40 protein-coding genes are annotated in these 45093 nt (G+C 72.1%); 16 read left to right on the top strand and 24 right to left on the bottom strand.

All coding sequences use genetic code 11. The features are described 5' to 3' along the window. Nucleotides 1–241: 241 nt before the first annotated feature. Nucleotides 242–676, top strand: a complete 435-nt coding sequence (locus E1258_RS02710) for a hypothetical protein (RefSeq protein WP_132396488.1) — start codon at nucleotides 242–244, stop codon at nucleotides 674–676. An 87-nt stretch (nucleotides 677–763) separates the two neighbouring features. Here the strand turns inward: E1258_RS02710 and E1258_RS02705 are convergent, their stop codons facing one another. Next, entirely contained in the window at nucleotides 764–1729 is a 966-nt protein-coding gene (locus E1258_RS02705) for a DUF389 domain-containing protein (protein WP_132396486.1), read from the bottom strand. Between the two features lie 446 nt (nucleotides 1730–2175). On the opposite strand from E1258_RS02705, the gene E1258_RS02700 reads away from it, so the two are divergent. From E1258_RS02700 to E1258_RS02690, 3 genes are read left to right on the top strand one after another with little or no spacing between them, the layout of a single operon-like run. Further along, nucleotides 2176–2817 (top strand): sugar transferase, encoded by a 642-nt coding sequence (locus E1258_RS02700; protein ID WP_132396484.1) that lies wholly within the window; start codon nucleotides 2176–2178, stop codon nucleotides 2815–2817. Next, a complete protein-coding gene (locus E1258_RS02695) occupies nucleotides 2814–3458 on the top strand; it encodes a NeuD/PglB/VioB family sugar acetyltransferase (protein ID WP_132396482.1) in 645 nt (214 codons plus the stop codon). The genes E1258_RS02700 and E1258_RS02695 overlap by 4 nt, the downstream gene beginning before the upstream one ends. After that, nucleotides 3455–4639 carry a glycosyltransferase family 4 protein gene (locus E1258_RS02690; protein ID WP_132396480.1) on the top strand — a complete coding sequence of 395 codons (1185 nt, stop codon included), beginning with the start codon at nucleotides 3455–3457 and terminating at the stop codon, nucleotides 4637–4639. Before E1258_RS02695 ends, E1258_RS02690 begins: the two co-directional genes overlap by 4 nt. 121 nt (nucleotides 4640–4760) lie before the next feature. Here E1258_RS02690 and E1258_RS02685 read toward each other — a convergent pair whose 3' ends face one another. The 4 genes from E1258_RS02685 to E1258_RS02670 form a co-directional block, all read right to left on the bottom strand. Then, complete coding sequence (locus E1258_RS02685; RefSeq protein ID WP_132396478.1) at nucleotides 4761–5750, bottom strand: NAD(P)-dependent oxidoreductase; 990 nt, start codon at nucleotides 5748–5750, stop codon at nucleotides 4761–4763. Further along, nucleotides 5747–7072: a nucleotide sugar dehydrogenase gene (locus tag E1258_RS02680; RefSeq protein WP_243715132.1), complete on the bottom strand. Its 1326-nt coding sequence runs from the start codon at nucleotides 7070–7072 to the stop codon at nucleotides 5747–5749. Before E1258_RS02680 ends, E1258_RS02685 begins: the two co-directional genes overlap by 4 nt. Nucleotides 7073–7134: 62 nt before the next feature. Then, a complete protein-coding gene (locus tag E1258_RS02675) occupies nucleotides 7135–8016 on the bottom strand; it encodes an NAD(P)-dependent oxidoreductase (RefSeq protein WP_243715131.1) in 882 nt (293 codons plus the stop codon). Further along, complete coding sequence (locus tag E1258_RS02670) at nucleotides 8013–8741, bottom strand: sugar phosphate nucleotidyltransferase (RefSeq protein WP_007075654.1); 729 nt, start codon at nucleotides 8739–8741, stop codon at nucleotides 8013–8015. The genes E1258_RS02675 and E1258_RS02670 overlap by 4 nt, the downstream gene beginning before the upstream one ends. Nucleotides 8742–9031: 290 nt before the next feature. On the opposite strand from E1258_RS02670, the gene E1258_RS02665 reads away from it, so the two are divergent. Together E1258_RS02665 and E1258_RS02660 are read left to right on the top strand one after the other, a co-directional pair. Then, nucleotides 9032–10555 (top strand): hypothetical protein, encoded by a 1524-nt coding sequence (locus tag E1258_RS02665; RefSeq protein WP_132396472.1) that lies wholly within the window; start codon nucleotides 9032–9034, stop codon nucleotides 10553–10555. 62 nt (nucleotides 10556–10617) lie between these two features. After that, the gene (locus tag E1258_RS02660) at nucleotides 10618–11793 is read left to right on the top strand and encodes a glycosyltransferase (protein WP_132396470.1); all 1176 of its coding nucleotides are present in this window, start codon (nucleotides 10618–10620) and stop codon (nucleotides 11791–11793) included. 28 nt (nucleotides 11794–11821) lie between these two features. Here the strand turns inward: E1258_RS02660 and wecB are convergent, their stop codons facing one another. The 8 genes from wecB to glgC form a co-directional block, all read right to left on the bottom strand. Further along, a complete protein-coding gene (gene wecB / locus E1258_RS02655; RefSeq protein WP_036377952.1) occupies nucleotides 11822–12964 on the bottom strand; it encodes a non-hydrolyzing UDP-N-acetylglucosamine 2-epimerase in 1143 nt (380 codons plus the stop codon). 54 nt (nucleotides 12965–13018) lie between these two features. Further along, nucleotides 13019–14116, bottom strand: a complete 1098-nt coding sequence (locus E1258_RS02650) for an NAD-dependent epimerase/dehydratase family protein (RefSeq protein WP_243715130.1) — start codon at nucleotides 14114–14116, stop codon at nucleotides 13019–13021. 2 nt (nucleotides 14117–14118) lie between these two features. Beyond that, entirely contained in the window at nucleotides 14119–15159 is a 1041-nt protein-coding gene (locus E1258_RS02645; RefSeq protein WP_132396466.1) for a polysaccharide biosynthesis protein, read from the bottom strand. Nucleotides 15160–15270: 111 nt separating this feature from the next. After that, nucleotides 15271–16470 carry a glycosyltransferase gene (locus E1258_RS02640; protein ID WP_132396464.1) on the bottom strand — a complete coding sequence of 400 codons (1200 nt, stop codon included), beginning with the start codon at nucleotides 16468–16470 and terminating at the stop codon, nucleotides 15271–15273. Next, nucleotides 16467–17951 (bottom strand): lipopolysaccharide biosynthesis protein, encoded by a 1485-nt coding sequence (locus E1258_RS02635; RefSeq protein ID WP_132396462.1) that lies wholly within the window; start codon nucleotides 17949–17951, stop codon nucleotides 16467–16469. Before E1258_RS02635 ends, E1258_RS02640 begins: the two co-directional genes overlap by 4 nt. Nucleotides 17952–17953: 2 nt before the next feature. Further along, nucleotides 17954–18898, bottom strand: a complete 945-nt coding sequence (locus tag E1258_RS02630) for an NAD-dependent epimerase/dehydratase family protein (RefSeq protein WP_132396460.1) — start codon at nucleotides 18896–18898, stop codon at nucleotides 17954–17956. Between the two features lie 138 nt (nucleotides 18899–19036). Next, nucleotides 19037–20680 (bottom strand): phosphoglucomutase (alpha-D-glucose-1,6-bisphosphate-dependent), encoded by a 1644-nt coding sequence (pgm, locus tag E1258_RS02625; RefSeq protein ID WP_132396458.1) that lies wholly within the window; start codon nucleotides 20678–20680, stop codon nucleotides 19037–19039. 97 nt (nucleotides 20681–20777) lie between these two features. Beyond that, nucleotides 20778–22010, bottom strand: coding sequence for a glucose-1-phosphate adenylyltransferase (gene glgC, locus E1258_RS02620; protein ID WP_132396456.1), 1233 nt, complete (start codon nucleotides 22008–22010; stop codon nucleotides 20778–20780). Nucleotides 22011–22081: 71 nt separating this feature from the next. On the opposite strand from glgC, the gene glgA reads away from it, so the two are divergent. Further along, nucleotides 22082–23296 (top strand): glycogen synthase, encoded by a 1215-nt coding sequence (glgA, locus tag E1258_RS02615; RefSeq protein WP_132396454.1) that lies wholly within the window; start codon nucleotides 22082–22084, stop codon nucleotides 23294–23296. Between the two features lie 119 nt (nucleotides 23297–23415). Here glgA and E1258_RS02610 read toward each other — a convergent pair whose 3' ends face one another. Continuing rightward, complete coding sequence (locus tag E1258_RS02610; RefSeq protein ID WP_243715129.1) at nucleotides 23416–24594, bottom strand: helix-turn-helix domain-containing protein; 1179 nt, start codon at nucleotides 24592–24594, stop codon at nucleotides 23416–23418. Nucleotides 24595–24610: 16 nt separating this feature from the next. Further along, nucleotides 24611–24808, bottom strand: a complete 198-nt coding sequence (locus E1258_RS02605; RefSeq protein WP_132396452.1) for a hypothetical protein — start codon at nucleotides 24806–24808, stop codon at nucleotides 24611–24613. Nucleotides 24809–24987: 179 nt separating this feature from the next. Between E1258_RS02605 and E1258_RS02600 the strand changes: the two genes are divergently transcribed. After that, the gene (locus E1258_RS02600; protein WP_132396450.1) at nucleotides 24988–25227 is read left to right on the top strand and encodes a winged helix-turn-helix domain-containing protein; all 240 of its coding nucleotides are present in this window, start codon (nucleotides 24988–24990) and stop codon (nucleotides 25225–25227) included. Nucleotides 25228–25451: 224 nt separating this feature from the next. Then, a complete protein-coding gene (locus E1258_RS02595) occupies nucleotides 25452–25679 on the top strand; it encodes a winged helix-turn-helix domain-containing protein (RefSeq protein WP_132396448.1) in 228 nt (75 codons plus the stop codon). On the opposite strand, the gene E1258_RS02590 is transcribed toward E1258_RS02595, so the two are convergent. Next, a complete protein-coding gene (locus E1258_RS02590) occupies nucleotides 25680–26213 on the bottom strand; it encodes a hypothetical protein (protein ID WP_132396446.1) in 534 nt (177 codons plus the stop codon). Nucleotides 26214–26445: 232 nt separating this feature from the next. Between E1258_RS02590 and E1258_RS02585 the strand changes: the two genes are divergently transcribed. From E1258_RS02585 to glgB, 3 genes are read left to right on the top strand one after another with little or no spacing between them, the layout of a single operon-like run. Beyond that, nucleotides 26446–27576 carry a sulfotransferase gene (locus E1258_RS02585; protein ID WP_132396443.1) on the top strand — a complete coding sequence of 377 codons (1131 nt, stop codon included), beginning with the start codon at nucleotides 26446–26448 and terminating at the stop codon, nucleotides 27574–27576. Between the two features lie 59 nt (nucleotides 27577–27635). Then, the gene (locus E1258_RS02580) at nucleotides 27636–29663 is read left to right on the top strand and encodes an alpha-1,4-glucan--maltose-1-phosphate maltosyltransferase (RefSeq protein WP_132396441.1); all 2028 of its coding nucleotides are present in this window, start codon (nucleotides 27636–27638) and stop codon (nucleotides 29661–29663) included. Then, the gene (gene glgB / locus E1258_RS02575) at nucleotides 29651–31753 is read left to right on the top strand and encodes a 1,4-alpha-glucan branching protein GlgB (RefSeq protein WP_132396439.1); all 2103 of its coding nucleotides are present in this window, start codon (nucleotides 29651–29653) and stop codon (nucleotides 31751–31753) included. The genes E1258_RS02580 and glgB overlap by 13 nt, the downstream gene beginning before the upstream one ends. Before the next feature lie 50 nt (nucleotides 31754–31803). On the opposite strand, the gene E1258_RS34275 is transcribed toward glgB, so the two are convergent. The 7 genes from E1258_RS34275 to E1258_RS35525 all read right to left on the bottom strand — a co-directional run bounded on the left by E1258_RS34275 (nucleotide 31804) and on the right by E1258_RS35525 (nucleotide 39875). After that, on the bottom strand, nucleotides 31804–32439 hold the full coding sequence (locus E1258_RS34275) for a helix-turn-helix domain-containing protein (protein ID WP_243715128.1): 636 nt from the start codon (nucleotides 32437–32439) through the stop codon (nucleotides 31804–31806). Nucleotides 32440–32464: 25 nt separating this feature from the next. After that, nucleotides 32465–33535 carry a DUF6346 domain-containing protein gene (locus tag E1258_RS02560; RefSeq protein ID WP_132396437.1) on the bottom strand — a complete coding sequence of 357 codons (1071 nt, stop codon included), beginning with the start codon at nucleotides 33533–33535 and terminating at the stop codon, nucleotides 32465–32467. Nucleotides 33536–33868: 333 nt separating this feature from the next. Further along, nucleotides 33869–34141 carry a hypothetical protein gene (locus tag E1258_RS02555; protein ID WP_132396435.1) on the bottom strand — a complete coding sequence of 91 codons (273 nt, stop codon included), beginning with the start codon at nucleotides 34139–34141 and terminating at the stop codon, nucleotides 33869–33871. 92 nt (nucleotides 34142–34233) lie between these two features. Then, nucleotides 34234–34740, bottom strand: a complete 507-nt coding sequence (locus E1258_RS02550) for a DUF6346 domain-containing protein (RefSeq protein ID WP_132396433.1) — start codon at nucleotides 34738–34740, stop codon at nucleotides 34234–34236. A gap of 181 nt (nucleotides 34741–34921) precedes the next feature. Further along, nucleotides 34922–35407: a hypothetical protein gene (locus tag E1258_RS02545; RefSeq protein WP_132396431.1), complete on the bottom strand. Its 486-nt coding sequence runs from the start codon at nucleotides 35405–35407 to the stop codon at nucleotides 34922–34924. Nucleotides 35408–35480: 73 nt separating this feature from the next. Then, entirely contained in the window at nucleotides 35481–35882 is a 402-nt protein-coding gene (locus E1258_RS02540) for a hypothetical protein (RefSeq protein ID WP_132396429.1), read from the bottom strand. A 36-nt stretch (nucleotides 35883–35918) separates the two neighbouring features. After that, a complete protein-coding gene (locus E1258_RS35525) occupies nucleotides 35919–39875 on the bottom strand; it encodes an RHS repeat domain-containing protein (protein ID WP_305847261.1) in 3957 nt (1318 codons plus the stop codon). On the opposite strand from E1258_RS35525, the gene E1258_RS02530 reads away from it, so the two are divergent. Then, on the top strand, nucleotides 39820–40929 hold the full coding sequence (locus E1258_RS02530) for a LamG-like jellyroll fold domain-containing protein (RefSeq protein WP_165949610.1): 1110 nt from the start codon (nucleotides 39820–39822) through the stop codon (nucleotides 40927–40929). The genes E1258_RS35525 and E1258_RS02530 overlap by 56 nt on opposite strands. After that, nucleotides 40896–41057 (top strand): VCBS repeat-containing protein, encoded by a 162-nt coding sequence (locus E1258_RS02525; protein WP_132396425.1) that lies wholly within the window; start codon nucleotides 40896–40898, stop codon nucleotides 41055–41057. The genes E1258_RS02530 and E1258_RS02525 overlap by 34 nt, the downstream gene beginning before the upstream one ends. 65 nt (nucleotides 41058–41122) lie before the next feature. Here E1258_RS02525 and E1258_RS02520 read toward each other — a convergent pair whose 3' ends face one another. Further along, nucleotides 41123–42163 (bottom strand): App1 family protein, encoded by a 1041-nt coding sequence (locus E1258_RS02520; protein ID WP_132396422.1) that lies wholly within the window; start codon nucleotides 42161–42163, stop codon nucleotides 41123–41125. A 163-nt stretch (nucleotides 42164–42326) separates the two neighbouring features. On the opposite strand from E1258_RS02520, the gene E1258_RS02515 reads away from it, so the two are divergent. Both E1258_RS02515 and yaaA read left to right on the top strand, forming a co-directional pair. Continuing rightward, nucleotides 42327–43943 carry a hypothetical protein gene (locus E1258_RS02515; RefSeq protein WP_132396420.1) on the top strand — a complete coding sequence of 539 codons (1617 nt, stop codon included), beginning with the start codon at nucleotides 42327–42329 and terminating at the stop codon, nucleotides 43941–43943. A 64-nt stretch (nucleotides 43944–44007) separates the two neighbouring features. Continuing rightward, nucleotides 44008–44841 carry a peroxide stress protein YaaA gene (gene yaaA, locus E1258_RS02510; RefSeq protein WP_132396418.1) on the top strand — a complete coding sequence of 278 codons (834 nt, stop codon included), beginning with the start codon at nucleotides 44008–44010 and terminating at the stop codon, nucleotides 44839–44841. The last annotated feature ends 252 nt before the right edge of the window (nucleotides 44842–45093 follow it).

Genomic DNA, 45093 nt, shown 5'->3' with positions numbered 1-45093 from the left:
GGCCGCAGCAGCGGCAGGGCCGGGGCGGCGGGGCTCCCGCGCCGGTCAACGACGCGATGGCCGAGGCGCTGCGCCGCGCCGGGCTGGCCTGACCGACGCGGGAACGGCTGCCGTCGGGTCACTGCCGGCACCCGTTCCCGCCCCGGCGGCACCGGACGGACGGCTTCCCGGGTACGCGGTCGCGCCGCGCACCCGGGACCGTGGCCGCGAGGGGGCGCGCGGGTCGCGTACCGTCGCTCGGGTGGGTGAGGACGACGGCCTCGCATGGCGGGAGCGGCAGCGGCGGGCGGTCCGCGCGCACGCCGAGGCGGACGGGCGGCGGCGGGCGGCCGAGCAGGCCGGGGCGGCGCAGATCGTGGCATGGTTCGTGGCCGAGGCGACTCGACGCAGGCTCCCGACGACCCGGCTGCACGCCCGGTCGTACGACGGCCGGGGCCGCTACCGCACCCGGCTCACCGGCTGGTACGTCGACCGGGCCCGCACCCGGGCGGTGGACACCGCCGGGCGGTGGTATCTGCTGACCGTCCCCGCGAGCCTGCGCGCCCTGGTCCTCGGGGCCGATCCGCCGCCCTCCCCCGCTCCCCTGATCGTCGGCGAGGGCGGGCGCGACGGCGAGTCGATCCCGCTGCGTGACCTGCTCGCCCGGCTGCTGGACGAGGGTGCCGGCCCGGGCTGACGGGGGCCGATCGCTTGCTGACGCGGGGGCCGATGCCGGCCGGCGGGGGCTGCCCCGGGCTCACCGGGCGGTCGCGCCGCCCCGTGGTCAGCGGCCAGCCCTGTCCGCCCGGGCCGTCCGGCGGCGGAACCGCCGGGACAAGCGCCACCACGAAAGCTGCTGCACGGCGAGGGTCGCCAGGCCGGACAGCACGATCGCGCACAGGTTGATCACCAGTTGGAGCGCGGATCCGGCCGCCTCCTGCCACACCCCGTAGGCGACGGCGACGGCGACGTTCGCGGCGGCCGGAACCGTGGTGACCGAGATCAGCACGCCGACGAGCGAGCCGGACTTCTTCGAGGTCAGCGAGAGCATCCCGGCCACGCCGGCCAGCAGGCCGACCACCCAGGACAGCGCGTCGGGCCGCCAGATGAAGTCGGTCAGCGGCCGGTCGGCCAGCAGCATCCCACGGTTCATCAGGCCGGCGGCGGTCAGTGCCCAGGTGCTCAGCACGGTGGCCAGCATGGCGGCCAGGAAGCCCACCGCGAGGGCCTGCACCGAGCGGCCGATGATCGCGGGCTTGCGGCGCAGCAACGCCACGCAGAGGGCGGCGAGCGGGCCGAACTCGGGGCCGACCACCATCGCGCCGACGATCAGGATCGGCTGGTCGAGCAGCACACCGATGCCGGCGATCATGGTGGCCACCACGATCAGCACCAGATACGTCGCGGAGAGTTCGGTCTGCTCGCCGGTCTTGGCGGCGACCTCGTCCCAGACGACCGCGTCAGCGCCGCTGCCCGGCACCTCCCTGGCGGCCCGGTCGGCAGCGGCGGACAGCGTCAGCTCGACGTCGTCGGCGGCGATGCCGCCGTGTGCCTCGACGCCGAGTCGCTGTAGGTCGTGCAGGATGGCGTCGGCCCGCTCGCGGACCACGTCGCAGAGGACGAGATCGCCCCGGGGCCGGCGGGCCGCGCCGGGCAGGACCACCAGGTGAGTCACGCCCGGGTCCCCGCCGAGCAGATCCACCACTGCCGACGACTGGTCCGGCGGGGCGATCACCCGCAGATGCAGCACAGCTCGCTCCCCAGGAGGTGGGCCGGGCCGGACGCCCTGCCGCAGCACCATATACCCGTTCTTGTGGTTCCCGGGCCGCCGCCGGCCGTGAACCGTAACGCGGCACGTCGCACGGGGTTAGTTGGATGAGGATCACGCGTGACGGCCCATGTCGGTCCCCTCGCCGTCGGCCATCCTCCACCGCTTGCTGCGTCACCTCGGTGCCGGCTGCGCCACGCCGGCAGGCCTGCCCGCCGAGGGCTGAGGCGCTCGCGCCCGACGCCGCCCGTCGAAGCACCGCCGTCGCGACCACTTTGGCCATTGGGCCTTTCATTGTGATCAAAGCTGATAAAAGTGGAATACCGCCTGAATCTTCCACAGGAGTCCACCATGAACGCTCACCGTCTCGCGGCCCGGCCTCGCGCCACGTCCTTCAGGGCGTGCGCGGAATTCCTGGGGAAACGGGGATGAACCGACACAGCTACGAGCGGATCAAGCGCTTTCTCGACGTGACGGTAGCGGCCCTGGTGCTCGTCCTGGCCGCCCCGGTGATGGCGGCGACCGCCCTCGCCATCGCCCTGACCATGGGCCGACCGGTCCTGTTCCGCCAGCCCCGCCCCGGGCTGCACGGCGAGCTGTTCGAACTGGTCAAGTTCCGGTCCATGCGGGCCGAGGGCGACCCGCTGTCCCCCGCCCACGACGCCGCGCGGATCACCCCGCTGGGCCGTTGGCTGCGGGCCACGAGCCTGGACGAGCTTCCCTCGTTGTGGAACGTGCTGCGGGGCGAGATGAGCCTCGTCGGGCCGCGTCCCCTGCTCCCCCAGTACGTGCAGCGCTACACCGCCGAGCAGTTCCGCCGGCACGAGGTCCGTCCGGGCGTCACCGGCCTGCAACAGGTACGCGGACGCAACGCTCTCGGCTGGGAGGAACGCTTCGTACTCGACGTCTGGTACGTCGACCACCGCAGCCTCCTGTTGGACCTGCGCATCCTCGCCTCGACGGTGGTCACCGTCCTCCGCCGGGACGGCATCACGGCACCCGGCAGCGCGACCGCCCACGAGTACCGGGGCGTACCGGTGCCCGACCGCGTGAGGGAGCCGGCCCGGTGAGCCCGCACCTGGTGATCGTCGGGTGCGGCGGCCACGGCCGGGAGATCCTCGGCATCGTCCGGGCGGTCAACGACGCGGCGCCCGGCGGCCCCGTCTGGCACGTCCGGGGGTTCGTCGACGACAACCCGGCGGAGGAGAACCGCAAGCGGGTGCAGCGGCTCGGCGTGCCGTGGCTCGGCCCGGTGTCGACCCTGGCCGACGCCGGGGACGCGCACGTCGTGGTCGGCATCGGCGACCCACGGGCGCGCGGGCGGGTTGCCCGCCGGGTCGACTCGTACGGGCTGCCGGCGGCGGTGCTGGTCCATCCGGATGCCACCCTCGGCCCGGACGCGCGCGTCGGCGAGGGCACCGTGCTGTTCGCCGGCGCCCGGGTGACCACCAACGTGGACCTCGGCCGGCACGTACACCTGAACCAGAACGTGACGGTGGGCCACGACTGCGTCTTCGGCGACCACGTCTCGGTCAATCCGCTGGCCGCCGTCTCCGGCGACTGCCGGCTCGACACGGACGTGCTGATCGGGGCGGGCGCGGTGGTGCTGGAGGGACGCCGCGTGGGCGCTGGCGCGACGGTCGGCGCGGCGGCCTGCGTGGTGCGCGACGTGCCGGCCGGCGTGGTGGTGAAGGGGGTGCCGGCGAGGTGAGGGTCGTCGTCACCACCGAGTACCGCTACGCCATGACGCCCGACGGTCGGGTCTGGACCACTCACGCGCACGGCTACGACATCTGGCGGCGCTACCTCACGGCTTTCGACGAGGTACGCGTGGTGGCCCGGGTCGCCGCAGCGCCCCAGGAGCCGAAGACGGCGCTGCGGGTGGACGGCCCCGGGGTCACGGTGCACCCGGTGCCGCACTACGTCGGGCCGCAGCAGTACCTGCGCCAGCGGGTGCCCATCGGCCGCGCCATGGCGACCGCGGCCGAACGCGACGACGCGGTGATCCTGCGTGTGCCCTCCGCACTCGGCTCCCTGCTGGCCGGCGTCCGCCGCCGGCACGGCCTGCCGTACGCCCTGGAGGTGGTGGGCGATCCGTACGACGTGCTCGCGCCGGGGGTGGTCCGCCATCCGCTGCGGCCCCTGCTGCGCCAGCGCTTCGCCACCCGGCTGCGCCGGGAGTGCGGCTCGGCGGTGGCCGTCTCCTACGTGACCGCGGACTACCTCCAGGCCCGCTACCCGGCGGCCCCGCACGCCCCGACGGCCAACGTGTCGAGCATCGACCTGCCGCCCGAGGCGTTCGCCCCCGGCCCGCGTGCCGTCCGGGCCGGCTCCGGGCGTGGGCACACGCTCATCTCGATCGGTACGCTGGATCAGCTCTACAAGGGCGTCGACACCCTCGTCGAGGCGGTGGCGGTGCTGGTGTCCTCCGGGGTCGACGTCCGGCTCGTCCACGCCGGTGACGGGCGGTTCGCCGGGCACCTGAAGGGCCTGGCCGGGGCGCGGGGCGTCGCGGACCGGGTGACGTTCGCCGGCTGGGTGGCACCGGGTGCGCCGCTGCGTGCCCGCCTCGACGCGGCCGACCTGGCGGTGATGCCGTCGCGGACCGAGGGGCTTCCCCGCGCGCTGATCGAGGCGATGGCCCGCGCGCTTCCGGCGATCGGCACGGCCGTCGGCGGAATCCCGGAGCTGCTGTCCCCCGAGGACCTGGTCCGCCCCGACGATCCCGACGCGCTGGCGGGGGCGATCGCCGGGATGCTGGCCGACCCGGATCGGATGACGGTCGCCTCGGCCCGCAACCTGGCCCGGGCCCGGCGCTACTCCCGGGACTTTCTGGAGCCCCGGCGGCACGCCTTCTACCAGTCCGTCCGCGAGGCCACCGACCGGCGGTGAGCGTCCGCCTCCGCGCGCCGGTGGACCGCCCCGCCGGCGCGTCGGGTCTCGCCCCACCCGGTCACGAAACGCGGCGGTGGCGGGAGCCGACCGCTCCCGCCACCGCCACCCAACCCGTACTTCACCAGTGGCGGCCGCCCGCCGTGCCGGCACGCCACGCGCGGTACCAGTCGAAGGTCCGGCGGACCCCGTCCTCCAGCGGCACGGTCGGCTCGAAGCCGGTCAGCCGACGCAGCGTCGCCAGGTCCGGGCAGCGGCGGTGCACCGACCCGGGCGGCGCGGGCATCGGTTGCAGGGCCGGTGCCGCGTCGGCGACCCGCAGCACCAGCTTGGCCAGGTCGCCGATGTTGGTCTGCTCGGCGTCGTTGCCGATGTGCACGATCTCGCCGGCCGCGGCCGGGCAGCGCATGAGCCGCAGCACCGCCTCGACCGCGTCGTCGACATGGCAGAACGCGCGGTACTGGTCGGCGCCCCACACCCGGAACGGGTCCTCCCCGTCGAGGGCGCGCAGCGACATCTCCGGGATGACGTGATCCGTGCCCATCCTCGGGCCGTACACGTTGTGGAAGCGCCCGACCGTGGCGGCGCACCGCCGGGCGCGGGCGGCGTGCACGAAGGCGGCCTCGCCGAGCAGCTTGCTGATGGCGTACGAGAACCGGGGCGACGTGACGTCGGTGATCATGACGGGGACGTCCTCGGCGGTCGGCACCGGCACGACGCGGGCGTCGACGCCGCCGGCGTACACCTCGCTGGTGGAGCTGAAGAAGACCCGGTCGCCGGGCTCGACCCAGTCCAGCAGGTGCAGCGCCGTCAGGGTGTTGACCCGGATCACCCGCGCCGGATCGGCCTCGACGTTGCGCACCCCGACCACGGCGGCGAGCAGGTAGATCTCGTCGCAGCCACGCGGCAGCGCCGCCCACGCCTGCGGCCGGGTCAGGTCCGCCGAGACGACCTCGACGGCCGGGTCGGCGCGCAGCGCGCCGAGGCGCTCGTCGTCGCGGCCCCGGGAGAAGTCGTCGACGACGACCACCCGGTGCCCGTCGGCGAGCAGCCGCTCGGTCAGGTGCACGCCGATGAAGCCGGCACCGCCGAGGACGAGTGCCCGCGTCACGCCGTCACCCGGCCGGTGGGGGCGGCGGCGCGCGGCGCGGGCAGGTACCCGATGCCGGCGTACCGCGCGCCGGCGGCGGTCACCGCCGCCTCGTCGAGGATCCGCCAGGAGTCGTAGACGATGCCCGCCCCGCCGGCTGCGAGCAGCCCACCGACCTCCAGCGCCCGGTAGTCGGGGTGGTCGTTGACCACGAGCACCGCGTCGCTGTCGCTGAACGCCTTGTCCAGGCTGGTCGGCTCGCCGCCGTAGGCCCGGATCACCTGGCCGGGCACCATCGGGTCGTGACCGAGCACGATCAGCCCGGCCGCCTGGAAGACCGGCATCATCGCGGCGATGGGCGTGCCCCGCATGTCGTCGGTGGGGGGCCAGCCCTTGTACGCCCAGCCCAGCACGGCCAGCCGGGCACCGGTGGTGTCGCCGCGCCGCTGCCGGATCAACTCCACGACGGTCTCGGCGACGTGCACCGGCAGGTGCTCGTTGAGCCGCCGGGCCGCCCCGACCAGGAAGGCACCGTCGTCGCCGGCGCTGGACACCATCAGGTACGGGTCCTTCGACAGGCAGCCGCCGCCGACGTACCCGGGCCGGCTCAGGTCCGGCCGGGGATAGTCGAGGTTGGCGGCCCGGATCACCTCAAGCGGGTCGAGTCCGTGCCGCTCGGCGATCAGCGCCACCTCGTTGCCGAACGAGTAGATCAGGTCGGTGTGGCAGTTGTTCGAGAGCTTGACCAGTTCGGCGGCCTCCAGACTGGACACCGGGACGGTCTGCCGGGCGAGCCCGCCGAACAGCTCCAGCCCGGCGCGCAGGCTCTCGTCGTCCAGGCCGCCGACGACCTGGGGCAGCTCGACCAGTTCCCGCAACGCCTGCCCCTGGATGGTCCGTTCCGGCGCCATCACCAGCAGCGCCCGCCCCCACGCCCCGGCCAGCGCCGGCAGCACCACCCGCCGGCTCGTCCCGACGGGGACGGTGCTGCGGACGACCACCAGGGTCTGCGGACCGCACCAGCGGGCCACCTGTCCGGCCGCCGCCGCGAGGTTGGTCAGTTCGGGCCGTCGGGACCGCTCGTCCACCGGCGTGGAGACGCTGAGCACCACCGCGTCGAGGTCCGCCGGCAGTTCGTCGTCGACGAACACCGATCGGCCGACATGCTCGGCGAACACCTCGGCGATGCCCGGCTCGAAGATGTGCGGGCGGCCGTCGCGCAACGCCGTCCGCACCGCCGGGTTCGCGTCCACCCCGTGCACCTCGAACCCCTTGCGCGCCAGCGCGGCGGCCAGCGTCAGCCCGACGTAGCCGAGGCCGACGATCCCTATCCTGCGATACACGTTCTTCTCTTCCCCTCGTTTGTCGTGCTCGGTGCACCGGTCCGCCCACGCGGGCGGACCGCTCAGGCGCCCGCCCCGGCCCAGCTCGCCTTGACCGACTCGGCGAGGTCGTACGAGGGCGTCCAGCCCAGGTCGCGTGCGGCCCGGGAGATGTCGCCGCACATCCAGTCGACCGCCGCCGATCGGCCCGGCGCCGGCTGGTTCTCGCGCACCCCGCCGGTGAAGCCGGCCACCTCCACCATCAGCCGGACCGCCTCCCGGACCGGCACGGCCCGGCCGCTGGCGACGTTGTAGACCCGCTCCGGCAGTCGTCGCGCCCGGACGGCGGCGACCACCGCGGCGGCCACGTCCCGGACGTCGACGAAGTCCCGGTGGGCCGACAGTGGGCCGACGGTGACCGGGTTGCCGGGTGGCGTGGCGCGGCGCAGCAGCGTGGCGACCCGGCCGAGCACGGTGTCGGCGGACAGGCCGGGGCCGATCGGGTTGAACACCCGCAGCGTGACCCCGTCCACCCGGCGCGCGGCAGCGGCCAACTCGACCAGCCGGGTGGCGGTCAGGTGGGTCAGGCCGTACTCGCTCACCGGGCGCGCCTCGTCGCTCTCGGCGGCGGCGTGCCCGTGCGGCACCGGCCCGTACTCGCCGGCGGAGCCGATCCGGACCAGCCGCGCGCCGGGGGCGTCGGCCGCGACGGCCTCGACGAGTTTCGCGGTCACCGACACGTTCGCCGCGACGAGTTCGTCAACCCGCCCGTCCATCCGGCCGGTGCAGGCCACCACCGCGTCGGGTCGGCAGGCGCGCAGCAGCGCGCCCAGTTCGTCGACGCCGCAGGCGACGAGGTCGAGGTCGCGCCGGCCGGGGCAGACCAGCGCCGCGTGCGGGTGGAGGGCGGCGCGGACGTGCCCGCCGATGAATCCGGAGCCGCCGAACACCAGGACGGTGGTCACACCGGCTCCGGGGTACGCGGGGACAGCAGGATCGGCCGGAGCCGCTCGAACGCCCGGTTTGCCTCGTCGTAGTCCTCCGGCCGGCCGATGTCGAGCCAGTACCCGTCGAACGGGTAGCTCGCCGGCGGCTCGCCGCGGTCGAGCAGGTCCAACACGAGTTGGTCGAAGCCGAACGCGAGGCCCTCGGGGTACGCGGCGATGGTGCGCGCCGACAGGCCGTAGACGCCCATGCTGACGCGGTAGTCGAGGACGGGCTTCTCGCTGAACTCGACCACCCGGCCGTCCTCGACCGACAGCACCCCGAAGTCGATCTTCACGGTGCGGCGGAAGGTCGCCACGGTCAGCGGGGCCCCCGAGGCGGCGTGGGTACGCAGCAGGTCGCCGTAGTCCAGATCGGTGAGCACGTCCCCGTTCATCACCAGGAAGTGCTCGGGCAACCGGTCGCGGATGCCGAACAACGGCCCGATCGTCGACAGGGGGACGCTCTCCTCCACGTACCGCACGCGCAGCCCGAACCGGGCACCGTCGCCGACGAAGGCCCGGATCAGCGAGCCGAGGTGGTTGATCGCCAGGGTGACGTCGGTGAACCCGCAGCGTGCGAGCTGGTGCAAAACGATCTCCAGGATCGCGTGGCTGTCCCCGATCGGCACCAGCGGCTTCGGCAGCGAGGTCGTGTACGGCTTGAGCCGCGTTCCCTTGCCGCCGGCCATGATCACTACATGCATCTCTTCATCCGATCCGTCCGCCGCTGCCGGCGCCCCGGCCGCCGGCAGGCGTGAGCCGTTTGCCGCCGGGCGATACGCCCCCGTAACACCCATGGCAACGACCGAGCAGCGCCAGGGAAACGCCCATAACAGACCATTTGCCCGCTTTTGCTCGGTATGGTCCCCGGCCACCCGGACGGAGCTACCTGACCCCTCGGTCCGTCGCGCTGAGTAACGTTCCCGGCCCGGACCTGGTTAGAGGGGTGTCGACGCCACCTGCCCACCCACCGTCGCCACACGAGGAGGATCCGATGACGACCCTGGCTGGTCCCGCCGCACGACCCGTCGACGCGTACGGCGCGACCGGGCCGGTGACCACGGGGAAGCCGGTGGACGACAATGTGTTGGCCGGGGTTCTCGTGACGTCGTTGAGCATCGCGCTGCTGGTGTGCCTACCGGACCTGCGCCACTGGTTCATGGTGCCCACGACCCTGACCGGCATCCTCATCGGCGCCGAGGCGCTCAGGTGGTTCCGCCGGGACACCGACGTGTTCGACCCACGGGCCTGCGCGGGCCTGCTGGGGCTCCAGTTCCTCTACCTCGCGCCGATCTTGAACGTGGCCTTCGACGAGTGGGTGACGGGGGTCTACGACCAACCGGCCTGGCGCGACGCGCTCGGCGCGCTCGGCATCCTCAACGCGGTCGGCACGGGCCTCTACCGGGTGGTGCTCGCCCTCCCCCGCCGGCCACGCCGCCGGCCACGCCGGGTCCGCGCGATGAACATGCCCACCTTCTACCTGACGGGCCTGGCCCTGGCAGGGCTCAGCATCGCCGCCATGGGCTACGAGATCGCCATCTTCGGCGGCCTCGACGGCTTCGTCGACACGATGGCCGACCAGGCGAATCGGGTCGAGGACATGACCGGGCTCGGCCCCCTCATCGTGCTCGCCGAGGCGTTTCCCTACCTCGTCTTCACCCTCGTGCTCGTCCGCTGGCGGAAGACGTTCGCCCGGCACACCGTCCTGCTGGTCCTGCTCGTGCTCGCGCTGACCGTGACCCAGTTCTTCATCGGCGGGCTGAAGGGCAGTCGCAGCAGCACGCTCTGGCCGCTGCTGCTGGCCCTCGTCCTCGTCAACGTCACGGTCCGACGGGTGCCCCGCAAGGTCCTCGCCATGGTGGGGGTCCTCGTCTTCGCCTTCATCTACCTGTACGCCTTCTACAAGCTGGGCGGCACCAAGGCCATCGACGAGATCCGGCGGGCCGGCACGATCCAGGGCGCCGTGTCGGACACGGGGCGGGACATGCCGATGCTGCTCACCGCGGACCTGGGCCGGGCCGACATCCAGGGTGTCATCCTGCACCGCTACCTCGACGGCCAGTTCGAGCCGGTGCTCGGGGCGACCTATGCCAACGCGTGGTTCATGTTCCTGCCCGACGGCCTCTTTCCCAACGTGCCACCCAGCAAGGTCGATGTGGGATCGCGGATCCTCTACAACCCGCTCTACCCGGAGGGACGGGGCGATTCAAGCAAGATCTACGGCATGGCCGGCGAGGGCATCATCAACTTCGGCCTGGTCGGCGGCGTGCTCTCCTTCGTGGCCTTCGGTTTCGTCATCCGAGCCGTCCAGGGCTACTACACGGCGGCCGTGGACGCGCCGGAGCTGGTGCCGAAGCTGATCGCACCCGCGGTGTGGGTTTTCGTCACCACCCAGGGTTCGGACCTCGACAACATCCTGTTCGGCCTCTGCAAGTACTCCATGCCGGTGATCCTGCTGGTGTGGCTGGCCTGCCGGTTCGGCCCCCACCGCAGACGCCCGCTGCCCGCGGTGCCCTGACGCCCCGACGGCCCGGCGCACGGCACCGCCCGGCCGGCCCCACTGCCGACCAAGGAGTTCCCATGACCCTCGCGGACCCGACCGGAACCCGTCCGTCCCAGCACCGTCCACGGGGGCCGGCGCCGGCCGTCCGGGTCCTCCACGTCGTCGGGCGCCTCGACCGGGGCGGCATCGAGACGGCCTCGCTGGACATCTGCCGCACCGTGCCGCCCGAACAGGCGCACCAGACCTTCGTCACCCTGGACGGCTCGGAGGGGTCGCTGGCGCCGGCCTACCGGGCCACCGGGGCCGCCGTCCTGCGGTGTCCGGTCCGTCCGCTCGCCCTGTTGCCCCTGCGGATCTGGCGCTGCCTCCGCGCCACCCGTCCCGACGTGGTCGTGTCCCACATCAGCCTGTTCAGCGCGGTGGTCCTGGCCGCCGCCCGGGTCAACCGGGTGCCGGTACGGATCGCCCGGATCTGGAGCGAGGGCGACGGCAAGCCGGCCTCGCTGCGGCGTCGGCTCCTGCGCGGACTGTGCAGGGCCGTGCTGGCGCACGCCGCGACCGACGTCCTCGGGGTGACGGCCGCGGCGCTCGACTTCGCCGGGTCACGGCCGAACGACCGCCGGTACCGGGTGCTGTACAACGGCGTGGACACCGCCAGGACCGACGGCTGGGACCGCGCCGACGCCCGACGGCGGTGGAACCTGCCGGACGACGTCCCGGTGCTCGGCTACCTCGGTCGGGCCGATCCCGTGAAGAACCGCCCCTTCCTCGTCGAGGTGCACCGCGCCGCGAGAGCACGTCGCCCCGGCACCAGGCTGCTGGTCGCCGGCCCGCTGGGCACCGGCGACCTGACCACCGCGCATCCGGGCGTCGACCGCGACCCGCACGTCGTGCTCGCCGGGGAGGTGGAGGAGATCGGTTCGGTGCTGCACGCAGCCGACGTGCTGCTGCTGCCCTCCACCCGGGAGGGCCTGCCCGGCGTGGTGCTCGAAGCGCTTGCGGTCGGTGTTCCGGTCGTGGCGAACGACCTGCGGTGCCTACGGGAGCTGTCCACCCTCGTCGCGGGGCTGACCCTGGTGCCGCTGAGCGCCGGGCCGCAGGTCTGGGCGCGGGCCGCGCTGGAACAGGCCGGCATGGCCGACGCTCAGCGCGCCGAACTCGCCCGCGTGCTACGCGATTCACCACTCACCCTTCACCACGTCGCGCGACAGTGGTGCCGACTGTGGCGGGTCGACCGGGTCCCCACGTCGTGACGAGCCGCCGCCGGCCGGTGGCGGCTCGTCACCGCGTGGGCTGGAGCCTGGGGCGGATCCCGGCCCAGTCGTGGTGTCGGCGCACGGTCGACAGGATGAAGTCGACCACCCGACGGGAGGTGTCCCCCACCTGGTAGTCCGCCGGGCACGGCACGCCGTGCGCGGCCACCTGCTCGACGGTGAGGGCGACCGCCTCGACGACGCCCACCGGGTCCAGCCCGGTCATGATGATGCCGCCGGCGTCCAGCGCCTCCGGGCGCTCGATCGACTCCCGCAGCGTCACGGCGGGAAAGCCGAGGATGGCGGATTCCTCGCTGATCGTGCCGCTGTCCGACAGGGTGCAGCGCGCCTGGGTCTGTAGGCGTACGTAGTCGAGGAATCCGAACGGCTCGTGGAAGTCGATGGCGTCGAGCGCCACGTCGGCGGCGGAGATCGCCTCCAGCCGCTTACGGGTACGCGGATGGGTGGACACGAGCACCGGCAGCCGCCAGGTGTCCCGGACGGCGGCCAGGCAGTCCAGCAGGCGCCGCAGCCTCGCCGGGTCGTCGACGTTCTCCTCGCGGTGGGCGCTGACCACGAAGTACCCTCCCGGTTCGAGGCCCAGCCGATCGAGCACCGAGGAGGCGTCGACGGCGGCGCGGTGGTGTTCCAGCACCTCGCGCATGGGCGAACCGGTGTGCAGGACGCGGCGCGGGTGCAGCCCCTCGGCGAGCAGGTTGCGACGGGCGTGCTCCGTGTAGACCAGGTTGAAGTCGGCGACGTGGTCGACCATGCGCCGGTTGGTCTCCTCGGGCACGTTGAGGTCGAAGCAGCGGTTGCCGGCCTCCATGTGATAGACCGGCACCCGCATCCGGCGGGCGATCAGCGCCGCGATGCAGCTGTTCGTGTCGCCGAGCACCAGCAGGGCGTCCGGGCGGTACTCCTCGATAGCCGCCTCCACACCGACCAGCACCCCGCCGAGCACCCGGCCGAGGGACGACGTGTCCACCCGCAGGAACCGATCGGGGCGGCGCAGCCGCAGGTCACTGAAGAACACGTCGGACAGCGCCGGGTCCCAGTTCTGCCCGGTGTGCACGAGGACGTGGTCCACCGTCCGGTCCAGCAGATCGAGCACCCGGGACAGCCGGATGATCTCCGGTCGGGTGCCGACCACCGTCATCACCCTGGTCATCAGGGCCACCTCCGTCGTTCGATCCCCGGACCCCCGGCTGCTCACGCCCGCGCTCTACGCGGCGGCCACGGGCTCCGGGTAGGTGTCCGGCCGGGCCGGGTCGAAAAGGTCGTTGGTCCAGAAGAGGGTGAGCAGGTCCTCGTCACCGGTGTTGGTGATGTCGTGCGCCCACATCGTCGGCATGTCCACCACGACCGGCTCGGCCCCGTCGACCGGGAACCGGACCAGCCGCCGCTGGCCGACCCGGCGGAGCCTGATCTCGGCGCGTCCGCGCAGCACGACGAAGCGCTCGACCTTGGCGAGGTGGAAGTGCTGCCCCCGGGTGACGCCGGGGCGGGTGGCCGAGCAGAACGTCTGCCCCCCGCCGCCGTGGGTCCTGACGGCCTCCACCAGTTCACCCCGGTGGTCGACGCGGCGGACGAGCGGCATCGGGTAGCACGCCGGGAAGAGGTGCGAGCGGTAGGTGTTGAACAGCCGCACGTCGTGCCGGTCGGCCAGCGACGGGAGCTCTCCCCCGCGATAGGTCGCCGCGAACCCGGCCAGCCGGTCGGCGAGGGCGCGGACGCCGATCCGCAGCGCCGGCATCGAGGCGTCCCAGACCCCGGCCGGCGGGGCGTCGAGCAGCGCGGCCGCGGCGTCGGTGACGTGCACGAGGCGCAACTCGCGGTCGTCGCGCAGCTCGGGTTCCCTGCCGTCGGCGAGAACCCGGCAGAACGTCGCCGTGACCGAGTTGTAGAACGGCCGCCCGTGCTCGCCGTACAGGTGCGGCAGGTGGTGGTCGACGAGCTGGCAGCCGGCGGCGGCCCCGGCCAGGATCGCCGCCGCCGCCGCCTTCGAGTCGCCGTAGGGGGTGCCGTTGCCGGCCTGGGTGGTGTTCGCGTACACCAGGGTCTTCGGTGGTTGCGCGCAGCGGCGCAGGCCGCGCACGAGCGCCTCGGCGACGGCGACGTTGCCGGCCGCCACCTCGGTCGGCTCCCCACGGTTGACCCCGGCCAGGTGCAGCACCCGGTCGACGCCCCGCAGCCGGTCGGCCAGCACGGCCGCGTCGGCCAGGTCGGCCCGGCCGATCAGGACGGGATCGGGCCAGCCGAGCGCGCGCAGGAGCACCCGGGTGTGCCAGCCGAGGAAGCCCTCTGCGCCGGTGATCGCCACCCTCACGAGGTCAGCGCCGGTTCGCGCAGGGCCAGCTCCGCGCGGACCTCGGGCAGGGTGCGCAGCAGCGCCACGATCTCCGGTACGGTCAGTCGCCGCGCGTTCGCGGAGGTGAAGTCCTCAACCGGGTGCCCGCCGAGGATCCCCTCGGTCACGTACGCCGCGTAGTTGAGGTCGCGGGCGTCGACCGGCACCCGGTAGAAGTCGCCGAAGTCCTCGGCCCGCGCCAGCTCCTCTCGGCTGGCCAGCGTCTCGTGCTGCTTCTCGCCGTGCCGCACCCCGATCACGTCGTACTTGGCCGGCACGTCGAAGAGCTGGCACAGGGCGACGAGCAGGTCGCCGATGGCGCACGCGGCGGCCTTGCGGACGAAGATGTCGCCGGCCCGCGCGTGCGCGAAGGCGTGCTCGACCAGTTCCACCGAGTCGGCCAGGGACATCAGGAACCGGGTCATCGCGGGGTTGGTCACCGTCGGCATCGCGCCGGCCTTGATCTGCTCGATGAACAGCGGGATCACCGAGCCGCGGGAGTACATGACGTTGCCGTACCGGACGCAGGACACGACGGTGTTGCCACCCGGGTTGCCCCGGGCGTGCGCCTGGGCGACCTTCTCCATGATCGCCTTGGTCAGGCCCATGGCGTTGATCGGGTGGACGGCCTTGTCCGTGCTGAGCACCACCACCGAGCGGACGCCGTTGCGGGTGGCCGCCTCGATGAGGTTCGCGCTGCCCAGCACGTTGGTGCGGACGGCCTCCAGCGGAAAGAACTCGCACGACGGCACCTGCTTGAGCGCGGCGGCATGGAAGACGAAGTCGACCCTTCGGCAGGCGCGTTCCACGCTGTCGTAGTCGCGCACGTCGCCGACGTGGTAGCTCACCCGCTCGTCGCCGAGGGCGCGGCGCATCACGTCCTGCTTGGCCTCGTCCCGGCTGAACACCCGGACCTCGCCCACACCCCGATCGAGCAGCCGCCGGGTCATCGTCCGGCCGAACGAGCCGGTCCCTCCGGTGATCAACACCCGACGCCCCGCTGTCGTTGGGTTCATCAGCGTTCCCCGTCCCCGACCTTGTTCGGACTGTCGTTCGTCGTTGAAATCAACGACCCAGACCACAGCCAGTCACGCAATAGCATCAAAAGGTACATATTGCGCTCAGGGTCAGTGCCGGACCGAATCCAGGAAATCGGTCAGCGCCCGTGCGTAGATCCGGAAGTCGAACGCCTCCAGCGCCCGTCGGCGAGCGGCCTTGCGCATGAGGCACCGATCCTCCACGCTCAGCCGCAGCGCCCGGTGCAGGGTCTCGACGAGACCGTCCACGGAGTGGTCGGGGCAGACCAGCCCCTCGACCCCGTCCGTCAGGTACTCACCCAGGTCGCTGGTCAGGTTGGCGATGACCGGCGTGCCGTTGGCCAGGCTCTCGCCGAACTTCGTGGGGAACCCGGCCCGGTTGAAGCGCGTCGGCGGGCGCAGCAGCACGCTGAAGTCCGCCTCCCGGACCTCGGCCCACACCTCCTGCTGCGGCAGCCGACCCAGCACCCGCACGCCGGCCGGCACCGGCTCGCCCCCGAGCAGTTCGCGGACCCGCTCGACGGTGGGACCGACGACCCGCAACTCGACCCGGCACCCGGCCCCGTTCACCTGCCGCACCGCCCGCACGATGGTGGCGACGAGGTCCTTGCGGCCCGGATCCCCCGCGTACACGAGGCGGACGGCATCGCCCTCGTCGGGCCGGCTGTCGGCGAGGCCGGCCAGCCCGCACGCGTTAAGTGTCGGCGGCACCCGCAGGACCGGCAGGCCGTACCCCCGGAAGTGGTCGCTCAGGTAGGAGCTAACCGCGATGACGCCGGCACAGCGCGGGTAGTGGTACCGGAACGCCAGCAGCGCGCTGAGGTACGGCGGGGCGAACCGGCCGCCCCGGAGCTGCTCGGGGCTGTACCGGTCCACCACGTCGGCGATCACGGGCACCGCGTTCCGACGACACCAGTTCCGCAGGCGCGCGGCGTACGGGGCGTCACCGTTGTAGAGCACGACATGACTTGGCCTCGTGGGCCGACTGTCCAGCCAGCGCACCGTCCGCGCCCCCCAGCTCCACCACGCCCGCACCGCCTTGTCGATCTTTCCCGCCCCAACCGGCGGGATCTCGCCCATCCCGAGGTAGGACACCGAGCCGGGCCCTACCGCCTCGGGCAGCGGGGTCAGCCCTGGACCGTGCTCGCCGCAGGCGACGACGACGTGGCGCCCCGCCGCCGCGAGCGAGCAGGCGATGCCGTGGACCCGCCGGGAACTCGCCTGGCCCCAGGGAAACCGGAAGGGACCGACAATCGCCACCCAGTCCGCCCGGTCGGCCGTCTGCGTCATGGTCTCGATCTCCGTTCCTGGCGGATTCCGGTGGCGGCGCTGCCCTGCTCAACGGCGTGCCCGGCGGACGGACTCGCCGGGCGGGGGCTGTCGTACCGGGCGAGCGTCCGCCGGTAGCCGTACAGCCCGGCGGGCAGCACGGTCAGCGCGTACACGGCGGTGCCGACGAAGGGGATGGCGGCGATGCCGTACGCCTCGACGGCGTGCCACTTGGCCACCGCGGCGACGGCGACGTAGGCGATCAGCCCGACCATCTGCGGGCGGACCACCCCGGCAGCGTTCTGGACCATCATCAGGGCCGAGAACGAGCCGATCAGCAGGAACCACAGTGCGAGGCCGCCGAGCAGCCACCGGTTCCCGTCCAGCGGCACCGGCAGCCAGGCGGCGAACAGTAGATCGCCCGCCACCACCAGGCCGATCGCCGGCGGCACGGTGGCGAGCAGGGAGAGCGCGACCATCCGACGGACCGTCCGCCGGATCCAGGGCAGGTCGCCGCGGGCCAGGGCGTCACCGTTGGCCGACCAGAGCGGCAGGTTGAGCATCGTCACGAGCGCGCCGAGCAGGAGGGCCAGCCGAGCCGGCACCGCGTACGCGGTGACACTCTGCGGTCCGAGGGTGTGCGTGATGATCAGGTTGTCCATGTTGGTGGACAGCCCGGTCAGGACGGTCACCAGGAAGAACATCCCGCCGAGGCGGATCAGCGCGGCCCCCAGCCTGCAATCGACCGCGCCGATTGCCGGCCGTAGTCCGGGCATCCGCCGGCCGTAGACCCACACGCTGTTGGTCAGGTTGGCCAGCAGCGGCCCCGCCGACGCGGCGGCGACGACCGCGACGGCCGGCAGCCCGAGCCACGCCACGAGCAGCACGAGGGGGACCGTCGCCAGGGCGCCCGCCCCCTGCCACAGGTTGCTCTCGCCCACCTGCTGGTAGGCGTACTGCACACGGACCACCAGGGCCAGCGGAATGTTCACCAGGAACGAGGTGAGGCAGATCAGGACCACGGCCCGGGTCTGCGCGGGGTCCACCACCCCCGTCACGTTGAACAGCGACGTCCACGGCACCAGCCAGGCCAGCGACCACAGCAGCGCGCACAGCACCACGGCCACGGCGGTGAGCACCGCGTAGGCGGTGGAGACGTACCCGCGCGCGCGGGCCGTGTCACCGCTGGCGTAGCAGGGCGCGAGCTTGGTCATCAACCCCGCGCCGAGGCCCAGGTCGGCGAAGGCCGCCATCCCCGTCAGGGCGAGCACCGCCATCCACAGCCCGTAGCGCTCCGCACCCAGCCGGGACAGGCAGATCGGGATGAGGAGCACCGGCGCCAGCAGGCCGGCACCCCGGGCGAGGCCGGCGGTGAGGACACCGGCGGCGAGCCGGCGGCTACGGCCGGCCCCGGGGGGCGGCTCGGCGGCGGGCACCCGCGTGCCGGTATCCGGCGGCCCCTCGGGCGCGACGGTCCCCAGCGCCGAGTGGGGATCCGGCATGGTCAGCGACCGGCGGGCACGCGACCGGCCATCCAGCCGACGGTGGCCTCCAGACCGGCGCGCAGCGGGTGGGGACGCACGGCGGGAAACAGCTCACACAGCCGCGCGGAGTCCGCCTGGGAGTCTCGTACGTCCCCGACGCGCGGCGGGCGGTGCACCGTCTCCAGCCGCCGGCCGAGCACCGCCTCCAACTCGGCGACGAGGTCGAGCAGCGAGACCCGGGCGCCGAACGCGAGGTTCACCGTGTCCGGGGTGTGCACCCTGCGCAGGATCGCGTCCACGAGCACGGCGGTGACGCTGCCGACGTAGGTGAAGTCGCGGGTCTGCAGGCCGTCGCCGAAGATCTCCAGCGGGCGGCCGTCCAGCGCGGCCGAGACGAAGCGCGGGACCACCGCCGCGTACGCGTGGTCGGCGGCCTGCCGGGGCCCGAAGACGTTGAAGAACCGGAACGGCAGCACGGGCAGCCCGTAACAGGCGGCGTACGCGTTGGCGTATGCCTCGGTCGCGAGCTTCGACACCGCGTACGGGCTCATCGGCATCGGGCGCAGCGTCTCCCGCCTCGGCAGCACCGGGTTGGCTCCGTACACCGACGACGAGGACGCCAGGATGGTCTGCCCGACGCCGTGCCGCCGCGCCGCCTCCAGCACCGTCAGGGTGCCGGTGGCGTTGGCGTGGTGGCTGCGCAGCGGGTCCGCGATGGATCGGGGGACCGACCCGAGGGCACCCAGATGCACCACGCTCGCCGCGCCGGGAACAGCCTCGTCGAGCAGGTCCGGGTCCATGACGGAACCGACCAGCAGGCGAACCGGGAGGTCCGCCACGTTGTCCAGCGCGCCCGTGGACAGGTCGTCCACCACCACGATCTCGCTGATCCCGTCGGCCCGGAGGAGTTCCCGGACGAGATTGGCACCGATGAAGCCGGCGCCCCCGGTCACCACGACCCTCACGACCCGGCCCCCGTCATGGTCACCGCGCGCATGGCGCTCCTTCCCCCGCGACCCCGGGCCGTAGCCGGCCCGGGTTTCCGTTAGGGGTAACGGATCACCTCCGCTCAGGTTATCTGGATCCGGCGATGTCGCTCGGGATCACGCCCGCTCGAGCACCGCCGTCACCAGTTCCTTGGCCTCCTGCTGGATCCGGGCCAGGTGCTCCGGCCCCTGGAAGGACTCGGCGTAGATCTTGTAGACGTCCTCCGTGCCGGACGGTCGGGCGGCGAACCAGCCGGACCCGGTCGTCACCTTCAGCCCGCCGATAGCCGCCCCGTTGCCGGGCGCGGTCGTCAGCGTCGCGGTGATCGGCTCGCCGGCCAGCTCGGTCGCCGTCACCTGCTCGGGCGAGAGCTTGGCCAGCACCGCCTTCTGCCGCCGGTCCGCCGGGGCGTCGATGCGCGCGTACGCGGGGGCGCCGAAGCGATCGGCCAGCTCCGTCCAGTGCTGGCTGGGCGTCCTGCCGGTCGTCGCGATGATCTCGGCTGCGAGCAGGCAGAGCAGGATGCCGTCCTTGTCGGTGGTCCACGTGCTGCCGTCGCGGCGCAGGAAGGACGCCCCGGCGCTCTCCTCGCCGCCGAAGCCGACCGCCCCGTCGAGCAGGCCCGGTACGAACCACTTGAACCCCACCGGCACCTCCAGCAGCGGCCGGCCCAGGTCGGCGGCGACCCGGTCGATCATCGAGGAGGAGACCAGGGTCTTGCCGACCGCGGCGTCGCGGCCCCAGTTCGACCGGGTACGGAACAGGTGACCGATTGCCACCGCGAGGTAGTGGTTGGGGTTGAGCAGGCCCCCGTCGGGGGTGACGATGCCGTGCCGGTCGGCGTCGGCGTCGTTGCCGGTGGAGACCTGGTAGTCGGCGCGGGCCGCGATCAGCGACGCCATCGCGTTCGGCGAGGAGCAGTCCATCCGGATCTTGCCGTCGCCGTCGAGGGTCATGAACCGCCAGGTCGGGTCGACCGTCGGGTTGATCACCGTGAGGTCGAGCCCGTGCCGCTGCGCGATCTCCCCCCAGTACGCGACGCTGGCCCCGCCGAGCGGGTCGGCGCCGATGCGCACCCCGGCGGCCCGGACGGCGTCGAGGTCGAGCACGGCGGGCAGGTCGTCGACGTAGCGGGCGAGGAAGTCGTACGCGCCGGTGGTGTCGGCGGCGCGGGCCCGCGCGTACGGGATGCGTTTGACCTCCTTGAGCCCGGCGGCGAGGATCTCGTTCGCGCGGTCCTGGATCCACCTCGTGACGTCGGAGTCGGCCGGGCCGCCGTGGGTCGGGTTGTACTTGAACCCGCCGTCGTCGGGCGGGTTGTGCGACGGAGTGATCACGACGCCGTCGGCCAGCCCGGAGGCGCGGCCCCGGTTGTGGGTGAGGATCGCGTGCGACACCGCCGGGGTGGGGGTGTACCCGTCGCGGCTGTCCAGCAGCACGGTGACCCCGTTGGCGGCGAGCACCTCCAGCGCGTCGACGGCCGCCGGGGCGGACAGCGCGTGGGTGTCCCGGCCGAGGAAGAGGGGCCCGCCGAGGCCCTGCCGGCGGCGGTAGTCGCACAGCGCCTGGGTGACGGCGAGGATGTGGTCGGAGTTGAACGCGTTGCGCAGGCTCGACCCGCGGTGCCCGGAGGTGCCGAAGGAGACCTGCTGCGCCGGGTCGTCCGGGTCGGGATGCTCGGCGTAGTAGGCGGTGACCAGCCGGGGCACGTCGACCAGGTCGGCGGGCTCGGCGGGCTGACCGGCGCGGGGGTGGGCCACTGCTGCAACCTCCAGGGACGCTACGGACGATGGGGCTTTCCCGGCGGGGCCGGGGTCACACGTGACGGGGGCACCGCGACTGGGCACGGCGGCCGGCTCAGGGCTCGACCCGCTGCCCCTTGCCGATCACCACGATGCCGTTGTCGGAGACGGTGTAGCGCTGCCGGTCCTTCTCCAGGTCGACGCCGATCTCGGCCCCCTCGGGGACGATCACGTTCTTGTCGAGGATGGCCCGGCGGACCACGGCGTGCCGGCCGATGTCCACACCCTCCATCAGCACCGAGCCGTCGACGTGCGCCCAGGAGTGCACCTTGACCTTCGGCGAGACGATCGAGTTCTCCACCAGGCTGCCGGAGATCACCGCGCCGGGCGAGATCATCGAGCCGACGGCCCGGCCGACCCGCTCGCCCCACTGGTGGACGAACTTGGCCGGCGGGTACGGCGGCTGCTCGGTGTAGATGGGCCAGTCGAAGTTGTAGAGGTTGAACACCGGGTGCACGTTTATCAGGTCCATGTGGGCGTCGTAGAACGAGTCGAGCGTCCCCACGTCCCGCCAGTAGCCCCGGTCGCGGTCGGTGCTGCCCGGCACCTCGTTGTCGCGGAAGTCGTAGACGTTGGCCTCGCCGCGCTCCACCAGCATCGGAATGATGCTGCCGCCCATGTCGTGCTTGCTGGTCTTGTCCTCCGCGTCCCGCTCGACCACCTCCAGCAGCGCCTTGGTGGTGAAGACGTAGTTGCCCATCGAGGCGTAGATCTGATCGGGCGCGTCAGGCAGGCCGACGGCGTCGGTGGGCTTCTCCCGGAACGACCGGATCCGCCGGCCGTCGGAGCCGACCTCGATCACGCCGAACTGGTCGGCCATCGACAGCGGCTGCCGGATGCCGGCGACGGTCACCCCGGCGCCGGAGGCGATGTGGTCGTCCACCATCTGCCGGGGGTCCATCCGGTAGATGTGGTCGGCGCCGAAGACGATGACGTAGTCGGGCTGCTCGTCGTGGATCAGGTTGAAGCTCTGGTAGATCGCGTCGGCGGAGCCGGCGAACCACCAGGGACCCCGGCGCTGCTGCGCCGGCACCGGCGTGACGTAGTTGCCGAGCAACGTCGACATCCGCCACGTCATGGTGATGTGCCGGTCCAGTGAGTGGGACTTGTACTGGGTCAGCACGACGATCTTGATGAAGCCGGCATTGGCGAGGTTGGACAGGACGAAGTCGACCATGCGGTACATCCCGCCGAACGGGACGGCGGGCTTCGCCCGGTCTGCGGTGAGTGGCATCAGGCGCTTGCCCTCTCCACCGGCCAGGACGATCGCGAGCACCTTGTCAGCCATGCCCAGACGCTAACCACCCGCGTGCCACTTCACCACTCGTACGGACGGACTTCTGCACTAGGGTGCGGGGCATGAGCGCCTCCGCCCCGGCCACCGCACCGCTCCGCGTCGATCTGCTCACCCGCGAGTACCCGCCGGAGGTATACGGCGGGGCCGGCGTGCACGTCGAGTACCTGGCCCGCGAGCTGCGTCGACTCGCCGACGTGCGGGTGCACTGCTTCGGCGCACCGCGCACCGAGCCGGGCGTCACCGCGTACGCCGAGCCGGCCGCCCTCGCCGGCGCGAACGCCGCGCTGCGCACGATGGGCGTCGACCTGGAGATGGCCGCCGCCTGCGCCGGCACCGACGTGGTGCACAGCCACACCTGGTACGCCAACCTGGCCGGGCACACCGCGAAGCTGCTGCACGGCGTCCCGCACGTGGTCACCGCGCACAGCCTGGAGCCGCTGCGCCCGTGGAAGGCCGAGCAGCTCGGCGGCGGGTACGCGCTCTCGTCCTGGTGCGAGCGCACGGCGTACGAGGCGGCGGACGCGATCATCGCGGTGAGCGCGGGGATGCGCGCCGACGTGCTGGCGGCGTACCCGGCGGTGGACCCCGAGCGGGTGAAGGTGGTCTACAACGGCATCGACACCGCCCAGTACGCCCCGGAGCGCGGCACCGACGTGGTGGACCGGCTCGGCATCGACCCGGCCCGCCCCAGCGTCGTGTACGTGGGACGGATCACCAAGCAGAAGGGGCTGCCGTACCTGCTGCGGGCGGCCCGGGAGCTGCCGTCCGACACCCAGCTCGTGCTGCTCGCCGGGGCCCCCGACACGGCGGAGATCGCCGCCGAGGTGGAGGGCCTCGTGGCCGAGCTGCGGGCGACCCGATCCGGGGTGATCTGGGTGGCGGAGATGCTGCCCAAGCACGAGGTGATCCAGGTGCTCACCCACGCCACCGTCTTCGTCTGCCCCTCGGTCTACGAGCCGATGGGCATCGTCAACCTGGAGGCGATGGCCTGCGAGACGGCGGTGGTGGCCACCGCCACCGGCGGCATCCCCGAGGTCGTCGCCGACGGCGAAACCGGGCTGTTGGTGCCCATCGAGCAGGCCGCCGACGGCTCGGGCCGGCCGCTGGAGCCGCAGCGGTTCGTGGCCGACCTGGCGGCGGCGATCAACGAGATGCTGGCCGACCCGGCGAAGGCCGGTGAACTGGGCCGGGCCGGGCGGCGGCGGGCCGTCGAACACTTCTCCTGGGACGCGATCGCCGCCCGCACGATCGACGTCTACCGCTTGGCCGGCGCGTAAGGAAGGGCCCCCTGTCAACGCCTGCGGTATAGAAGGGTTCCCTTCTCACCAGCCACAGTAGGGCGCGGCACGCTGGCGCAGCGGCAAGTCAGGGGCGGGTGCGGCAAGTCAGGGGCGGGTCAGGTGACACCGAGGGTGGCGGCGAGGCGGGTCAGGCCGGCCGGGGCGGCGGCGGAACGCGCCACGACGGCGACCAGTTCCCGTGCCGCCGGGCGGTCGTGCACCTCGCCCCGGGCGGTGCGCTCCGCGTCCAGCACCGCCCGGCCGGCGCGGAGCCCGTCGCCGGCCGAGGCGTACAGCCGGGCCACGTCCAGCAGGTACGCGGCCCGGTGCTCGGTCGGCAGCCACCGCCACCCGTCGCCGGGTACCAGCTTCTCGTGGCGTACGGTCGCCGCCGCAACCTCGCCGAGCGCGGACCCGGCCACCACCCGGGCGGCCTCGACCGTTGCCGGGCCGAAGCCCCCACCGCCGATGCCTTCGGGCTCGGCGGCCCGGGCGGCCTTTCCGGCACGGCCGAGCAGCTCGTGGGCGGCCCGCTCGTCGCCCCGGCCGGCGGCGGCGAGGGCGGCCTGGAGCAGCAGCGTCCCGCGCAGGGCCCAGCCATCGGCGGGCGCGGCACCGGGCCGGGAGGGCCCGACGCGGTGGGCGGCCACGACCGCCGCCTCCACCGCCGACCGCAGCCGGCCGCTCGCCCGCAGGGCCTGACACAACGGTACGGTCGCGGCGGCGGCCAGCCACGGGTCGCCGGCGGCCGTGGCGACGGCCAGCCCCCGGTCGGCGGCCAGCCACGCCAACTCCCCCTGGCCGAGCTTCACCAGCACCAGGGCGACGAGCCCGTACCCGGACCCCAGCAGCTCGTCGGCAGCCCGGCCCGGACAGGTGGCGCGCGCCTCGCGGGCGGCGTCGAGCAGGCCGGGCAGCAGGCCGAGCAGCTCCCGGTACCGGGCGTGCCGGTAGCTCTGCTCCGCGTGGCCGAGCCGGGCCCGCACCTGCGCCACGTCGGGCGGCCGGGCGGGTGCCACCACGTGGTACCGGGCGAGGGCGGCCCGAATCCCCTCCACGCCCGCCGAGGCCGGGTCCACCGGGCCGGGCCGGTCCGCCAGCAGCATTTCCAGGTCGATCCGGAGCGCCTCGGCGACCTCCCGCAGGTTGGACACCCGCTCCAGCCGGCGCACCCCGCGCTCGACCTTGTCGACCCAGCTCTTCGACTTGCCGAGGCGGTCGGCGAACTGCTGCTGCGTCATGTTGCGCCGCACCCGCCAGTGGGCGACCCGGCGACCGACCGGCAACTCGTTCACCGCCGGGCCGTCCCGCTCACCCGAGGATCCCAACGAGCAACAGCACGAGTACGACCAGCGCGATCGTCAGACCGTAGGCGTACTGCCGACGGCTGATCGGCGTGCGGTCGGGCCGGGGCGGACCGGGCACCCGATCCCCGTCGGGTTGCGGAGGCCGGCCGTCCGGCATCGGGTACGCCGCCGGCAGCGGCCCGTCATGCGGGCGCTCACGCATCTGCGCCTCCTTCCGAGTTGCGGTCGGGGGGTTCGTCCGAGTGAGGGCACTCCAGTTTGCTGACGAGAGAACCCCTGCAACCATCAACATAGAAGGCACTGCCGTCACAGTCAACAGAGAATGCGCGGCGCGTCACTCCGAGTGCGAAGATCGGATCGCTGACGAGAGGTGGCGCCACCATGCCGCAAGCCCCGCTTTACGAACTGATCATCACCGACATCGTGGCCTCGATCCGCGCGGGCACCTTGAAGCCCGATGACAAGCTGCCATCCATCGAGGAGATGCGCGGGCAGTACCAATCGAGCGCATGGCCGGTTCGATTCGCCCTCCGGATCCTTGAGGAACGAGGCTGGATCATCACTCGGCAGGGCAAGGGGTCGTTCGTGGCACCGAACCCTCCGGCACAGGCAGAGAGATGAAGGCCGGTAGATCTTGGTGAGTTTCGGCCCTCAGCGGGGCCAGTTGATACCAAGATCTACCAGTTCAGGGGCCACCCGTCGCCTCGCAAGCGCTACACGTGGCCACCCCCTTACTCTGCACCCACTCACGCAACGCGACGAGCCCTCACCCCATCCCCACATCTGCGATCTTGAGTAGCGGCTGCTCGGCGAGACGCCGAACGGGCTGACGAGAGGTGATCCACATGCCCCGCAAGCCTGTCTATGAGCAGGTCATCGATGACGTCACCGCGTCGATCCGAGGAGGCACGCTCAAGCCCGGCGACAAGCTGCCAACGATCGCGGAACTGGCCCGGCAGTACAACTCGTCCGACAACCCGATCAGACGGGCCCTCTGGATCCTCGATGAGCGGGGTTGGATCGAGGTGCACCAGGGCAAGGGCTCGTTCGTGGCGCAGAGTCCTCCGACCTAGCTAGGGGACTATCGCGTACAGCCGGTCGGTGGGGTCGACCACGGCGTTGAGTCGCGCGCCGACCTTGAGGCTGGGATGCTCCTTGCACTGCGAGGCGGTTGCGAACGGCTCGAACCCGGGCCCGCTGATCAGCAGGCTCACCTCGATCCCGCTCTCCTCGCCGAGTGAGGCGGGCCGCACGGCGGTGATCTCGGCGCTCGCGGCAACGCCGACCGACTCCAGTCGGCGCTGGTCCCGTCGGGCGCGGTCATGCAGGCGCGCTTCGTACCGGGCCAGCCCGACGCACGACATGGTGACCCCGGCTCCAGCCGCCCCCATGATCCACCGGTTGACGGTGGGCTCGTCGGTGGCGAGGAAGGCGGCGGCGTACACCAGGAAGGGGCCGATCGCCACCAGCCCGAGCCCCAGGACGCCGAGGACCAGCCGCCAGAATCCGCCGGTGGGTAGGTTCGCCTGACGCGGACCGGCGGCATCGTCGCCGATCAGGGTGAGTGCGCTGCGACCTGGCACGAATCCCCCTGGCACCACTGGCATGCCGTCACCCTAACGGGGTCACCGCACGCCCGGCTGACGCACCGACGACACCTTGCCCGTCTTTCAACGGCGGCAAGACGAGGACCGGGCCGACAGGCCGTGACCACGCGTAGCGGGGGCCCGTCCCACCGCCCGCCGGGGCGTCCGGGATCGGACCAGCAGCGCCGACCGGGCTCCAGCGCTCCGCGAGGACTTGATCGCGGACCGTGATTCCGCGTAGCGTCTGGCATCGATGGATACGAACGGGTCCGCGCAGATGCTGGACATCCTCGACAAGGTGGCGCCGGCCGAGTTCGTCCCGGCCAGCCCGCACAACTTCGTTGTGCGGCCGGGCGAGTCGGTGCCGGCGGAGAGCGTGCTCGGCGACCCCGACGTCAGCCTGCACTGCCTCGACGACGAGCAGCGCCTGGCGTACTTCGTGCAGGCCCCGCCGGGTGTCGACCTGGCCGGCGGGTCGTTCTTCTACCTCGACCAGTACCGGGCCGCGCAGCGGCTGATCACGGTGCCCTACGACACCCTGCACCGGCTCGCCGACGGCCTGCCCGACCCGGCCCGACTGATCCTGGTCTACTCCGTCGGGCGCTGCGGGTCGACGCTGCTCAGCAGGGCTTTGGGCGAGATGGCCGGGGTGCGCAGCTACTCCGAGCCCGACGTCTTCACCGAGATCGCGCTGCTGCGGCACGAGGACCCGAGCCGCGACGCGGAGTACGCGCGGCTGATCCGCAGCTGCGTCCGCGTCCTCGGCAACGCCGGGGGTGGGGGCTGCGGGACGCTGGCGGTCAAGTTCCGGGCCAGCGGCATCCAGCTCGGCGACCTGTTCCACCAGGTGTTCCCCGATGCCCGAAGCGTGTTCCTGCACCGCGACGCGCGCCCGTGGCTGGAGTCGATGCACCAGGGCTTCACGCCGCACCTGCCCGACCCGCAGGCGCAACTGGCGTTCCTGAGGTACGTGCTGGCCCAGGCCCCGCTGATCATGCCCTTCGTCGCCGGGCACGAGCGGCAGCCGACGCCGACGGAGGCGTACATGTTGACCTGGCTGTCGGTGCTGGACCGCTACCGGACGCTGCGCCGCGACGGGGTGCCGCTGCTGCCGGTGGCCTACGAGGCGCTCGACGCCGACCCGAAGGCGACCCTCGCCGCCGTGCTGGCCCACTGCGGCCTGCCGGCCGACGGCGTGGACGCGGCGCACGGGACCTTCGCGGCGGACTCCCAGGAGGGGACCCTGCTCTCCCGGGCGAGCCGCCGCAGCAATCCGGCACCGGCGCTCGGCGCGGAGGACTTCGCGCAGGCGCGGGCGGTCCTGGCGGAGCTTCCGGTCGTCGACCCCGGTGATCCGCTCGTGCGCGGGCTGATCGAGACGTAGCAGGATGCGGGGAGAGCTTGCCCGCGCGCGAGACGATCTCGCACAGGTAGGTTGACAGGGTGACAGGACGGTTCCCGATCGAAGACGTCTCCCCCGCCGTCTCCTGCGGTCGCTACCCGGCCAAGGCGGTGGTCGGCGAGGCGGTTCCGGTGTCGGCCCGCGCCTACCGGGAGGGGCACGACGCGCTCGGCTGCAACGTGGTCTGGCTCGGCCCCGACGGGCGGGCACGGCCGTTCACCCGGATGCGTCCCGGCGAGCCCGGCCAGGACCGGTGGCACGCCACCATCCGTCCCGACGCCGTCGGCGCGTGGACCTTCGCCGTCGAGGCGTTCCAGGACCCGTACCTGACCTGGCAGAACGCGGTGACCAAGAAGATCGCCGCCGGGCAGGGCCCGACGGAGCTGGCCAACGACCTGGCCGAGGGCGTACGCATGCTGACCGCCGCCCTGGACCTGGTGCCGGCCGGCGACGCCGCGCGGGTGCGGGCGGCGGTGGCCGCACTCGGCGACGCCGGCCGGGAGCTGCCCGCCCGGGTCGCCCCGGCCCTCGACCTGGCCGACCTGCTCTGGGCGCACCCGGTGCGCGAGCTGGTCACCACCGGCGACGAGTACCGGCTCTGGGTGGACCGCCCCCGGGCGCTCTTCTCCGCCTGGTACGAGTTCTTCCCCCGCTCCGAGGGTGCGATCCCGGCGACCGTCGACGCCCCGGCCCGCTCCGGCACCTTCGCCACCGCGATGGACCGGCTGCCCGGCGTCGCGGCGATGGGCTTCGACGTGCTGTACCTGCCGCCGATCCACCCGATCGGCCGGGTCAACCGCAAGGGCCGCAACAACGCGCTCACCGCCGGCCCCGACGACGTGGGCTCGCCCTGGGCGATCGGCGCGGCCGAGGGCGGCCACGACGCCATCCACCCCGACCTGGGCACGCTGGAGGACTTCCGCGACTTCGTGGCCGCCGCCGTCGAGCAGGGCCTGGAGGTGGCGATGGACCTGGCGTTGCAGTGCGCGCCGGACCACCCGTGGGTGACCGAGCACCCGGAATGGTTCACCACCCGGGCCGACGGCAGCATCGCGTACGCGGAGAACCCGCCGAAGAAGTACCAGGACATCTACCCGCTGAACTTCGACAACGACCCCGAGGGCATCCGCGCGGAGGTGCTGCGGGTGGTGCTGCACTGGGTCGGCGAGGGCATCCGCATCTTCCGGGTGGACAACCCGCACACCAAGCCGTTCGACTTCTGGCACTGGCTGATCGCCGAGGTGAAGAAGGTCGACCCGGACGTGCTGTTCCTGGCCGAGGCGTTCACCCGGCCGGCGATCATGCACGGGCTCGGCAAGATCGGCTTCACGCAGTCGTACACCTATTTCACCTGGCGCACGACGGCGGCCCAGATGCGGGAGTACTGCGAGGAGCTGGTCGCCTCCGCCGACCACATGCGCCCCAACTTCTGGCCCAACACCCCCGACATCCTGCACGAGTCGTTGCAGCACGGCGGCCCGCCGATGTTCAAGATCCGGGCGGTGCTGGCCGCGCTGCTCTCCCCGTCCTGGGGCATGTACGCCGGCTACGAGCTGTTCGAGCACGTCGCCCGCCCCGGCGCGGAGGAGTACCTCGACAACGAGAAGTACGAGCTGCGCCCCCGGGACTGGGCCGGCGCGCAGGCGCAGGGGCGGTCACTGGCCCCGTTCATCGCCACCCTCAACCGGGTCCGGCGCGACAACCCGGCCCTGCACCGGCTGCGCAACCTCGTCTTCCACGACATCGACAACCCGGCGCTGCTGTGCTGGTCGAAGCACGACCCGGACACCGGCAACACGGTGATCGTGGTCTGCTCGTTCGACTCGCAGGCCGTGCAGTGGGGCAACACCACCCTGGACATGCCGGCGCTGGGCCTGGACTGGCCCGACCGGTTCACCGTGCACGACGAGCTGACGGGCGCGGCCTACGACTGGGGCCAGCGCAACGCCGTCCGGCTCGACCCGTACCTCCAGCCCGCGCACGTGTTCACCGTGCGCCGGCCCGTCTCCGGGGGCACCACCGCCCCCACCGCCGCTGCTGACAAGGACGAGGCCCGATGGACGAGCTGATCGCCGGCACCGCGCACGACCCGCACGCCGTGCTCGGCGCGCACCCCGCCGGCGGGCGCACCACGATCCGCACCCTGCGCCGGGGGGCCCGGACGGTGAGCGCCGTCGTCGGCGGGCAGCGGTACCCGATGACCCGGGTGCACGACGCGGGCGTGTTCGAGGTCGTCCTGCCGGGCACCGTGCTGGACTACCGGGTCGACGTCGACGGCGCGCTGCGCGACGACCCGTACCGGCACCTGCCCACCCTCGGCGAGCTGGACCTGCACCTGATCGGCGAGGGCCGGCACGAGCGGCTCTGGGAGGCGCTCGGCGCGCGGGTGCTCGACGCGGGCGTCGCGTTCGCCGTGTGGGCGCCCAACGCGCGGGGCGTGCGGGTGGTCGGCGACTTCACCGGCTGGGGCACCGACGACGGCTGGCCGATGCGGTCGCTGGGCTCCAGCGGCGTGTGGGAGATCCTGGTGCCCGACGTGCCGGTCGGGGCGAAGTACAAGTACCGGGTCCTGGGCGCCGACGGGCGGTGGCGGGACAAGGCCGACCCCCTCGCGGCGTACGCGGAAGTGCCGCCGGCCACCGCGTCGGTGGTGCACCGCTCCACGTACGAGTGGACCGACGCCGACTGGCTCGCGCGCCGGGCACGCCGGCAGCCGCACCAGGAACCGATGAGCGTGTACGAGGTGCACCTCGGCTCGTGGCGGCCCGGCCTCGGCTACCGGGAGTTGGCCGAGCAGCTCACCGCGTACGTGACGGAGCTGGGCTTCACCCACGTGGAGTTCATGCCGGTGATGGAGCACCCGTTCGGCGGCTCCTGGGGGTACCAGGTCACCGGCTACTACGCGCCGACGTCCCGGTTCGGCGACCCGGACGACTTCCGCCACCTCGTCGACACGCTGCACAACGCCGGGATCGGGGTGATCCTGGACTGGGTGCCCGCGCACTTCCCCAAGGACGAGTGGGCCCTGGCCCGCTTCGACGGCACCCCCCTGTACGAGCACCCCGACCCGCGTCGCGGCGAGCACCCCGACTGGGGCACGTACGTCTTCGACTTCGGCCGCCGGGAGGTGCGCAACTTCCTGGTCGCCAACGCGCTGTACTGGTGCGACGAGTTCCACGTCGACGGGCTGCGGGTCGACGCCGTGGCGTCGATGCTCTACCTGGACTACTCCCGGCCGGAGGGGCAGTGGGCCCCCAACCAGTACGGCGGCCGGGAGAACCTGGAGGCGATCGCCTTCATGCAGGAGGTCAACGCCACCGTCTACAAGCACCACGCCGGAGTGGTGATGATCGCCGAGGAGTCGACGGCGTGGCCGGGGGTGACCCGGCCCACCGCCGACGGCGGGCTGGGCTTCGGGTTCAAGTGGAACATGGGCTGGATGCACGACACCCTGCTCTACACGTCGAAGGACCCGGTCTACCGCCAGCACCACCACCATCAGCTCACCTTCTCGCTGGCGTACGCGTGGAGCGAGAACTACGTGCTGCCGATCAGCCACGACGAGGTGGTGCACGGCAAGGGCTCGCTGGTCGCGAAGATGCCCGGGGACACCTGGCAGCGGCTGGCCAACGTGCGGGCGCTGCTGGCGTACATGTGGGCGCACCCGGGCAAGCAACTGCTGTTCATGGGCTGCGAGCTGGGCGACGACCGGGAATGGAGCGAGGAGCGGGGCCTCGACTGGTACCTGCTGCACGACCCGGCGCGGGCCGGCGTGCAGCGCCTCGTCGGCGACCTCAACCGCGTCTACCGGGACACCCCGGCGCTGTGGGCGCAGGACACCACGCCGGCCGGGTTCCGCTGGATCGCCGGAGACGACGTCGCCCACAACGCGGTGTCGTTCGTCCGGATCGCCCCGGACGGCGCGACCCTGGTGTGCGTGGCGAACTTCTCCGCCGTGCCGCTGGAGGACTACCGGATCGGGCTGCCCGCCGCCGGCACCTGGACGGAGGTGCTCAACACCGACGCCCACCACTACGGCGGGTCCGGGGTGGGCAACCTGGGCGAGGTACGCGCGCAGGGCGTGCCGTGGCACGGGCTGCCGGCGTCGGTGGCGCTGCGGGTGCCGCCGCTGGGCGTGCTCTGGCTGCGCCGCGACTGATCCGCGTCAACCAGGGCGGCGTGGCGGGCCAGCCCGTGGCCCGGCGGGGATCAGGCCGCGTTCGCCCGGGGCGCAAACGTGACGTCCAGCCTCATGTTCAGCGCCCTGGCCAGCCGTTCGAGCACCGTCAGCGTCGGCACCGTGCCGCCGGCCTCGAAGCGGGCCACGGCCGACTGCGTCATGCCTGCGGCACGAGCAAGCTCGGTCTGGCTCCAGCCGTTGCGTTCACGCAGGTCCCGTACCGTCTGCCCGAGCTCGAAGGCGATCCGTGCCGCCTCGTATGCGTCTGCGGCCCCGGGCTCTGCCAGGCGTCGCTCACGCAGCTCGTTCCAGTCGTCTCGATCGTTCATCGCTCCACCCCCCTGGTGCACAGTGTGTCGCTCCGCCACGCATCGTTCCAGCGCCCGTCGCGCCCGCTCGACCTCGCGGTCCTCCCGCATCCGGGTCTTCCGGAAGACCGTCAGCAGGATGATGCGACGATCTGTGGCGATCCAGTAGGTCACCCTGACCTGGTCGCGATCCAGGTGGAACCGCAGTTCGCGCAGCTTGCCGTCGAGTTGCTTGGTGTACGGTTCGCCGAGGAGCGGCCCTCGCCCGGCGAGCAGGTCGACGTAGAAGGCCGCTCTTGCGAAGTGTGCTGTCGACAGTCCCTCCAGCCAGTCGCGGATTTCGGGCTCAAGCTCCACGCTACCCCACCCCATAGCATCGATGCTATGGAACCAGGTCAGGTGACACTCGGAGAGCGGCCCGCGTGTCGCGCCTGATCCTGCGCCGCCCGAGCCACCTGCCGGGCGGGCCACGCGTAGGCCCGTCCGGCCGCTCGCCGGTGCGCCCCGTCACGCGGATCCTGCCCGAGAGGCCGAGCACCGTCGGAGCCACGTATTCCAGGTCGACGGTCTCGCCCGCGCCGACCGTGACCTCGTGCTCGGCTACGGCGAATTCGTCGGTGTCGCCGAAGGGCACGACGACCCGCACGCTGCTCGGGCCGGCGGGCACCGCGAACTTGTGGCTGCCCCAGCCGTGCACGGGCACCTCGACACCGGCGAGCAGCAGCCGCGGCCCGGTGGACCGGTACGCCTCCGAGAAGGGGCCGTCGGGATAGGCGAAGGTGATGCGCAGGGACGGGCTCATCGGCCCGGGGTAGGGATCGGGGCGGTTCGTCGGGGGGACCGGCAGCGGCAGGACCGGGCTTCGCCGCGCCTCGCGGCGGTTCAGCCAGGCGTAGTAGCGCGGAACGCCGACGACTGATCGGAGCAGGGAGTACCAGACGCCAAAGATCAGCACGATGGTCAGCGCGATCCGCACCATGCCCAGGATCGTCACGGCCAGCGCCCACACCCGGGACGCCGGCCGGCCGTACCGGCAGTCGGTGTTGCCCTTGCCGAAGCACGCCTCCCGGAAGTCGACCGGCCTTCCCCGGTCGGCAGGGGTGACGACGGAGTTGCCGGTGACGATCCGCACCTCGCGCCCGTCGCCGGTCCGGACGGTCACGGCGCAGTGCCACCAGTAGCCGAGACCGTCGCCGCCGACCGGCCCGACCCGCCGGCACTCCCCCACCGTGGCCTGCGCCGGCCGCTCTGCCGGGGTGGACTTCACCACCCCGGTGCCCGGATAGAAGCCCGCCATCGTGTTGAACACCAGCCACGAGACGACGATGGCCACGGCGCAGGCGACCGCCACCCCGAGCTGCGCCAGCCGGCCCCAGAACGGCCCGCGTCGCTCGTACGCGGCGATCTGCTCACGCTGCATCGCCGCCGTCTCCTCGGGAGTGGTCCGACTCACCGCGGTCCCCCTGTCCGGCCGCCGCCGTCGGACGGTCGCCCCGTCGCCTTCCCCGAGACTGTCCGAGCGCTCTCGCCCTCGTCCACGAACATCACGACGAAGATCGCCAAGAGGCCCCCCAGCCGAACACCCGACGCCGGGTGTAGGCGCTCAGCCCTCTGCGCCTGGCGACGATCCAGGTCAGAAGGTAGCCCAGCGGCCACCCGAGCAGAAACGTCCAGATGGTGCTCCGGTCGACGACCACGAGAAACGGGAAGACCGCCGAGGCCGCCATGCCGACACAGGCCAGAAGCCAGGTGACCGCCGAGGACGACCTCCCCCGACTGCGCCCGCTCATACGTGCAACGCGGACAGGTACGCGCCGCCGGTCAGGGCCAGCACACCCAGCAGCACCATCAACACCCCGAAGGCCCGGTCGAACAGGATGAAGCGATTCCGAAGTCGCTCATCGGCTCGACTCGTCCTTCCGCCGAGACCGATCGGGCGCACGAGGCGTTGGGCCAGCTCGATGTGCCTGGACGCGATGCCCCGGTAGTCGGCCACGAGAGCCAGACCCGTCACGATCAGGAGCAGCCCGAGGGAGACTGCCGGAACCGCTCGCCCCACGATGACACCTCCGCGTACGGGGGCGGGCTCCGGTGCCGGCCCCCACATCGATCAACTCGTCAGAATGAGCACGGCACAGAGCACTCGTCCCTCTACCCGGCGGACCCGTCTGCCTTGCGGGGGAACAGGCGGCCGTGCAGCCGAAGGTACCTGGGCGCACCAAGGACAGCCCTGACGACGGCAACGACGGCGCTCCCGCCGAGAATGACCATCAGGAACCAGCCCAGCTTGCCGACGGCCAACAGCAGGCCCTCCAGCCACTGGTTGGCGGCCCTGCCGTACTCGCAGTCGCCGTCGCGACAGCTCTCCCTGATCTCCACAGTCCGGCCCAGGTCGTCAGGAGACAGGACGGACGGGCCCACCCGGACCACGCGCGTCCCGCCGTCACCGTCCCGCAGGGTGGCATCGCAGTCCCACCAGTACCCGAAGCCATAGCCGCTGATCGGACCGACCCGCGCGCACGCCCCGCCCGTGGCCTGCACGGCCCGGTCGCCCGGCCCACGGACCACCGTCCCGGTGCCCGGATAGAGACTGACCAGGGTGGACAGCAGCAGGAAGGTTCCCACCGCCGCCATCATCAGCAGGATCGAAACGATCACGTTCCGCACGCGATACCTGACAGGGCCCAGACCCGCCCACCTCCGCAGCTCGCGCTCACGGATGTCGGCGCTCCAGACGCTCGTGTCGAACACCGCCCGGATCAAGCGCACAGCACCCCGGACGCCCGCCGATCACGCCGATCGCGTCGAACGAACACGCCGCACGTTGACAGTCCGGATGTCAGCACTTGAGGAACCTCACGGTATAGCCCTCGTCGGGGTCGCTCTCGTACCCGAAGAGCCCGACCTCCCCTTCATCCGTCCTACGAACGATCAGCTCACCAGACGGCGGACTCACGGATGATCCAAGCTTGTCGAACTCCAGACGGACCCGGGGCGACGTCGCAGTTTCGCCGAAGGTCCAGCTGCCATTACCTGCTGCGGGTTGCACGCCCCCGTAGTCCCGGTCAAGGAGGTAGCCGTCGACGAACTCGTCGTCCTCGTGCAGGACCGCGAAGAAGTCACGCGACAACCTGACGAGATTGAACCTCCCGCCGGCCTCGACGGTCAGAAGATCGCCACCGCCCGAACACCATTCTCCGGCCACCTCCTCCACCAGGATCGGCGGCGACGCCTGGCTGCAGGCACCGACAAGGGCACCCACGGCCAAACAAACCACCGACATGAGTGAGGCACTGATCTTGCCGATGGTCATCACCTGCTCCACCCGCCGCGACGGTGCATCAGCCCTCGCTCGCGTAGATCCTGTACCCACCTCCCACCGTCCACGTATAACGCTGTCAGCAGGAAGACGTGCGGCGGAAGGTTTCCCGCTCGCCACTGTCGGGATCATCGACGTATCGCCACAGTATGACCTCACCCCGCCAACCGCGTTCTACCTCCAGCCCCACACGAGCCCTTGCATCCTTCATCACCAGCGTTGCCTCGGTGCTGGCGGTCAGGCTTCGCTCCAGCTCCAGCTCGCCAGTACCAGAAATCCTCTCCAATTCGGCAGCGGCGTTCCGGCCGAATGTGATGTTAGAAGCCGAAAATGAACCATTCGAAGCAAAAGTGATCGATCCGTCCAATTGCGATTCGAACGTTCCACACAAGGCTTCGACTTGCACTGGCGGCCACATGGTTCGACCGAACGTGCCACAGCAGATCAACAGCAGCAAGGAGGCGCCGATGAGAACAAACATCGGCCGCCTCCTCACCATTTTTCCATCAGTGAGCAATCAGCACCTTCCGTTACCCGAAATAGCATTCCGACAGATGACCGGCGGAGGACCCGAGCGCGGGGCCGCAGGAATCTTGGCGTGAAGCACGATCGTCTGAGTCTGCGTCGGAAGAGACTCCCCACCGCCGCCCGTCATCTTGTTCCAGGTATCCGTGTAGCCAACAAACGGCGGCCTGGTCATCGACGCCACGGTCGTATGATTGACAATAACCAACTCTACATCGGCTTCGCCGTTGGACTTCACATTGCTCGCCTGCCACTTGACGCGGTAGGAGCCGAGCATGGCCACTTCCAGGTTGCCAGGCTGCGAACCTTTATCACGACATTGACCAGCCTGAGCACAGTAGTACAAATATTCCGCGATGACGAAGAATTCCTTGGCAGCCGTTGGCAAGTTTTCCGAATCTCCAAGACTCTTGCCGAACTCACCCTGACGCGCCCCGGAATACACCTGACCCGTAACCCCTGACATGCTCTGCTGAAGGAAGGGATCCTTACGCACTTGCTCCGCGAAATAGTCACCATCGGTGAATCCGTAATTGCCGCCACTGCCACCCATGAAAGCAAGCACAAGATCCGGTGCCTTGATCACCTTCTTGCGTCCCGCCTTCGTGGAGGACCTTCCATTCCGATTTCCCCAATCGATATTCTTCCGCGTCCCGCATCCGCCAACGCAACCGCCAGCACCACGCTTTTTGTCACCTGGCTTGATGGGGCGCGGATCATATCCTCGACAGTCGAACTCCAGGCAATCCGACGGAATGAGCCCCGTGGGGTCGCTGGAGGTGACCGGGGTGTTGTTGGCGTAGGAGTAGCCGTTCCACTGTTGTGGTTGGCCGGTGTCCTGAAGCGAGTCGACGGAGGCGAAGCGTCCGATGACCGGGTCGTAGGCGCGGGCGCCGACGATGGTGAGCCCGGTCGGGCTGATCGGCTTGTTGAGGAAGCCACGGTTGTCGGGAACGGCGACCGCCGCACCTCGGGCCGCCCCGTACGGCGTGTACTGCCGCCATGTGGGGTTCTGGGCGGTGTTGTCGAGGTACAGAGTCGGGGTGCCCTGGTGGTCGGCGATGGCGAAGGTGTAGGCCGTGCCGCTGCCGGAGCGAATGCAACTGCCGCCGCCTGGGAGTGCGTGGTAGCGGTTGCCGTCGACGGCATTGGTGGCGGTGTTGAGGGTGAGCTGCTGCCCCGGCAGATACAGGGTGGTCTTGCCGGGCTCCTTCTGGAGCAACAGGTTGCCGTCGGCGTCGTAGGTGAAGGTGTTGTTGCCGCTGGTGCCACCGGTGACGCTGGTCAGCTTGCCGGCGTCGTCCCAGGCGAGGGTCTGGTTGCCCTGGGCGGCGTTGCGGCCGGTGGTGTTGCCGGCGGCGTCGTACGTGTAGGAGGTGCTCCCGGTCGCCCCGCCGCTCGTGGCGGTGGAGGTCAGGGTGTGGGGCTTGTTCTGCCCGTTGCCGTCGTAGGTGTAGGTGGTGGTCGTGTCGGTGCCGCCGGTCAGGTTGTGCTCGACCTGCTGGGTGCGGTTGCCGATCGGGTCGATCGTCCAGCTGGTCCAGTAGGCGCTGCCGGCGCCGATGGTGTTGCCGACCATGCTCTTGTTGGCGTTGGTCGGCGTGGTGGCGCAGGCGTCGGTGGCGGTCCACGCGTCGGTGAGGCGGGCGAGGCCGTCGTAGCCGTAGCACCGGGTCTCCGCCGGGGTGGTGACCCCGAGGCGCTTGCTGGTCTTGCGGGTGATGTTGCCGACCAGGTCGTACTTGTACTCCTGCTCGTCGACGGTGGCCGGGGTGGCCGTGGAGCGGGTGACGAGCTGGTTGGTCAGCCGGCTGGTGTGGGTGTCGTAGGTGTTGGTGACGTAGGCGGCGCTGGTGGCGGTGCCGATACTCTGCTGGTTGACCCGGCCCCAGGCGTCGTAGGTGACGCCGGTGGTGTAGGCGGCGAGGCCGGCGAGGGTGGTGGGCAGGTCCAGCACGCCGGAGTAGCCGTGCAGGACGGTTTCGGCGGGCAGGCTGCCCTTGGCCGGGTAGGTGTCGCTCAGGGGCAGGCCGAGCACCGAGGTGTACGAGTGCCCGAAGACGTACGAACCGGCGAGGGCGCCCTCGGTGGCGGGAATGGTGACCGTCTGCCCGAGGCTGGTGCCGAAGACGTTGAACGCCTTCTGCTGGGTCGTGAAGGGCTGGCCGTCGCGGTAGGCGACGGTGGTGGTGAGCTTGCCGATGGCGTTGGTGACCCCGGCGACGGCGTTGCTGTTGTCGTACACCCAGGCGGCGCGTTGATTCGCCGACGACTGGCTGGCCACGGTGGCAGCGTACTCGCCGGTCTTGCGGTCGAGGGCGTCGAAGGTGTAGGAGAGGGTCTTGTTGCGGCCGTCGGTGGACTGGACGAGGTTGCCGTTGGCGTCGTAGACCAGGCTGCTGTTGCCGGCGTCGGGGTCGGTCTTGGTCTCGACCTGGCCGAGCAGGTTGTAGGTCGAGGTCCACACGTTGCTGTCGGCGTCAGTGAGCGTGGACTGGTTGCCGTGGCTGTCGTAGCCGTACGTGCTGGTCGTGGCGGTGCCGCCGGTGACGGTGAAGTCCCCGGTGAACGTGTCCGCCGGGGTGGTCACCGTCGGGCGGGCCTGGTATTCGTGCAGTTCCTTCCTCCGGCCCAGCGGGTCGGTGACGGTGGCCGTGACGACCCCGCCGTCGGGGGGCACCACGGTGGTGCGGTCCCCGGCATGAACCGTGGTGGTGGAGACGGTGACGCCGTTCTTCGCCGCAGTGGTGACGATGGCGCGGCCTAGGCCGTCGTAGGTGATGGAGGTCTGGTTTGGCACCTGCTTGCCGAGGGTCGCCGCCGAAACCGGGGTGGTGACCGTCGGCGTGGTCGCGTCGTCCCACCACCCGTTGTACGACGCTCTGGTCCAGCCCCGGGTGTCGTAGAACGTGTCAGTGATCATCCGGCCGCCCTGCGGGGTTACCGACTGCGTCTGCCGGCTGCGCAGCAGGGCGTCGTAGAGGGTGACCGAGGTCTGGTAGCCGTTGGAGTTGTTCAGTTTCTGGCTGGTCACCGCCGTGACGCCGGTCTTGGACACCGTGTAGGTGAATTTGTGGTTGGCGTTGCTGCTGGTCGCCCGGTTGTGCAACCAGACGGCGGTGGCGCGGCCCAGGGCGTCGTACTGCTGCCGGGTCACCACGTTGTTGGCGTCGGTACTGGTGAGCGTGCTGCCGCGCCTCGGGTTGAGGGTCACCGACGACGTCTGGTTCAACGCGTTGGTCGTCGACGCGCCGGTGACCACGCTGGCGGCGTTCACGGTGTAGCCGGTGCTGGTCTTGTTGTTCTTGGCGTCGTAGGTGTCCGTGACGCGGCCGTACGAGTCGTAGGTGGTCTTCCCGCCGGTCTGCCACACGTAGGCGCCAGCGGTGTGGTCCCTGGCGAGTTGCGTGAGGGTGACGTCGCCCTTGGTCGGGGCGGCGGCCTGCGGGAACGTGGTGGCGAAGGTCGGGTCGTCGTAGAAGTTCCGCTCGGTCCTGACCACCTGCGCCGGCCGGTTCACCGTCGCCGGGGCGGTCAACGCGTTGACGCTGCCCGGTTCGGAGGCGGGGCTGCCCTGGGTGAAGCCGCCGCAGGCCACCGACACGGTCTCGGTCTGGCTGACCAGCCCGGCCAGGTTCGCGCCCGCGTTGACCGGGGCGTACGTGTAGCTGGTGCACTGGTCGAACGCCGTGTTGACCGGCACCGTGTACGTGTAGGTGTGCTTGAGCTCGCCGAAGGTGGCGCTGGCGGTGTTCGCGTCGTAGCTGTTGTCGCTGCCCGTGTACCGCCAGGTCAGTGACGCGCCGCTGGTGACCGCCTGCCGGGTGTACGTCTTGATCGGCGCGACCCACCGCGCGGTCAGCGCCGACAGGCCGGTGCGCGAGCGAGTGGCGGTGGCCCCGGACACCCAGTACGAGGTGATCGTGGACACCGCGAGGTCGTTCAGCATCTCGGTCTGGGTCAAGCCGACCGCAGCCGGCGGGGTCATCGCCAGCGCGGACGGCGCCAACGCGTCGCGCTTCCTGCTGTGGAACAACACGAGCGACAACACCTGGCGCTTCGGCATGGGCAACGCCGACAGCGGCTGGTCGTACACCCAGGTCGTGACGCCCGCCGGGACGGCGCTCGGCGTCTGGACGCATCTGGTGGCGACCTACAACGCCGAGACCCGGACGATCTCGCTGTACGTCAACAGCGTGCTGAAGGGCAGCGCCCAGTTCACCGCGACGCCGACGTGGCCCAGCGGCGGCAAGTTCGTCGTCGGCCGCTACCTGTACCAGGGCCAGCTCACCGCCTACTACGCCGGGATGATCAGCAACCTCCAGGTGTGGAAGCGGGCGCTCACCCCGGCCCAGGTGGGGGCGAACAACACCGTGCCGGTGGCCGGGGCACGCACTCCGTTCGGCGCGACCACCTGGGCTCCCCCGGGCACCGGGACCACGGAGACGGACATCTACACGGCCGACAGCAGCGGCAACCTGTGGCGGTACCGCAAGCAGAACGCGCAGGTGGGCACCCCTCGGCTGATGTCGACCGGGTGGAACCAGTTCACCGTCTTCGGGATCGCCGACTGGAACCACGACGGCAACCAGGACATCGTGGTGCGCGACAACACCTCCTGCGAGCTACAGGTCTTCCTCGGCACGGCGGACGACCTGAGCGCCAAGCCGGAGGTCCTCGGCGTCCAGTGGTGCAACTACCGCCCGTACGGGGTGGCCGACTGGAACCGCGACGGCTTCCAGGACGTGATCGCGGCGGGCTCGACCAACGACCTGTGGGTGTATCCCGGTGACCTCAAGGGCGGCAAGAGCGCCCGAATGGACGTCGGCGACGGCTGGTCGACCGACGACACGCCGTACGGCATCGTCAACGTCGTCGGCGACGCCACACCGGACGTCTACACCCGGTTGGTGAGCAACGGCACGCTGCGGTTGTACGACTTCCGGCGGGAAGCATCACCCAGGTCGGTGTGGGCTGGGGCGGTTACACCTCGTTCGGCCTGACCGACTTCAACCGGGACGGCAGGCCCGATGTCGTCGCCCGGGAGAACTCGACCGGGATCCTGTGGCTTTACCCGGGAGCCCCGGCGGGTCTGCTGAGCGCCCGCAGCCAGATCACCACCGGCTGGTGACGTAGCGGGCGGCGGGCCGGGCCGGTGGTGATCCGGCCCGCCGTCGCGGCGCCGTCGGAAAGCGGTCAGACCAGGCCGGCGTCGCGCAGCAGTTTCCACAGCCCCGCGCCGTCCGGGGCGGAGAGCCACTTCTGCCCCACCGGCCCCGACGACGAGCTGCCCGACGCGGCGGGCAGGCTGCCGGCCAGCACCGACTGGGTGGGCGACAGGCGGCGGATCGCCACGCCGGCCACGTTGTCCGGGTGCCCGGCGGCGAACTCCCGGTAGATCTCCGGGTCGTGCTGGCCGTCGTCGCCGATGAGCAGCCAACGCACGTCGGGAAACTCGCGGGACAGCCGGGCCAGGGTGGCCCGCTTGTGCTCCCGGCCGCTGCGGAACCACCGGTCGGCCGTCGGCCCCCAGTCGGTGAGCAGCAGCGGCCCGGCCGGGTAGAGGTGCCGGGACAGGAACCGGGTCAGCGTCGGCGCGACGTTCCACGCGCCGGTCGACAAATAGAACACCGGGGCGCCGGGGTGGGCGGTGACCAGCCGTTCGTAGAGCACCGCCATGCCGGGCACGGCCGCGCGGGCGTGCTCGTCGAGGACGAAGGTGTTCCACGCGGCCAGCAGGGGGCGCGGCAGGGCGGTCACCATGACCGTGTCGTCGATGTCGGAGAGAATGCCGAACTTGACGTTCGGGTCGAGGACGCGGATCAGCGCCTCCACCGGCTCGGCGTCGGCGACGCTGAGGCGCACCGACCCCCAGCCGGGGGTGAGGTCGGCCTCGACCACGGTGTCGACGAAGCCGCTGCGGTCGGCCTTCGCCTCGTGCGTCACGCCGCCGGCCTCGATGGTGACCGTCACGTGCTTGGCGGGCAGGGTGGTGAAGCTGCGCCAGCCACGGACCTTCTCCAGGCGCTGCCGGGACCGGGTGTCGGGGCGGCCGAGCAGCACCCGGCACAGCACCCGCGCCCAGCCGGGGGCGCCGTAGCCGGCGTACGCGATGATGTTGGTCTGCCACCCGGTGCGCCGCAGCCGGCGCTCGACCAGGTTGTGCACGGCATCCTCGATCCGCGCGGCCCGGTGCAGGGTCGGTACGGCCAGTTCGCCGGCGGGTGTCGGTGGCACGCTGCAACCCTGCCACACGCCGGCCACCACAGCCACGCGAGTCGGCGGCTCCTCCGACCACCGCGCCACCGACCACCACCCGCCGCCGGTCTGCCGCGAACCGGCCCGGCCCGCCCCGGGCGCGTGACACACTCCGGTCGGGGCGACGACGGGGGCGTTGGTCGTGTCGACACCTGTGCAGGACCGTGGGCGGCGGCGTCCGGCGCTGGACCGGCCGGCGCGGGCCGCGCTGCTGCTCGGGCTGGCCGGGTTCGGCTACCGGCTGGTCCTCACGCTGCTCACCGTGCCCGTGTCGAACAGCGACGAGGCCACCTTCGGCCTGGCCGCGCTGCACATCGCGGCCGGCCGGGAGCACCCCGTCTTCCTGTACGGGCAGCGCTACATGGGCATGGCGGAGGCGTACCTGGCGGCCCCGCTGGTCGCCGTCGCCGGGCCGAGCTGGCCGGTGCTGCGGCTGCCGGTGCTGGCGCTGTGGGCGCTCTTCGTCCTCCTGGCCTACCGGCTGACCCGCCGGATCTGCGCGCCGTGGTACGCCGTGCTGGTCGTCGGCCTGCTCGCGCTGGGCCCGGAGCGGGTGCTGCGCGACCAGTTGCAGGTCGTCGGGGGGCGGCCCGAGGTGAAGCCAGCGGTGCTGCTGATCCTGCTGGTGGCGGTGGGGCTGGCCGACCGGCGGCTGCGGTCCCGGCCGCTGGCGGCGGGGGCCGCGGGGCTGCTGGCCGGGTTGGCCGTCTGGTCGGACTGGCTGATCGTGCCGTACCTGGCGGCGGCCGGCCTGCTGCTGGCCTGGGTGCTGCGCCGGGAGTTGCTCGGCTGGTGCGGGACGACGCTGGCGGCCGGGTTCGCCGTCGGGGCGGCGCCGCTGGTCGCCGACAACCTGCGCGCACCGCCGGGGCAGGACTCGCTGTCGGTGCTGCGGCGCATCAGCCAGGTGGCCGGCGCGACGCCGCCCCTGACCGACCGGCTGCGCGGCGGGCTGCTGGAGGGGGTGCCGCTGGCCACCGGCCTGTGCCCGGTCGACGGCTGCGCCCACTGGCAGCAGTGGTTCGGGCTGTTCTACCCCGCGCTGCTGGCCGCCGCCGCGGTGCTCGCTCTGGTCGCGTACCGGCGGGCCGCCGCCCGGCCGGCCGGCGACCGGGTCGGGCCGGCCGCGCAGCTAGCCCTGGTCGCGGGTGCCGGGTTGACCCTCGCGGCGTACGTACGCAGCCCGCTGGCCGCGACCGACCCGCTGAACAACGCCCGCTACCTGTCGGTGCTCCAGCTCTCGCTGCCGGTGGCGCTGTGGCCGCTGTGGGTGGCGGCGCGGCGCGCGTGGCGGGGCACGGCGGGCGCGGCCGGGCGGCTCGCCGGAGCGTCGGCCACCGCCGCGCTGGCCGGGTTGGCCGCCACCGCCCTGGCCGCCACGGCGTTGTTCGGCGCCGGCCTCGGGCCGTCGCGCGCCGAGGAACGGCAGGCCCGGGAGCTGGCCGACGCAGTCCGCCGGGCGGGGCTGCGCGCGGTGTACGGCGAGTACTGGACCTGCAACCGACTGGTCTTCCACACGGCCGAGTCGGTGGTCTGCGGGGTGCTCGACGGGCGGCTCACGCCCGGGCAGAACCGTTACCCGCCGTACTGGCGGCAGGTGGGCCGGGCCGAGCGGCCCGGGTACGTGCTGGTGGCCGACGGCCCGGCCGACCGGCGGCTGCGGGAGCTGCTCGGCCCGCGCGCCGGGCCGGCGCTGCTCGCCGAGGTCGGCGGCTATCGCGTGTACCACCCGGAGACGGCCGTGCGGCCGTGGCGGTGAGCGCGGTGCGTACGCTGGCCCGGCCGGCGCGGACGACGCCGGGTGCGCGAGGAGTCGTGAGGCGATGCTCATCCTGCTGCCGCCCTCGGAGGGCAAGGCCGACGCCGGGACCGGCCGGCGGCTGGACCTGGCCCGGCTGTCCCTGCCCGAGCTGACCGGTGCCCGCGCGCGGGTGCTGGCGGCGCTGGTGGGGCTCTGCGCCGGCCCAGGCGGGGCGACCGCCCGGGGCGGGACGGCGACTGGGCACGAGGCGGCGGCCCTGGAGGCGCTGGGGCTGACCCCGGGGCTGGCCGGCGAGCTGCGCCGCAACGCCCGGCTGGAACGGGCGGCCACCGTCGAGGCGGGCCGGCTGTACACCGGCGTGCTGTACGAGGCCCTCGACCTGGCCACGCTGCCCCCGTCGGCGCAGCGGACGGCCCGCCGGTCGGTGCTGATCAGCTCCGGGCTGTGGGGCGCGGTCCGGCTCACCGACCGCATCCCGCCGTATCGGTGCCCGATCGGGGCGCGGCTGCCCGGCGTGGGGGCGCTGTCGGCGTACTGGCGGCGAGAGCTCAGCCCGGTGCTGGAGGCGGCGGCCGGCGGCGGCCCGGTGCTGGACCTGCGCTCGGGCGCGTACGCGGCGACGTGGACCCCGCGCGGCGAGCTGGCCGGGCGGACGGTGACCGTGCGGGTGCTGCACGAACGGGACACGCCGTCCGGGCCGGTCCGGTCCGTGGTCAGCCACTTCAACAAGGCGACGAAGGGGCGGCTGGTCCGTGACCTGCTCACCGCCGGCGCCCGTCCGCGCACCGCCGACGGACTCGTGGCCGCCCTGCGGGACCTGAAGTACACCGTGTCGGAGCAGCCGGTGTCGGCCGGCCGGCCCCGGGCCGTCGACGTCGTGGTGACGCGGCTGTGACGGCCTGAACTGTCGCAAGATTTCCTCAAGCCTGGCGGCCACGGGTACCACCGGGCCGCCCGGCGGGCCACGGTAAGGGGAACCCGATGCCGACAAGGAGGCTCTGGTGCCCCTCGAACCCACGCTGCTCGATCGGCCTCGCCTTCCCACGACACCGCCCCCGCTGGACTGGCTGACCCTCGCCGACGCGTTCGAGGTGGCCTGCCTGCTGCGTTGCGTGTCCGCGGCGGCCGGCCCCGCCCGGGCCGGCCG

The sequence above is a fragment of the Micromonospora sp. KC207 genome (genome assembly GCF_004348615.1).
In the GTDB taxonomy this organism is placed as follows: domain Bacteria; phylum Actinomycetota; class Actinomycetes; order Mycobacteriales; family Micromonosporaceae; genus Micromonospora.
This window is presented reverse-complemented; position numbering and strand designations above follow the sequence as displayed.

Excerpts from the sequence above, each read along its gene's own strand:
- E1258_RS02700 (WP_132396484.1), top strand. The coding sequence starts at position 2,176 with ATGAACCGACACAGCTACGAGCGGATCAAGCGCTTTCTCGACGTGACG.
- E1258_RS02670 (WP_007075654.1), bottom strand. The coding sequence starts at position 8,741 with ATGCATGTAGTGATCATGGCCGGCGGCAAGGGAACGCGGCTCAAGCCG.
- E1258_RS02665 (WP_132396472.1), top strand. The coding sequence starts at position 9,032 with ATGACGACCCTGGCTGGTCCCGCCGCACGACCCGTCGACGCGTACGGC.
- E1258_RS02660 (WP_132396470.1), top strand. The coding sequence starts at position 10,618 with ATGACCCTCGCGGACCCGACCGGAACCCGTCCGTCCCAGCACCGTCCA.
- wecB (WP_036377952.1), bottom strand. The coding sequence starts at position 12,964 with ATGACCAGGGTGATGACGGTGGTCGGCACCCGACCGGAGATCATCCGG.
- E1258_RS02645 (WP_132396466.1), bottom strand. The coding sequence starts at position 15,159 with ATGAACCCAACGACAGCGGGGCGTCGGGTGTTGATCACCGGAGGGACC.
- E1258_RS02640 (WP_132396464.1), bottom strand. The coding sequence starts at position 16,470 with ATGACGCAGACGGCCGACCGGGCGGACTGGGTGGCGATTGTCGGTCCC.
- E1258_RS02635 (WP_132396462.1), bottom strand. The coding sequence starts at position 17,951 with ATGCCGGATCCCCACTCGGCGCTGGGGACCGTCGCGCCCGAGGGGCCG.
- glgC (WP_132396456.1), bottom strand. The coding sequence starts at position 22,010 with ATGGCTGACAAGGTGCTCGCGATCGTCCTGGCCGGTGGAGAGGGCAAG.
- glgA (WP_132396454.1), top strand. The coding sequence starts at position 22,082 with ATGAGCGCCTCCGCCCCGGCCACCGCACCGCTCCGCGTCGATCTGCTC.
- E1258_RS02605 (WP_132396452.1), bottom strand. The coding sequence starts at position 24,808 with ATGCGTGAGCGCCCGCATGACGGGCCGCTGCCGGCGGCGTACCCGATG.
- E1258_RS02600 (WP_132396450.1), top strand. The coding sequence starts at position 24,988 with ATGCCGCAAGCCCCGCTTTACGAACTGATCATCACCGACATCGTGGCC.
- E1258_RS02595 (WP_132396448.1), top strand. The coding sequence starts at position 25,452 with ATGCCCCGCAAGCCTGTCTATGAGCAGGTCATCGATGACGTCACCGCG.
- E1258_RS02590 (WP_132396446.1), bottom strand. The coding sequence starts at position 26,213 with ATGCCAGTGGTGCCAGGGGGATTCGTGCCAGGTCGCAGCGCACTCACC.
- E1258_RS02585 (WP_132396443.1), top strand. The coding sequence starts at position 26,446 with ATGGATACGAACGGGTCCGCGCAGATGCTGGACATCCTCGACAAGGTG.
- glgB (WP_132396439.1), top strand. The coding sequence starts at position 29,651 with ATGGACGAGCTGATCGCCGGCACCGCGCACGACCCGCACGCCGTGCTC.
- E1258_RS02540 (WP_132396429.1), bottom strand. The coding sequence starts at position 35,882 with ATGTTTGTTCTCATCGGCGCCTCCTTGCTGCTGTTGATCTGCTGTGGC.
- E1258_RS35525 (WP_305847261.1), bottom strand. The coding sequence starts at position 39,875 with ATGCTGAACGACCTCGCGGTGTCCACGATCACCTCGTACTGGGTGTCC.
- yaaA (WP_132396418.1), top strand. The coding sequence starts at position 44,008 with ATGCTCATCCTGCTGCCGCCCTCGGAGGGCAAGGCCGACGCCGGGACC.